Origin of the sequence: Flavonifractor sp. An82, assembly GCF_002159265.1 — a bacterium.
Lineage (GTDB): Bacteria > Bacillota > Clostridia > Oscillospirales > Oscillospiraceae > Flavonifractor.
In genome coordinates this window covers 225,429-282,847 of the sequence record NZ_NFHG01000002.1, presented here as the reverse complement: position 1 = coordinate 282,847, position 57,419 = coordinate 225,429, and the positions used below count along the sequence as shown (strand labels likewise).

The window sequence follows — 57,419 nt, the reverse complement described above, 5'->3', positions numbered from 1 at the left end:
GGGAATACCCAGGGGCTACCGCCCACTTTTTCCTTCTGCTCTAACAGAATGCTTACCGTATCCTCTGCCAGCGGCAGGGTGCGGTAGGCATTTTTCGTTTTTAGTGGCGCCTCCACCACCTCGCCGTTGATTCGGGCAATCTGCCGCCGAACCCGGAGGTCGCCCCGCTCCAAATCAATGTCCTCCCATTTAAGACCGAGAAGTTCTCCCCGGCGGAGCCCGGTGGCCAGCTCCAGGTAGTAGAGCTCATACACACCGCTTTCTTTTGCCTCTCTCAGGAAGGACTGGAGCTGTTCCACCGGCAGAGTTTTCATCTCCCGGTGCTCCAGCCTGGGCAGGGCGCAGCCCTCCGCCGGATTGGCGACGATTAGTTTCTGCTCTTTGGCTAAGCTCATCGCAGAGGAGATGATCTGGTGGATGTTCCGCACTGTCTTGGGGCTCAGCCCTTTGGCCTGGTGCCTGGATTCCAATCGGTCTACGCGACCGTTGGTCAGCAGCTTCTTGTAGAACTTCTGCAATTCCAGAGAAGTGAGCTTTTCCAGCGGAATTTTGCCGATATTGGGTTTGATGTGGTTGTCGATGTACCCACGATAGGTCTGATGGGAGGAGGGCCGCACCTTCACCTTGGCGTAGTGCTCAAACCACACCTCCATCCACTGGCCCACCGTGTACCGGCCAACCTTGGCCGCATCCAGCCCCTTCGCTTCCTCGATTGCCTGCTTCAGCTTTGCCTTGGCCTCCGCCTGGGTCTTGCCCAGGACGTTCTTGTAGATGGCCCTGCCCGTCTCCGGATCGCGGCCGGCAGTGTACCGGCCCTCCCAGCGGCCGTCCTTCCGTTTGCGGAGGTTTCCCTCCCCGTTGGCCCTTCGTTTTGCCATGGCTTATTACCTCCTTTGCAGCAACACAACATACCGCAGAAGGGGAGAAATAGCCAGGCCGACAGTGCTGAGTTAACAGAACATTATCATTTGCCTTTTCTTTGTTACAGCGTATCATTTTCCGTCCAGCGCGAAAAGCCCTATCTTTGTTTTATGCGGCGCAGGATTTGCGTATCCAGGCGGGGAAGGATGCCCCTGGCCCAAACGCCCCCCACAGCGTCGCTCAAAAAGGCCGGAACCGCCCGGGAACACTGGACTTCTCAAATTGACGACCACCTAAAACCATCGGCTGTGGCGAAAAGGTGCACCTCCCTCAAAAGCTGGAAAAGCCCCGCAATGCGGGGCTTTGTGGCCGGGAGGTGGGCGCTTGCGACCACCTCCCTTTATCCTGGTACTAAAATCGAACGCCCCCAAAGGGCCCAAAATCGGGGCCCTAGGAGGCGTTCTTTCTCTGGAACTGAATGGCCTAGATGGTCAGGATTACCGCGTCATGACTGCCCTGGACAGCCGCCGCCCCACACGCGGCCCAACGCCGCCGAAATCCCCGTTTCAGTAGCGCCGCCTTCACCTCCACCCCGAAACCGGCACACAGGGGCGGCACGGCCGCGACAGGGAGCTTCCTTGTGGTTATCTGCCTCTCCTTCTGGAGTGGGTGTAAGCCACGCCCGCAAAAGGCGTTTGGCTGCCGCTTGCGGCAAGCCAGGCGCTCTGCTTGCCTCACCATGCCCCGGCATAGCCCAGGGTGACGCTACTGTTTTCGGCCCCCAGGGACATGCAGGCTGGGATGTCCTTCCCCCGCATAAGGCCGTAGAGGAAGCCGGCAATGAAGCTGTCTCCGGCGCCCATGGTGTCCACCACCGTGCAGGGCACGATGCCCCCCCGGTAAAACCGGCTCCCGTCAAAGGCCAGGCTGCCCCGCTCTCCCCGGGTGGCCACTACGAGCTCCGGTCCCTTGGTGTGGATGGCGCGGAGGATGTCCTCCAACTCCCTATCTCCGGCGGAGTCGTTGGAGAAAAAGGCGTAGTCCACCCAGGGCAAGGCCTTTTCCGCCGCCGGGTCCTCCGGCCGGTCGGCGCAGTCGAAGGCCACCGGTACCCCCCGGGTCTTCAACCGGGGCAGGTCGCCCTCCACCCGGCCCCACAAACCGGACACCACCAAGTCGTGGCCGCAGAGGAAGTCCACGTCCTCCTCCGTCAGGCGGAAGTTCTCCATCACCCCCTCCTCGTAGTCACCGAACACCCGGTCTCCGTTTACGACCGTCACGTGGGATAGGGCGGTGGAGCCGGGCTCGGTGTGCAGGTGGGATACGTCCACCCCTTTGGCCGCCACAGCCTGCCGCATGAGTCTGCCATATTTGTCATCCCCCACCACGCCGGTATAGGAGGCGCTGCCCCCCAGCCGCACGGTGTATACCGCAACATTCACCGGGTTTCCGCCGGGGTAGGCGTCCCCCGTCTGGTCGTACAGGTCGATGCAGTTGTCCCCTACGGCGGCCAGCCTGATGTCGTCCTTCATAGCTTCCTCCCCGCGCTTGTGCGCGTTTTTCGCGGATTTTCCGTCTCCATGGCCCGCACCCGCTCCAGGGCCCGGCGGGCATGGAGCGCAGGCTCGGCCAGGTAGGCGGTAACCAGCTCAATGGTGGCCCGTCCCCGATAGCCGCGGTCCGACAGATCCCTCAGCAGCTCGGGCAGGAGCAGGGCGCCGTCCCCGGGCAGCAGGTGGGAGTCGCTTCTCCCGTCGGAATCCACCAGGTGCAGATGGGCCAGCCGATCGCCCAACAGGTCCAGATAGTTTTCCACCGGCTCACCTGCCGCCGCCGGCGGCACCACATCGCACATACCCAGCAGAGCGGGAGAGCCCACCTCATCCAGGGCCTGGGCCAATTCCCCGGCGGAGGTGCACAGGTTGCTCTCATAGCAGGTAAGGCTTTCCAGCACAATCTTGTGGCCCAGCCGCTCCGCCGCATCCGCAAGCCGCCGCAGGCTCTCCAGCAGACGGTTCCACAGCGCCTGGCGGGACGCGCCGTACCCGCCGTGCCCCACAGAGATAAGGGTATACTCTGCTCCCAGGGCCTTTCCCATCTCCAGGCACAGCTCCAGGTAGGCCATACAGTCCTCCCATTGCTGCCGATCCCCCAGCATATAATTGTAGGGATAGGCGTTGTGCTCCGGCGTATAGACGGCCACCGGCATCTGATACTTTTCTTCCAGGGCCAGTACTTCCCGCAGGCCGCCCCGCTTCAGATCGGGGGCGAAGGCATGAGGCCGGCCGCCCCAAAGCTCGATATAATCGTAGCCCAGCCGCCGGGCGCCGGAAAAGGCCCGCTCCAGGGGCCAGCGCTGCCAGCCGCAGGTAAACATACCCAGTTTCATAGCGTCCTCCTGACAGAAAGGGCGGCCCCGAAGGCTGTTCGGGGCCGCCCTTTGATGGCGTGACTCAGTAATCCAGCCGCCGGTAGTAGCGCCGGATCTCCATAGGATGGCAGTTGATGGCCTCCATGTGAGCGTCGATGCGCTGGGTGACGGCGTGGGTCACCAGATGGGACAGGTTTCCCCGATACTTGTCGTCGATACCGGGCAGAGCGTAGTCCCTGGAGTCGATGACGGTATAGTTGGCACACACGCGGGGCAGGAACTTCACCACCCGCTCGCCGAGGGACCGCTGGGCATCCTCTCCCACAAACACGGTCACCGGGGTGTCCCGATCCACGATTTCCAGCATGCCGTGGAAGAACTCGGCGGCGTGGATGCTCTTGGTGCGGATCCAGTGCTGCTCCTCCCAGTAGCACATGGCGTAGGAGTAGGTGGAGCCGTACTGGTTGCCAGCGCCCACGAAGTAGTGGAGCCTGTCATCGTGGTGCTTCTGGGCGAACTCCAGGCCGAAGGCATCGGCGGCCTTCTCCACCTCCACCAGATCCCGGGCCAGATGGGCATCCATCTGGGCGTAGTACTCGTCGTACTCCGGGAACTCCCCCCGGTTGTACATAAACCGGTCGGCCACCATGAAGAACTTCAGCTGCTCATTGGCGGGGTAAGCGATCTCCCAGTCCACCATTCCAGCCAGCTGGGCGGTCTCCACGTCGATAAAGCCCAGCACCCTGGCGCCGGCGGCCTTGGCTTTCTCCACGCCCCGCACCATCTCCTCGGTGCTGCCGGTGACGGAGGAGATCACTACAATGGTCCCATCCCCCACCCGCCGGCTACCGGTGGTCAGGTACTCCGCCGCGTTCTCCACAAAGAGCTCCAGGTCGGAGCGCTCCTTCATGTGGACCTCGGCCTGGAGGCAGGAGGCCCATGTGCCCCCGATGCCCAGCCAGCATAGGTTGCGGAACCCCTTCTCACAGATCTCGTCCACAATGGCCTCGATCCGCGGCCGCAGGGCCAAGGCCCCCTGTACGCTGGCAATCTGTTTTTCCTCGTCAAATTTCAGCATAGAGTCCTCCTCGGCTGGCGGTTTACTCGCCGACCTTCAGCATCTGATAGTAGTCGTTGTAGATGGTCAGGGCCTCGCCCACATCCTCCTGGAAGAACACATTCTCTTTGTAATCGAAATCCTTGGAGGGGTCGTTGCGGTAGGACTCGGGGGCGGCGGCCACAGCGGCGTCGTTGGGGCAGAAGTAGGGGAATTCCTCCAGGTTCTGGGCCATGACCTCGGGGTCGCAGATATAGTCCAGGAACTTATATGCCAGGTCGGTGTGCTTGGCGCCGGTGGGGATAACATACATGTCAAAGCCCAGCTGCACCGCGTCGTCGGTGAAGGGGGCCACAGTCAGGGGGCTGTCCGCGCCGCCGGTCTCGGCAAAGGCCCAGGAGGCGTTGCCATCATAGGTGAAGGCCACGCTGGCGGTGCCGTTGGTCAGGTTCTGCTCGGCGTTGCCGTAGGCCACCACGTTCTCGTTGTACTTCACCAGCCATTCATAGGCCTCGGCAATCTCCTCCTCGTTCTCGGAGTTGGGGTCGTAGCCCAGAGCTACCAGGGCCATGGGGAACAGGTTGCGGGCACCGTCAATGGAGGTGATCTGTCCCTTCAGGGCGGGGTCGATCAGATCGTTGTAGCAGGTAATCTCAATGGGACAGGTTTCGGTGTTGTACACCACATAGATGTAGTTGCCCAGGTAGGGGATGCTGTGGTTAGGGGAGGACCAATAGGCGGGGTTGATGTTGGAAGAGTTGGGGATGCGGGACAGATCCAGCTCTTCCACGTAGCCGCCGGCAATCAGGGACTCCATGTAGGCGTCGCAAGTCATGATCAGGTCGTACTGGTCGCCGCCGCCGGAGGTAAGCCGGGTAACGGCGTCGGCGTTGTCGCTCATGTAGGAGATGTTGACGGTGCAGTTGTTGGCCTCCTCAAAATCGGAGACCACCTGGTCGGAGATGTACTGCTGCCACATGTAGATGTTCAGCTCGGTGCTGGCGGCCTCTTCGCCGCTGGCAGTGGTCTCCGTTCCGCCGGCGGGGGACTCCGCAGCAGGCTCGTTCCCGCCGCCGCAGGCGGCCAGGGCCAGAGCCATAGTCAGAGCCAGGATCAGTGCAAGAAACCGTTTCATTTGTCTGCCTCCTTGTGATGTTTGGTTGAGACTGCTTCTATGCCGTATCCGCCGCGTCCTCCCGCGGCGGGGTGGGCCGTTACCGGGCGGCCGCCTTCTCCCTCCTGCGGAGCAGGGCCTTGACGCCGTTGCTCAGCAGCATGGCGGCCACAATCACCAGGATCATGATGGTGGTCAGGGCGTTGACATCGGGAGTGACGCCGGTGCGGTTCATGGACAGGATCAATACCGGCAGGGTGGAGTTGCGGGCGCCGGAGAGCATGTTGCTCATGACCACATCGTCGATGGACAGGGTGAAAGACAGGAAGGCGGCGGACATGATGCCGGGCACCATGCTGGGCAGGGTGACCCGCAGGAAGGTCTGGATGCGGTTAGCCCCCAGATCCATGGAGGCCTCCTCCAGCTCGTAGCCGTCGCCGCTGATGCGTCCCTTAATGGTGACCACCGCGTAGGGGATGCAGAAGGTACAGTGGCCCACCAGGATGGATCCCAGCCCAAGGGACAGGCCGATGTTCATGAAGATGATGAGCAGGGCCACGGCCAGCACGATCTCGGGCACGATGATGGGCACATAGAGCATGCTGTTGATGAAGCGCTTGCCCTTGAACTCGTACCGCTTCAGGCCTAAGGCGCCCAGGGTGCCGATGACCACCGAGATCACCGTGGCCAGCACTGCGATGATCAGGGAGTACCACAGGCTGCCGATGAGGGCGTCGTTCTCCAGCAGTTTGCCATACCACTCTGTGGTGAAGCCGTTCCAGTAGAAGTTGTATTTCTGATCATTGAAGGAGAATACCATCATCACCGCCACGGGGATGTAGAGCACGGTGTAGATGAGGATGGCGTACACATCACCCACAATGCCGAGGCGGCGCTTGCGCCGCTGAGTCTTGGACAGGGCTGCCATGTCACACCACCTCCATGTCTTCCAGCTTGGCGAAGCGGGTGTAGACGAAGATCAGAAGCCCGGTGATCACCAGCAGCAGCACAGACAGGGCCGCGCCCAGAGGCCAGTTGCGGATGGCGCCAAATTGGTTTTTGATAATGTTGCCGATGTAGAGAACCTTGCCGCCGCCCAGCATGTCGGATACGGTATAGATGCCCAGGGAGGGGATGAATACCAGGATCACGGCCGAGAAGATACCGGGGAAGGTGAGGGGCAGGGTGATGCGGAAGAAGGTCTGCCGGGGATTGGCCCCCAGGTCGGAGGACGCCTCCAGCAGGGAGTTCTGCAATTTCTCAATCGTGCTGTACAGAGGAAGCACCGCGAAGGGCAGCATGTTGGTCACCAGTCCCAGCATCACCAGCGGGTCGGTGTAGATGAAGGTGATGGGTTCGCTGGTGATACCCGCCCACTGGAGGAAGGTGTTCACCGGGCCGCTGGTCTGGAAGAGGAGCAGCCAGCTGTTCAGCCGCATCAGGGAGTTGGTCCAGAAGGGGATCATGATGAGCATGATCAGCCTGGAGGCCACCTCCGGCGGCTTACGGGCGATGTAATAGGCGAAGGGGTAGCCCAGCAGCAGGCAGGCCACGGTGGTGAACAGTGCCACCTGCAGAGACTTGACAATGACCTTGAAGTAGGTGCTGTCCAGCAGGGTCTGATAGCTTTCCAGAGAGAACTCGTACACCACATCGCCGAAGACACCCCGGGACATGAAGCTGACATAGATGATGTAGAGCATGGGAATCGTGACAAAGAGCACCATCCATACGGATACCGGTCCGGCCTGCGCCAGGGCGGGGATGGTTTTGCGGTGAATATCCCGCCGCCGGTTGATGGCCTGGAGTTCGCTGGCGCCATTTTTCAGTCTTTGACGGCTCATTTCCGCGCCTCCCTATGTAGCTGACTTCTTGATGGCCACCGATTTTTCCGGGTCCCAGCGGAGGAAGAGCTGATCCCCCTCGCGCAGACCATAGTCCTGTTCAAAGCGGGAGAATTTGACCTCCATGCCGTCTCTCAGATCCAAGGCGGTCTTGACTACCGTGCCCATATAGGTGAAGTCCTTCAGGATAGCCGGCAGATCGAAGCCCTCCGCCGGCGCCAGGCCGTACTCCAGGTGCTCCGGACGGACAGATACATGCATCTCCTCGCCAACCTGGAACCCCTTGCCGCGGGTGGTGAGCATTCCGGACGGGGTTTCCACCCGCAGCAGGTCCCCCTCCACCGCCTTCACCGTGCCGTCGAAAATGTTGGACTCCCCGATGAATCCGGCTACAAAGCGGGTCTTCGGGTGGTCATAGATCTCCATGGGCACGTCCAGCTGTTCGATCACACCGCCATTCATGACGGCAATGCGGTCGGACATGGTGAGGGCCTCCTCCTGGTCATGGGTGACATAGACGAAGGTGATGCCCAGCTTTTTCTGAAGGCGCTTGAGCTCAATCTGCATCTGCTTGCGCAGCTTGAGATCCAGGGCGCCCAGCGGCTCATCCAGCAGCAGCACTTTGGGGTTGTTGATCAGGGCCCGTGCGATGGCCACCCGCTGCTTCTGCCCGCCGGACAGGGCGTCCGGCTTGCGCTTTTCAAAGCCAGCCAGCTGCACCAGGGCGAGCATCTCGGTCACACGGCGCTGGATCTCGTCCTTGGGAACCTTTTTGATGGTCAAACCGTAGGCCACGTTGTCAAACACTGTCATGTGGGGGAACAGGGAGTAATTCTGGAACACGGTGTTCACGTCCCGCTGATAGGGCTCCTTGCTCTCCACCCGTTCCCCCTGCACCTTGATGATGCCGGAGGTGGCATCCTCAAACCCGGCGATCATCCGCAGGGTGGTGGTCTTGCCGCAGCCGGAGGGCCCCAGCAGGGTGAGGAACTCCCCCTCCTGGATCTCCATATTCATTTTTCGTACCACTAGGTTGCTCCCAAACCGTTTCTCCACGTTGATCAGGGATACAATACTCTCTGCCATGCCCGATCTCACCTCATTTTTGGTTAAAAGCCGCAAAAATCCAGGCGGAAACCGGGTGGTTTTCCTCCGCCTCTCTCTTTGCCTGCATCATAGCATATCTTCCCAGGGATAGCAATCTCTTCTTACAGATAAGCAAAAAATAAAAGCATACCAATTTGTGATTTTAAATATTCTTTGTACTCCACAGCTTTTGCAGTTGGAAAAAAACTGAAGAAACGCCGGGCTTTTTCCTGCAGGCCGGAGCAGAATTGGACTGAAATCACCTTCACCTGCCTGTATGCGCCATTGTCAGATCTTTGGAAATGTGGTATGCTTTTGACAGATTTTCCGGCCCGGGGCCGGAGGAGGAGCGATGATGAATGGAGGAATATAAGCTCAGGCCGGGTGCCCGGGCGCGGGAACTGCTGGAGGGCTTCCTGGTGGAGTACGGCCTGGCGCCGGGGGATCGTCTGCCCTCTGAGCGGGCACTGAGCCAGCGCTGGGGGCTGAGCCGCTCCACCCTCCGCAACGCTCTGTCCCTGATGGAAGAGGATGGAACCCTCCGCTCCCGGATCGGGGCAGGCACCTTCGTGGCTCCGGCCAAATACACCCGCAGCCTCCAAGGCCTGCTGTCCATGAGTCAGTCAGCTGCGGGACAGGGGCGTACCGTGACCACCCGCCTGCTGCGGCTGGAGCAGGCAGAGTGCGACAAGCATCTGGCAAAGCGATTTGGCCAAATGTTGGGCTATCCGCTTTATAAAATCGTGCGCCTGCGCTCGGTGGATGGGGAGTCGGTGATGATTGAGACATCCTATATCCCCGCAGGGCGTGTTCCCGGCCTGGAAAAGAAGGATCTGGAGCACCAGTCCCTCTTCGCTATACTAGAGAAGGACTATGGCGTGATTCCCCGGGAGGGCGATGAAAAAATCGGCATCACTTATGCCACGGATGAGGAAGCTGCACTGATGGGGGTGGAACCGGAGTCTCCCCTATTCTGGATTGTCAGTACTACCTACGACCAGGGCGGACAGATGATGGAGTACTGCCGGGCAGCAGCCCGGCCGGACCGCCTGCGTATCACCACGGTTATGGAGCGTAAATTGGAAGGGGCGATAACTGAATATGAGGCATGACGAAGCTGTGGGCCCCCAGTCCCCCCTGTATCTCCAACTTCGCGAGCTCATCCGCAGCAAGATCGAAAACGGCGAATATCCCCCCGGCACCGCCATCCCCTCAGTAGGCACTTTGGCTGAGAAATACGGCATCCACCGTCTTTCGGTTCGCTCGGCCATCTCCGCCCTGATCGGAGAAGGGCTGCTCAAGAGTGTCCAGGGCAAAGGGATTTTTGTGGTGGGAGAAAAGCTGGAGCAGGATCTGGAGACTGTGGGCGGCTTTGAACAAACGCTGAAGGCATCGGCCAAGCACTTTGAGCAGCGGCTTCTGGTCAAAGCCAGCCGTACTGCCGGCCCTCTCTATGCCAGCTGGCTGAACTGTCTGGCAGAAGAACCGCTTTACTATGTCAAGCGCCTGAGCCTGCTGGATGGGGAGCCCCTGTCTTTGGAAGAGGCCTACATCCCACAGTGGCTTGTCCCCAATTTAGCCGATGTGGATCTGAACGTATTTCCACTCCATGAGGTGTACGAATTTTATGGCATACACCTATTACGCGGGGAGCAGAGTTTGGGTATCACCCGGCTGGATTCTCCCGATGCCAGGCTGCTGGACGTGGATCCCAGGCGGGGGGTACTCACCCTCCAGTGCGTGCGCTATGGCAGCCCCGAGCGGGCCGATGGGGCCCCCGCCGGCCCCGGGGACGAACAGCCGGTGGAGTTTACTCGTACCCACATCCGAGCAGATAAGTGTGACCTGAGCGTCCATTTTCACCGTTGAGTTCTCAACCTTCTTCTTTTATCTCATAGGCTTTCTCTGGCGCAGTTGACAGCTTCTTTTTCCTATACCTGCTACAAATTCTGCGGCCGGGCTACTACCTTGACCCAAAACTTGACCCAGAACAGGAAAAATTCCAGCGGAGCGGAGAGTATACGACCTCCGAGATCTGGGAAATTCCCGGAACAAAGAGGGCCAAAAAGCGTCTGAAATCAACGGATTGAACCGCTGGCAACAGCTCATAACCCGGAGGTCGGAGGTTCAAATCCTCCCCCTACCAAAAAGTGCCGGATTCCGTTGGAATGCGGTACTTTTTTCGCTTTTGACCACTTGCTTTTTGTGTTTCTAACACTTTTCTAACACACCGTCCTGAGAAATGGCCTGTGACAACTGCAATTTACTGATGTCGAGTCTATATTCTAGCACCAAAATTGAACGCCCCCAGAGGGCCCCAAATGAGACTCTCCAGAGGCGTTCTTCCTCTGAGTTTTCATGTAGGTATGCTGCTTGGCGACTTTTCAGAGGGCATCTGTCTGCCACATGCAGAAAAACATTCCCCGTTTATATCCTCCCCGCTCCGAAAACGACACACGGCGCCCACACAGTCCCAACAGGGGTCTTCCTGTGGTCATCCGGCCCGCCTCAAACCGGGAGAGACTTTGCGGTATCCTGCTACACGGAACCATCGGCCTGATTTACCCATCCCCGGCAGCGCTCCACGGCCCGATGCCAGTCCGTCAGCAGGTGCTCCCGGTGCCGGGCGTCCATGGCGGGGGAGAAGGTGGTGTCGCACCGCCACAGGCGGGAGAGCTCCTCCCGGCTCTCCCACACGCCGGCGGCCAGGCCGGCCAGATAGGCCGCCCCCAGGGCGGTGGTCTCCCGGATGGCGGGGCGCAGCACCGCCCGGCCCAGGATATCCGCCTGGAACTGCATGAGGAAGCCGTCCCGGCTGGCGCCCCCGTCGGCCTTCAGGCTGGTGAGGGGCACCCCGGTGTCCGCCTCCATGGCCCGGGCCAGGTCTGCCACCTGGTAGGCGATGGACTCCTGGGCCGCCCGGGTGATGTGCTCCCGCCGGGTGCCCCGGGTGAGGCCGATGAGCATGCCCCGGGCGTACATGTCCCAGTAGGGCGCCCCCAGCCCCGTGAAGGCGGGCACCAGGTACACGCCCCCGTTGTCGGGCGCCTTCCGGGCGTAGTACTCCGCGTCCCGGCTGTCGGGGAAAAAGCGCAGCTCATCCCGCAGCCACTGGATCACCGCGCCCCCCACGAACACCGAGCCCTCCAGGGCGTACTGTACCTTGCCATCGAGACCGATAGCGATGGTGGTCAACAGGCCGTTTCTGCTCTCGCAGGGGGTATCCCCGGTGTTCATCAGCAGAAAGCAGCCGGTGCCGTAGGTGTTCTTGGCGTCGCCGGGGGAGAAGCAGCCCTGGCCGAACAGGGCGGCCTGCTGGTCGCCGGCCATGCCCGCGATGGGAATCCTGACCCCCTGTATGTCGGTGTAGCCGTAGATTTCGCTGGAGGAGCGCACCTGCGGCAGCATGGCCCGGGGGATGTCCAGGGCCCGGAGCAGGGTGTCGTCCCAGTCCAGCCTGTGGATGTCGAAGAGCATGGTGCGGGAGGCGTTGGTCACGTCGGTGACGTGGGCCGCACCGCCGGTGAGCTTCCACACCAGCCAGCTGTCCACCGTGCCGAAGCACAGCTCGCCCCGCTCCGCCCGCGCCCGGGCGCCCTCCACGTGGTCGAGAATCCATTTGAGCTTGGTGGCGGAGAAATAGGCGTCGGGGAGCAGGCCGGTGACGGCCCGGATGTGCTCCTCCAGCCCGTCGGAGCGGAGCTGATCCACCAGCTCCGCCGTGCGGCGGCACTGCCACACGATGGCGTTGTGCAGGGGCCGGCCGGTGGCCCTGTCCCACAGGATGGTGGTCTCCCGCTGGTTGGTGATGCCGATGGCGGCAATCTCCGACGGCTCCACCCCCGACCGAGCGATGGCCTCCATCATCACGCCGTACTGGGTAGACCAGATCTCCATGGCGTCCTGCTCTACCCAGCCCTCCCGGGGGTAGTACTGGGTCAGCTCCTTCTGGGCCAAGCCCAGAATGTTCTGCTCCCGTTCGAAGAGAATGGCCCGGGAGCTGGTGGTGCCCTGATCCAGGGCCAGAATGTACTTGCCCATATTACGCGCCTCCCGCCGTCTCATCTGTCTGCGGCAGTGCCCGGGTGGACACAAAGTCGGCCCCGGTGCCGCAGACGTCCTTTACCACTACCTGCCCCAGCCGGACAGGCGCCTCCACCGTGATACCGTCCAGCGCCGCCGCCACGTCAAAGATCCGCTCCTTGGGCATGGGGCCGCTGGTCTTGACCGGGCAGCGGGGGTATGCGCCGCCGGTACAGCGCACTGTGGAGGTGATCACCCGGGTGGGATGGGTCAGCTCGCGCTTTCCATACGCCTCCCCCCGGGGACAGCCATTGCCCGTGACCGTGTAGCCGCAGGCCTCGTCCACCTTCAGATGGCAGCCCCTGGGACAGACAATGCAGATAAGTTCCTTCATCCGGCCTTCACCTCCTCGACAGCAATGGTAATGGCTCCATCGGCCTTATCCAGTAGTGCCCGGGGCAGGGTGATGTGTTCCATCTCGCCGGGGGCCAGGCAGTCCCGGCGGAAGGCGGCCAGCTGGCGTCCGCCGCTGGTGACTGCAATCCGGCTGGGCCCGCACACCCGGTTGACCCGGAAAAAGAGCTCGCATCCCTGCTCCACCCGGCCTGGGCGGATGTGCTGGGGCACTGTGTAGGTGACGCAGTCCCCGCTGACCACCTCCAGTGCGGACTCCTCCGGGCCCGCCCCCTCCAGCACATAGCGGGCGGCGGCCCGCCCGGCCCGCTGGCTCTCGGCGGTGACAAAGTCCACCAGATCGTGAACGTGGGCCACATTGCCGCAGGCGAACACCCCGGGCAGGGAGGTCTCCATATTCTCATACACCACCGCGCCGCTGGTGCGGGGGTCGATGGCGATGCCCGCCTGGCGGGTGAGCTCGTTCTCCGGGATCAGCCCCACCGACAGCAGCAAGGTGTCACAGTCAAAGATCATCTCGCTCCCCGGAATGGGCCGCCGCTGCTCGTCCACCTTTGACACCACCACCTGCTCCACCCGGTTCTTTCCCCGGATCTCCGTGACGGTGTGGGAGAGATAGAGGGGGATGTCATAGTCGTGGAGGCACTGGACGATGTTTCGGTTCAGGCCGCCGGAATAGGGCATGACCTCCACGCAGGCCAGCACCTTGGCTCCTTCCAGGGTCATGCGCCGGGCCATGATGAGGCCGATGTCCCCGCTGCCCAGGATCACCACTCGCTCCCCGGGCAGCCACCCCTCCATGTTCACATACCGCTGGGCGGCTCCGGCGGTGAAGATGCCGGCGGGTCGGGTACCGGGAATAGAGATAGCCCCCCGGGTGCGCTCCCGGCAGCCCATGGCCAGCAGGACGCTCCGGGCCTCCTCCACCCGATAGCCGGTGGCTTTCCCCACCATGTGAACCCGGCGGTCGGCCCCCACCTCCAGCACCATGGTATCCAGCCGCACCTCCACTCCGGTGTCACGGAGCATATTCACAAACCGTCCGGCGTACTCCGGGCCGGTGAGCTCCTCCTTGAAGTGGTGAAGTCCGAAGCCGTTGTGGATGCACTGGTTGAGGATCCCCCCCAGTTCCCTGTCCCGCTCCACGATCAGAACCCGATGCAGCCCCGCCTCCCAGGCGGCGCAGGCGGCGGCCAGCCCGGCGCTTCACCCCGTCCACCGACCGGGGCGGGATGGGGGCGCGGAGGGCGTCCAGGATCTCCCCCTCTGTGACGGTCTCACAGCGGCAGATGATCCGGCCGTAGTCGGGCCGTTCCGCCGCCAGGCGGGCCTTTTCCACCTCGGGCAGCTCCTTGAAACGCACCCGGCGGCGCGAAGCTTGAAAGTCGGCCTTCCGCTCAAGGGGCAGGCCCGCCCGCCCCATCAGCTCTGCGGCGTACTCTCCCACGGCGGGGGCGGCGGACAGGCCAGGGGAGCAGATACCTGCCAGATCCAGGAACCGGGGCGCGGCCTCCTCAATGACGAAGTCCCCGGTGTCGGCTACCGCCCGCACCCCGGCGAAGCTGCGGATGACAGTCCGAAAGTCCACCGACGGCACCGAGCGCAGGGCGGTTCCTCGCACAAAATCCAGGCCGGCGGCGGTGGTGGCGGTGTCGTCCCCCTCCACCGGCTCGGCGTTGGGGCCTACCAGCAGGTTGCCGTGGATCGTGGGGGTCACCAGCACCCCCTTGCCGTGTTCGTTGGGGCACTGGAAGATCACCCGGCCCACCCGATCCCCCTCGCTCTTGTCCAGCAGGAAGTACTGGCCCCGGGAGGGATGAAGGGTGAAGGTACGGGGGGCCGCCATCTCGTGGACGGCCTGGGCCTCCAGCCCGGCGGCATTGACCACCCACCGGCTCTCCAGCTCCCCCCGGCTGGTCTCCACCCGCCAGCCTGTCTCCGTGGGGTACAGGCCGGTGACTGCCGTCTCCAGGTGGAGTTCTGCCCCGTTGCGCACCGCCGTCTCCGCCAGGGCCAGGCAGTACTCCCAGGGAGAACAGATAGCCGCCGAGGGGGCGTGGAGGGCGGCGGTCACCGCCGGGGACAGGCTGGGCTCCAGGGCCCGGGCCTCGTCCCCGGTGAGCAGGGCCAGGCCGGGCACGCCGTTGGCCGTTCCCCGCCGGTACAGCTCCGCCAGGGCCTCCCGATCCGCCGGGGTGAAGCCCAGCACCAGGGAGCCGCAGGGGGAATAGGGCACGTCCAGGGCGGGGCAGAGCTGCCGGGCCAGGGCCACGCCCCGCACATTGAGCCGGGCCATCAGGGAGCCGGGCAGGGGGTCGTAACCGGCGTGGAGAATGGCGGAGTTGGCCTTGGTAGTGCCGTCGGCCACGTCGTTCTCCCGCTCCAGGATGCCCACCCGGAGCCGGTATTTGGACAGCGCAAAGGCCGTGGCCGCGCCCGTGATGCCGCAGCCGATGATGAGGACGTCGAACATAGCAGAACCTCCACAAGACAGGGTGTGGGGGACTCTCCCCCGGTACAGAGGCAAAAAGAGCGAGACAGGGCAGCCTCACAGGGGGGCGGCTCTGTTTCGCTCTCACTCTCCGGAAACAAACGATATGCAGTTGGGCCGGGCTACATGCGCCACACGGCGGGATTGGTGGAGGACACAGCCACCGCCCCGGCCCCCAGGGCGCCGGTCACGTCCTCCTTGTCGGTGATCAGCCCCCCGGCGATGATGGGCCTGCCGGTGGTGTCGCACAGGCGGCGGATGATCTTGGGCATCAGGCCGGGCAGCACCTCCACCAGATCGGCGGACTCGCGGGAGAAGTGCCGCTCCACGTTTTTCAGCGCCATGGAGTCCAGCAGGAAGATCCGCTGGATGGCCACCAGGCCCAGTTCCCGCGCCCGGCGGGTCAGGGCCGCCTTGGTGGAGATCACCCCGTCGGCACTGGTGCTGCGGGCGACGAAGTCGGCGGAGATCTCCCGGGCAGCGAGTCCATCAATCAGATCCAAATGGACAAAGACCCGCTTGCCCGCCTCCCGCACCCGCTCCGCCGTGTCCCGGATGGTCAGGATATCGCCGTAGAGGAGAAACAGCACGGAGACGTCGCTCTCCAGCGCCTGCGCCAGCCCTTCCTCGTCCTTAACCGCCGCAATGACCGGCCCGGCGGCCAGAAGCTCCAAAAGCTGCGGTGTTTCCATGTGCCTCTCCTCCCGATGTGAAAATGCTGCCCCAACAGAAAAAAGCGCAAAGCGGCATTTCCCCGCTCTGCGCATCTCATCATTTCTCTGCACTGAGGTATTTTTACCATAACAGCCCCGCTACAAAATTGCAAGCCCCCGCAGCGGGGCCTGACTGTCAAAAATCGACGCGGATAATTGTGCGAAATATATAAAATCAAAAAATGCTATTGACAGACATTTGTGAATCTGCTATTTTGATTTTATCAAACCAATATGTTTTCTATGCGCATGAGTGGAGAGAAGCGCGGCTGTCGGGGGACAGCCGCGCTTTTTGTTTTGGGGGTGAGGTGTTTTATTCGACTAAATAAATCTGATCTGAATTTACTTTCAATAGGGGAGGGTATGAGTCATGAAAGAGCAAGGCTCCTGGGTAAAAATGTTCCATAAGCCACATTTTTGGTTGGCAATTGCGCTGATTCTATGCTTAATTGGTTCTTGTTGTGATTGTAAACCTTATTTTCTACCGTAAAGCTGGCTATACGCTTCGAAGTTTCGGTGTTTCTATTACCGGAGAGGGGCAATCTAATCGCTTCGTTATGATTGCTAAAACCATTCTTTTGGCTTTGGCGGTCATAGCAGCAACTTACTCCATTGTTTTTATATCCGTTGGCGTGCTTAACACCGATTATCGGTTCTTTGAGCTTGGAATCAACACTTTTACAGTCCACAAATTCAGCCATTTCCCGCCCTATATGATTTTCTGGTTTGTTTGGGCTGCCGGGGTTACATTGGCGGTCAATACAAACTTCCGAGAGGGGATTTCGGAGAAGTTCGCCATGACTGTAACTGTCCTGGTGAATTGCATTGGACTAGGCATCCTTATAATTCCATATTTTGTTACTTTCTATCAGGCAGGAACTCCGGGTTCCGACCTCGCCTTGTTGAGCATTATTCGGCTCTTCCCGATGATTCCCTGCATGGCGATTGCTACCATATTAGCACGCAGGCTGTACAAAAAGACTGCCAATATTTGGGTGGCTGCATTGATTATTGGATTGCTGATTGGGTTAATAACTCTAGCTAATTCTGCCGTGACATATTACTTCGTTATGGTATGAGTATCCTTTTGGAAGGGTACCGATACATGAAACAGAATAGGCCCGTGGCAGGACAATTTTCTCCCGCCACGGGCTTGTTTTCTTAGTCGGTGACGAAGGGCAGCAGCGCGATCTGACGGGCGCGCTTGATGGCCTCGGTCAGCTGGCGCTGGTGCATGGCGCAGGTGCCGGTGGTACGGCGGGGCAGGATCTTGCTCCGCTCAGACAGGTACCGGCGCAGCTTGGCCTCATCCGCATCGGTATCGTTTGCGCAGCCGGATAGACTTAATCGTCCCAGCCGTCGTCATATTCGGTATAGTCCTAGTCATTATAGTCGGCAGCACCGTCGGCATAATTGCACTATATCCAGATTCACAGAGTATATCATATTCCAAAATAAAACAGTGCCAGGATCTTCATCTGCTGAAAATCCTGACACTACTTCTTAAAATGCGGGGAGCTTTTACTACTACTGCTTCCAGTACTGTTTTACTTTTTCCTCCGCAGCCTGGGGCAAAAGTCCAAACTGCTCTACCAGTTTTTGTGCTATCTGCTTTTGCTCCACAGACATACTTCTGAGCGTACTGACCATGGCACGAATGCCTTCTTCACGGCCCTCCTGCCGAGCAGCCTTTGCCACGTTGTAGTCGTGGATCTCGGCGATTTTCTCCTGATCGAACAGCGTTACCATAATCTCCAGCACCTCCTTCTGCCGGGACGCCAGAAAAGGCGCCAACACATTTTCCGCAATGCAGATCCGAATCGTCTCGTCAATGGCCTGTTGCGTCAGGCCGTACTTCTCGCGCTGCTCATCTGCAATCTTGCAGAACCGGACGTACTGATCCAGAATATCTCCGGTTCCATCATCCCGAAGCACCTTGACCTCCACCTCGGCGCTCCCTGCACCCTGGTACAGGCCTGACAGGTGAAGTGCCTCGGGGATCTCCTTCCGGTCGCCTGTGTAGACCACATATAGCTCCGGGCGTGGGATTTCTACCGGATGAGAGCCGTAGAGATCCAGCTTCTGCTCCTCGATGTACTCCTTATAGGTGCCCGCCAGATACAGCAGCATCCTCAGTGCAATGTTGACGGAGAAGGTGCTCTGGGCCTCCACCAGCAAAATCAGCCGGTTGCGCACCTGGATGCCCAGGTCATTGTAGAAGCCGGTTGTCAGCACGTTCTCCAGAGTCACCAGCTTGAAATCGGACTCCTTCACGTCGGTATCCTCTGGGTGCAGGGCCAGGTAAAGCTGGCGGGTATACTCCGGCTGCTTGAACAGATAGGTGAACACCGAGTCCTTCACACTGCGCTTCATCTCGGCCATAAGCATACCACCTTTCCACTCTTATTATAGCCGATGTCTGTCTGGAATAGCAAGTGGCAACTCAACATCAGCGGCAAACTGCTTCTCTGATAATTCGGCAATTATGTTCTTTCTGTCATTTTAGCGATATGCTATAATAACGAATAAAAGAAAAGAATGTCTATGGATAGAGTGCTTATCGGTGCACTGATTTCGTGCCCGAAACGAATAAAAAGTCCCTGCGAAAAACAGATGACGATACAATCCCAGATAACCCTGAAAAACCAATCTATATTCTCTGGATCCGTGACAGCCTTAGCGCCTCACGAGTAACTTCTCTATGCTTATGGGTTCTCAGCCTGAAGAAAAGCATACATCAATTGCTGTGCATGAGAGTTCTTCTTCGATTGCTTCCAGAGACCGCGACGCTTTGACCAATGCTGTTGATAAACAATATACCAGTTTGGAGGATTTCAGAGCACAGGGCGAGCTGTTTATCGCAAGACAGATCGCATGATTTTGACCCTTATTATGACCCTTACCACGACGGAATTGCTTAACACCATTCAACACATAATGGTCAATAATGTTCTCGAAACTTATAGATTATAAGATAAGCTAAACCTATTTAATGTCATATATATCTGGGTAAACCTTATACGGCACTGTTCGAGTCCCTTCGGGCGTACCAAGAAGAAATCCTGTAACCACAAGGCTTAATAGTGATAAGGTACTATTTAGCTTTGCGAGGGGCAGAGAACGGTGTGACCGTAATGGTCACGCCGTTTTTCTGCGTCCAAGGGTAGATTTCGCAACAACAGGCTCGGAAATCACAGGAATCTCTACGTCATCCACGAAGTTGAAATAGATTTTCACCTTCTGTACCCGCTTGCCGCTGGATTTGTCCGGCGCAAACACCTCAATCTTCTTGATATATTCATTGACTATCGTAGGTGTCAATTCCGGCACATCCACATACTTCTGGGTTAGAGCGACAAAGGCATCTACATCTGCACTCATGGTTTCCTGTGTTTCCAGCCATTCTTCCGTCACTTCAATTTCGAGTTTTAACCGCTCCTGTTCTGCCTCGTAATCGGCGGTCATTTTCTTGTACCGCTCTTTGCTCAGATCGCCCAGGACAAAATCCTCATAAAGTCGGGACAGAAGAACATCCAGGTCAGCCAGCCGTTTCTTCGCCTGCTCCACTCGCTTTCGATCTTCACGGATGTTGCGTTCCTGATCGGAGCGGCGGCATTGCAGCCATTCCTCTTGAAAACCCTCCACGTCCTGCCGGATATAGGCATTGACCGCCCGAATGCGCTCCAACACCAGTTCCCGCAGTACATCTTCCCGGATATAGTGGGCAGAACAGGTACCTCGACCGCTTTTGTAGCTGGAGCATACATAGTGGTCTTGCTTGCCGTCAAAGCTTTTGCAGGTAGCAAAGTGCAGCTTATTCCCACAATCAGGACAGAACAGAAGCCCGGAGAACAATCCCTGCCGTTCCGCTTTTGTGGGACGGCGTTTATTTTTTCTCAGCTCCTGCACCCTGTCACACTGAGCCTGGGAAACGATTGCTTCCTGCGTATCAGGGAAGATACACATATCTTCGATGTCATTGGGAATTCGCTTCTTCAGCTTATAGGACTTGGAATAGGTCTTGAAATTGCAGGTACAACCGGTGTACTCCATCCGCTCCAGAATACCCGCAACCGATTGACCAATCCAATGGTAAGGGCGCTCCGGCATCTTCTTGCGCTTTTTCGGGTCAGGATGGTTTTCCGACTGTTTGGCATACAGCGCCTTGGTAGTCAGCACCTTATCCTGCTCCAGTATACGGGCAATCTGTTCCGGCCCCTTGCCGTCAATGGCAAAGTCAAAGATGCGCTTGACTACTGGGGCGGCATCCTCGTCAATGATCCAATGGTCTTTATCGGCTGGGTCAGTGCGATAGCCATAGGGCGGTTTTCCCAGATGCTTTCCGCTGGTGCCTTTTTGGCGGAATACGACACGCACTTTTCTACTGGTGTCCCGTGGATACCATTCGTTGAACAAATTGCGAATAGCGGCAAAACCATCGCTGTCACCACGTTCGCTGTCCACACCGTCATTGACGGCAATGAAACGTACATCGTAGCTGGGGAAAATAATGTCCGTGTACTGCCCAACGGTCAGATAATCTCGGCCAAACCTGCTGAGATCTTTGACCAGCCAGCAACCGACAAGACCCTGCTTAACCAGCGCAAAGCCTTCCTGTACGCCGGGACGGTCAAAATTGGTTCCCGTATATCCGTCATCCACCAGAATTTTCAGGTTGGTGTAGCCATGCTCGGCTGCGTACCGGGTTAAAAACTCTTTTTGATTCTGTATCGAATTTGATTCTCCATCCAGTGCATCCTCATTGCTTAGGCGGCAGTACAGGATGGTGATTTTCTGCTGATCCAACATAGCGTCCTCCTTTACGGTTGGGTCAGCTGACAGAATCGGTGTGCATGGTGATATTGTAGCATGAATTTGAGTCTGTGTCATGAACAAAGCGCCTCCTTATCCGAGAAAATGAGCCGTTTTACCTTGTGGGTAAGCGGCTCATTTCCGTCACATACAGTCTCCAGCAGATACCAGGTATTTCCGATTTTTCGCTCTACCGTACCTGTAAAAGGATTCATTCGGTTTTCCCAGCGTTTCCGGCATTCTTCCAGAAAATCAATCGGCGGCTCAAAAATTGGGTCAAAGCAGGATTCGATGTCGATTTCGGCACAAGCGTTAATCAGCTTTTCCGAAGGAGAATCATCGAGCACCAGCTTATTGAGTTTTGTTGTCAGATTGGTCATAAGCAAAAATTCCTTTCTGTTAAAGTTCCATATCTTGCGATTTGCGGCGAGAAAGTTGATCGTGCTGCTTTATTTGCCGGGTCCGGGTCAAAATGGCGTCAAGAAAAGCCCGCACCTTTTCGGGTGCGAGCTTGACAGCTTCCAGATAAGGCCGTGCCTGTTCTTTTAGCGATTCATATCGCTGTTTCCAGACAGCGGCACTTTTTTGTGCGCTTTGCAGTTTTTCTTCCAAACGGCTGTTTTCCGCCTTGGCAAGAATCCCATTGACCGCATAGTCTTTGAGCGTATCGCACTCAGATGGAGTGAAAGTGACATTGCCGGTGATCGTCTTTTTCCCCATAGAACGGATTTCCTGTACAGTCAAGGCGGTGGTACGCTGCTCTTTGGTCTGTCTTTGCAGGGATTGCAGCTCTTTTTGCTTTTTCTCAACAGCAGCCTGTGCGGTGTCCAGCGCCTGCTCTGTCTGAGCGATTTGGGCGGTCACATCTTCCAGCCGCTGCTGCTCCTGTGCCACCTTGAACTGGGTCACCGTCAAATGTTCCTCGGTGCTGCCACGCTCTCCACGCTCCACATCGGTATATCCGGCAGCTTTCATATAGTTGAAGAAATCGTCTTGCAGGACACTGTACGATGTCCGCAGAACTTTCTTGCCCTTGGAGGTCAGAAGCGGATTGCCCTGTTCATCCAGAGCAACTTTGGATTCCCACTTTTTACTCCGGCTGACCTGCATAATGGTCTCCTTGACTGTACCTACAAGGGACTTATCCTTGCACCGCTTCGACCAGAGAATCTGTTTTTCCACCACCGGGACATAGACCACATGAAGGTGGTAGTGATACACATCCTGCCCCAGAGCTTCCGACATGGCTCGGTTGCGCTCATCGGCGTGCATGACGGCAGAGAGGATAGCGGAGCAGTTGATCTTGATGCAGGGGGTCCAGACACGGCGGTTGACCTCCGCATGGATGGCGTTAGCCAGAATCTCCTTGCCCGTTCCCGTCTCCCCAATGAGCAGCACGGGGCGCATAGATTGGGCGGCCAGCCGGCATTGCTGGACCACATCACGGGCAGCCGGGCTTTCCCCGATGTAATCGGCAAAGGTGTAGCTGGTGGCAAGCCGGGAGACAGTATTATAGTTATCCACCTCGACGCCATACGCATCCGGCAGCTTGGCAATGATTTGCTTCAGGTTGGTAAGATTTTTAAACAGGACGGTAGACAGCGCCCCAATTACTTGAGAGCCGCAGCAGATGGGAAATATGTTTACCAGACACTTACGCCCTTCCACTACATCCACTACACCCAGCTGCGATCGCCCGCTTTCCAAGGTGGTGTGGAACTTTGCATCTGGGTTCACCTCCCAGTAATACTTACCTGCAATCTCCTCAGGGGCCATTCGCCGCAGGGCCAGGGAGCCCTTCGTATTGTACACAAAGCGCCCCTCCCGATCTACAATCACTGCGGCGTCAAAGGCCTTTTCCAGCAGTTCATCCATTACCCCGCCCCGTGTACGCATCTGCTGCTCTGTCATCTCAGTATGCATGAGTTCACCGCCTGTTTTACAGTCTTTTGACCTCAGTGTAACAAAAAAATAGCTAAGATACAAGAAAGCGGTGGACATAAAAGCGCAGGACCTGAGCGGAATATAGTTTTACATAATGCTTATAAAAAGAAACATCTTATCTGGGATAGAAGCTTCCATTTCAGCCCGGATTACTTTTTGTCAACAGGTCCCTCATTTTATCTTATCTCGATTTGATGTTTGATGAATGCATCTTTGTATATGAACTTAAATTTATATATAACAGATAAGTGGATGGCATGAGCCAGTTTCCCGGCAGCAGATTGGATGCTCTCTCTAACTCCTCTGACGCAAACACAAATTTCACGGTATCGTTCTGTCTTTCTCGCCTCCCGCGAATACCGATATGATATCGGTCAACACCGCTATGTCCATCGACCTATTTGGGCAGGTCGCCGCTGACTCTCTTGGTTTCCACCAGCAGAGTGCTACAGGCGGTCAGGTCGATTTTGTACGCGGCGCACAGATGTCAAAAAACAGGAAATCTTTTTTCAATGAAGGATCGCGTATATGCCATGATTAGTTTGGCCCATCCTGCATTTCGGCAGCAATTACAGAAGGATGCGAAAAAGGCAGGTCTTATTCCCTGAGACTACGCCGCTATCCTCCCCCATAAACACATACCAACTATAAGTCCCCTAAAAAAGTTGCTACCCGGAAGGGCTTGCATGTTTAAGTCTTTCCGGGCAGCACTTTTCTATGACCCATCCGATATGCGTTTCCGGCACATCTCATTCCTTGAGATCCCAAGACTTTTCAGTCGATAGGAACACAAAAAGGAAGACATCTGCATCGGCAGATGTCTTCCTTTTTGCTCAACGTGAGAAGCTCATATCTGTTTATTCCCGCTAAAATATTACTATACAGTAGTCGTACCGCAGTCGGAGCAGAATTTTCCGGTCACCATTTTACGGCACTTGGGACAGAACCGGTCCCCTGCCTGCGGCTCCGGCTGGGGCTGTCCCATAGGCTTGCCGCACTGGGGACAGAAACGGACCGCGGTGGGACTGGCATAGCCGCAGGAGCCGCAAACACAGGACGCCTGCTGAGGCTGAGCTGCCTGCCCCATCATCTGGCCAGCCATCTGCATCCCCATAGCCATACCCATTCCGGATGCGGCAGCGGAGCCTGCACTGCCCGGCACACCCATGCTGTCCGCCATGCTGATGGCGGTATACTTGCCCACGTCGGTCACAAAGGACTGGGCCGCCGCCTTTTCCGCCATCTTCTGGACCTCAGGAGGATAGTTGAAGGCAAGAATATTCACATCCGCCACGCCCAGGCCAAACTCGCTGAGCTCCTTATCCAGCTCCGCCTGGATGGCCTTGCCCAGCGCCCGGCTGTTCTGTTGCAGGCTGATAAGGGCGTTCAGCCCCATCTGCCGCTCGCCCTTCAAGATGGCCTCGGCCACCACCGGGTTCAGCTCGCCCATGATCCGGTCGGCCACATCCTCCAGGGAATAGGTCTCCCGGACCCCCGCCACCTGGTTGATAAAGGTCTGATAATCCCGGAACTCCAGAATCAAATTGCCGTTGCAGCCCACCGGGACACCGGCAGGCACCTCCGGGGTGGGAATCATGATCCGCTGCCGAGTGCCCCAGGGCAGGGTCATTTCCTTGGCATTGACGAAATAGATCTCCGCCCGCATGCCGCTGTCCCCCCGCAGGGAAAACCAGCCCTGCAGCGCGGAGAAGAAGGGTACGATGTCGGTATAAATATCAAAGTTGCCCGGATTTTCAAAGACTGCGCCTACGATGCCGTCGGAATAGAAGATCGCCTTCTGCCCCGGTCGGAGAACCAGTCGGGAGCCCCGCTTAATCTCCTTGGCGGGCCACTTGTAAAACAGGAGGTCGTCCCGGGTCTCTTCCCATTCAATGGTATCTTTTCCCTGGCCAAACCATGCCATGGCTGTTCATCCTTTCTCAATCTCAAACTGTTGGTCCCAGCTCTGCCAGGGGGAATCCGCCTGGCATACCACCGCCTGGGGCGGCTCTGCTCCGTCCATGCGGGGCGCAGACGCCGCCTGCCTTCCCTCGAAGAAAAACAATAGTGCCGCCACAACCGCCGCACCGGCAGCCACCGCCGCCGCGATCTTGGGGATACTGTAGGGCCGCTGGCCGCCCACCTTGCCGCTCTCGCCGTTGACGATGTAGATATACTGCTTGCCGCCGTAGGTGAAGGCGGAGGTCCAGGCGGGCAGCAGAACGTGCTTGTAGGTGACTGTGTGATAGGTAATATTGATATCATCCACTCTGGTATGGCTAAAACCATGGCTGCGGATATCCTGCTCCGCCTCCTGGATCTGTCCATCCCGGATCTGTTCCTTGGCCGTTTCCACCGCCTGGGTGGCAGGAATGGCGTAGTGCTCCGCCAGGAAGCCGGACAGATAGCTGTGGGAGAAGGGTACCGTATGCTCACAGGTGTTGTAGGGCAGCACCTTCTCCACCACCTGACTGGCGGTGTTGAGGGCGGCGCACACCTGGAGATCATCGTAGTGCCCTCCTACCGTACCGCTGACCGGCCGCCAGTTGATTCTGGTACGGGTGTTGCCCTTACTGTCCCGGTAGGTGTGGGTATTGCCGCCATATCCCCGGTAGCTGGTGGTCACTTCCGCATCGAAGGTCCAGAAGGGCAGATAGATGCCCTGGAGCTTGCCGCCCTGGTAGGCACGCTTCAGCTGGTTAGGTGCAAACCAACGGCTCTTCACCCACCGGGAGAAATTCTGCTGGGCAGTCTCCTTGTCCACATGAAAGGGGATGAGTCCGTCCGGCGGTACGCCGGCCTCCTGCCGCTCCTCCAGCAGCTGGGTGGAGCCGCACATGGGGCACACCGTGGCGGTGCAGTACTCATCCACCGCAATCCGTGCGCCGCAGCCGCCGCACACGATGGTGGCATCCTCCGGAAAGGAGACCCGCTCTCCCTCCCGCTGAACATATCCGTCAAAGTTGTGCTCCTCCACCCGCTCCACGGTGGTCTCCGGCACATAGGGAGTCCGGCAGGAGGCACACTCCAGCTGTTGTTTGGCAATGTTCCACTTGATGGTGCCGCCGCAGTTGGCACACAGCTGCCGCTCGGCTTTTTCCTGACATTCCGTGCTCATTCTGTCCCTTCTTTCACCAGGTCCTTCTGCCTGTGGCGGACCGTCTTGTCCCCCATTTTATCACAGCGCGGACCGCACAGCAAGACTTGGTATCCGTTGCAGATAATTTGCTTTTTGATGCAAAAAAGGCGCAACTCTTGCGAATTGCGCCTTTTTTGTATTCATTTTCCAATCAGTTTGCTTCGTACAATTCCAGGATTGCACCGTCCTTCCAGACGAAAGCCAGGCGGTCCTTGTCATTGGCGGGCATGGGACCGCAGATCACGCTGTCAGCGTCGGCGATGTACTTTTCCAGATCATCCACCTTGTATGCCACATGAGGATTGCGGTGGATCTCCTCGGGGAAGGGGGTGCCCTCTTCAAACTTCAGATATTCGATCTTATAGTCATAGTCATCCACGTTGCTGACCCAGAACTTGGCCCCCTCATTGTAAGTCATATTGGGTTTGCGGTTGGTGACGGGGATCCCGATGTGCATATATTCAGCGGACATAGCGCTTCCTCCTTTTAACCGTGTTTGACGCTTTCATAGACCTCCAGAGCCTGCTTGGGCGTATAGCCCTTGTGGACCACCGCACCGATGGCCTGGGCCATACCGGCGGGGCAGTCGGATTGGAAGATGTTCCGGCCCATATCCACACCGTGAGCCCCCTCCTGAATGGCCCTGTAGGCCATCTCCAGAGCCTCCGGCTCAGGCAGCTTCTTGCCCCCGGCAATGACAATGGGCACCGGACAGGCGGCGGCCACCCGCTCGAAACCCTCGCAGTAGTAGCTTTTCACAATATTGGCGCCGTTTTCCGCCAGCACACGGGTGGCCAGCTGGAAGAACTTTTCGGTGCGCTCCATCTGCTTACCAACCGCCACCACACCCAGGGTGGGAATGCCGTATCTGGCGCCTGCGTCGGCAGTGCGGCAGAGCAGCTCCAGGGAGCGGGACTCGCCGGGGGCGCCGATGAAGGTTTGCACGGCCATGCAGTCGGCATTCATACGGATGGCATTTTCAATGTCACAGGCAATGCCGCCGCCGTTGGACATCTCATCAAAAAGGACAGTGGTATCATAGGTGACCCGGACACACTTGGCCACCCTGGCGGCAGGAGAGATGCAGGAGCGGATCACGCCCTTGGTCCCCATCAGCACATCCACATAGGGAATGAGGGGCGGGATCACCAGATCAATGCGCTCCAGCCCGGCAGTGGGGCCCATGATATAGCCGTGGTCAAATGCCAGCATAACGGCATTGCCCGACTCCGGATCAAACATGCGGGCAAGGCGGCTCTTCATACCCCAGTCCGCATGGGACGCGCCTTTGACAAAGAAGCCCTCCTGGGCCACCGGGATATCCAGGTGGTAGTCGTGGGCAGCCTTGTTTCCAATGTTGTCAGCCATAGCTTACTCCTTACTGTAGGCGGGGGTGTGGCAGGGGGTGTTCCACAGGCGGATAAACTCATCGTCCCACTTGGCGATGTTCATCTGGAAGCCGCCGGCCTCCTGCACGGTGAGGATCTCACCCACCATATTGGCCACCACTTCAATGCCCTTGCCCTTCAGATACTCTACCGTATCCTTGAAGAGGATGAGCATCTCCATCATAGTGGTGGCGCCGCAGCCGTTGATCATGACAAAGGTCCTGTCGCCCGCCTTCAGGTCCAGCTTCTTGCACAGCGCCTCGGCCACCGTGGCCACGGTCTCCTTGGCAGACATCATGGGCACCCGGACGCCGCCGCCCTCACCGTGCTGACCGGCGCCGATCTCCATCATGTCGGTCTCCCCCAGATCGCCAAAGGACATGCCGTTCTGGGGATGAGTGGCGTCGGTGGATTTTACAGTAATGGAGGCCATGTTGTCGGCGTAGCGCTGGGCGATCTCAGCCACCTCGTCCAGGCTCTTGCCCTCCCGGGCGGCGGCTGCGGCAATGTGGTACAGGGCCACAGCGCCGGCCAGGCCCCGCTTGTTGTCCTCGCCGTTGGGGTCGTACTGGGCCTCCTCCCCGGTAACCACCTGGCGGAAGTTGAGCCCGGCCTTCTGGGCCAGTTTGATGGCCTGCTTGCCTGCCAGCTGGTCGCCGGCGTAATTCAGGGTAAGCAGCAGCACGCCGTGGCCCTTGTCGGCCAGCTTCATGGCGTCAAAGACCAGCTTGGCATTGGGGGCGGCAAAGATATCGCCCACGGCCTGCACATCCAGCATGCCCTTACCCACAAAGCCGGCCTGGGCGGGCTCATGACCGGAGCCGCCATAGGTGACGATGGTCACCCGGTCGGCGTCGGCCAGGTCCTTGCTGATGACCAGATGGCCGTCCACTTCCACGATATCGGAGTAGGCCAGACCCAGGCCCACCAGCTCTTCATCCGTAATGGTCTCAGGCGCGTTGATAAACTTCTTCATTTTCATAACATGTTACCTCCCGGTTCAATCTGTGTTCCGATTTTACGCCTGGGCCAGGCCCTGGAAGAAGAGGGCCATGGAAACCGCGCCGGCGTCAGGGGTACCGATGGTCTGCTCGCCGTAGCTCTTGGCCCGGCCAAACTTTGCGGTGAACTGTTTCGTGGCCTCGGCGCCCTCCATGGCGGCCCGGGCCGCAGCCGCAAATAGGCCGGCCTCGTCGCCGGTATAGGCTCCGATGGCCTCGGCAGCGGGGATGAGGGCGTCCATCATGGTCTTATCCCCCGTCTTGGCCCCAGAAATCTCGTCCAGTGCCTCAAAGGCGTGGGCAAACATGGCTTTGAGCCCGGCGGTGTCCACCTCGTCCCCCTCAGGGGCCGCCTCCTGCAGGCCGTCCAGCCAGGTATTCCAGAGGGGGACCGCGCTGCCGCCGTTGAGGACCATCACTGCCATGGCGGCGTCGTCCAGCATGGCCTGGATGCCGCCCTCAGACTCATCCACAGCCTGGGAAATGGCCCCGGCGATCTTGTGCATGGTCAGGCCGTGGTCCGCGTCACCAAATTTGGAGTCGATCTCCGTCAGGGTGCCCTCCGCCGCTGTGACAGAGGCGCACGCCTGTTTCAAGCGGGCTGCAAGTTCGCTTTTCTTCATTGCTATCCCTTCTTTTCCATAAAACATGTCAAATTTTCTCCGGATGACGGGCTGGCTTTTGTTACCTTTGTGCAATCATCCTATACCAGCCGGTAACGGAAGTCAACAAGAATGAATGAGTTCTACAGAATCAATAAAGAAAATCGCAGAAACTTATGCATAAAACACAAAAAACACTTCTGCCCGCTTTGATCAAAGCAGGCAGAAGTGTTACATATGTGAATATTCAATTCAATGCAGCCTTCACCAAGTCGGTACGGGCCGTCAGGTGAGTAAAAATTCCTGACCGGAGAGCCCCCCGCAGGGCTCTGACGCTGGTGTTGGCGGAGCACACCCCGATGACGTTGGGGCAGGCCTTCAGGGCATCCAGTGGGATCTGGATGGCGAAGTCCTGGTCGGACTGAATGACGGACCCTTCCTCATTGAAGTAGTAGACCAGCAAGCGGCCGCAGGTGCGGTTCTGCTGGAGCAGGTCGCCGTACCGCACCAGGGAGGCAAAATCGGGACTGGAGGGGTAGTTGCCGATGTTGACCAGAGCGGTATCCATCTGGGCCCACTGCAGCTGGATCTGACGGTAGATCTCAGTGGAGCAGAGCAGCTGCTTTTCCTCCACACTCTCCGGCAGGGCAGGGAGATAGATGAAGTGGGGTGCAGCGCCCAGCTGCTGGGCAATGAGGCGGACATTTTCGTTGGACTGATAATTGCGGGCGGGAATGCTGGCATTGCCCACCAGGGGACAGATATCGGTAACGGTGCTGTCCGGCTGGGGATGGGCCTCCAGCCAGGTCACCAGCTGGCCGATGAGGTGGCCCCAGCCAATGCCCAGACGCCGGGAACGGAGCTGCCGCAGCAGCTGTACAGCCCCCTCCGAAAGGCGCTGGTTGGTGGCGTCGTCATCCGGACCATCCTCCACCAGAACGCCGTCCCGAATGGTGGTGGACAGGCGCAGGCGGTCCAGCAGGGCGGCGGAGTCGGAGCCGGGCAGGCCCACGGTGATCTTCACCACACCCAGCTCCCGGGCTTCGCTGAGCATCCGGCTGATCAGCGGCCTGGACACCCCCAGTTCCCGGGCAATCTCGCTCTGCTTCCAGTCCTCCAGATAGTAGCGCCGGGCCACGTGGGCCAGTCGATTCAGTTTTTCCTGGCTGCAATGCATGATAGACTCACCCTGACCATGGTTACATTTGTTACTCCATCATAGTACATTACCCCGCCGAATGCAACCTCCAATCGGTCAGCCCTGTCCCTCCAGCAGTGTAAAGTCCAGCAGCTCCTGGGACCACTCCCGCTCCGGGGCGTCCAGTCCCCGACCGTCCACCATCAATTCCCCCACCTGATTGTCGTAGGGGTCCTGCCGCCAGTCAGGCATGGGAGGGGTCAAAGGGGCCTGGAAAGCGGAATTGGCCACCATGCGCCAGGGGTCCAGATTGCCGAAATAGTGGCGGCGGCGGGCGTCCTCCCCGTTGCGCCGGGCGGAGGAGCCGTAGGAGCAGTCCGCCCACAGCCATCCGTGGGGTGCCAGATAGAACATAGCCCAGTCGTGGGGGCCCACGCCGTCCGGCCGCACCGCCAGGCCGCTCTGCCACCGGGCAGGAATACCCGCGATCCGGCACAGGGTAATGAAGAGCAGGGCAAACACGCCGCAGTCCCCCCGGAGGGTCTTGGCACACTGGTCGGCGATACAGTCCAGCTGCAGATAGGCAGGCTGATAGCGGTAGTCCACCTGGCCGGTCACATAGTCATAGATGGCCCGTGCCTTTTCCGCCGGTGTAGAACATCCCCGGCAGATGGCCGCCGCCAGAGCCCGCAGGTAGGGGGTAAAAACGATGTGGGGAGCCTGTTCCTCCAGGTCAAAGTCGGGCTGGACCGGGTCCAACGGAATGGTCATGGGGTCCACATAGCGGGCGCGGAACAGGTAGCTGTAGGTCACGGTAAAGCGGTCCACATCCCGGGTGCGCCACCACATGGTGCGCTGAGGAGCGTGCTCCGGCGCGGCCACGCCGCCGGGGGTATGGTCCAGAATGCGGATCTCGCTCTGCTGGGGACAGGCCGCCGGAATGGGCAGCCAGGCCTGCACCTCTTTGCCCTCCACGGGGACAAGCGCACAGATGCTGGCCCGCAGGGTGATACGGGCGGTCAGCTCCCCCGCCTTCTCCATCCGGGCCAGGACCTGATCCCGCCAGGAGTTGTCCGTCTCCTCCTGTTTCAGGCCGGGCGCTTCTTTGGGGTAGATGCGCAGGGATTCCAGAAACCGCTCATGACAGCGCAGTTCCCCGTCGATCATGCGCCAGTCGATGCGTCCGCCATCTGCCAAAGCGTCAAACTGCGCCTCGGTAAACTGAGGCCATTCGGCCCGGATCATGGAAAGGGCCTCTTCCCGAGAATAGGGATAGTCCCCGGGCAGGCGGTTCAGCCGCAGCCGCTCCGCCTCCAGGCGGGGAGCCAGCAGCGGCTGGCGGCACTGCTCCAGCCGCCGGTCAATGAGCCGGATGGCGCCAGCCAGGTCCCCCATCTCCTTCCGCCGGGCAATATCTGCCGGCAGCGGTTCATTCAAATACAGAAAGGCCTCATTTTTGTTCACAGGCCCAGCCTCCTTTTTGTATCCCCACATGTGATGCAGGGTAATTTCTTTTCAGTCGCCGTTGAGCAGGTCGATCTGGGTCTCCAGCTCCAAAATCCGGGCCGTCAGTCCCTCGATCTCCCCTTCTATGCGCTCCCGCCGCCGGAGCACTTCGGAGCTCTCCGGCTGTTCTTCCTCCAACTCCCCCAGGCTGTCCTGCAAATTTTCCAGCTGCACCTCCAGGGTGCTCACCTGGCGCTCCAGCACCCGCAGAGCCTCGCTGTTGTCCTCGTCCTCCGCCTCCAGCAGGGCAAAGCCGGTGGTCTCCTCCAGCAGCGCGGTCTCCTCGTCCTCTTCCCAGTCAAACTCATGGTCAAACAATGTGTTCACCTCGTCTCTGAATCAGCACCACCGCCACGTCGTTGACGTTGGTGCCGGTGGCTCCGGTGCGGATCAGCCCGCCGCAGGCCTCCAGGCCGTGGTAGGCGTCGTTGTTCCGGAGCACATCAAAGATACGGATACCCTTGCCAGCCAAAACGGTCTGGGTCTGTCCATCCACATAGCCGCCAGCAGCATCGGTGGGGCCATCGGTCCCGTCGCTGCCCACAGAAAAGACCGCGGTCCCTGGCAGGCCGGCGATCCCCGGTGCCGCGGCCAGGGCCAGCTCCTGATTGCGCCCGCCCTTTCCCGTTCCGGTCAGGTGCACCACCGTCTCGCCCCCCGCCACAAAGGCCAGGGGCCAGCAGGTATCCTGATGGCTGCGGGCAACGGCAGCCAGAAAGGCTCCCACCTCCCTGGCCTCACAGGTCAGGCTGTCGGTAAGGATGTATGGCGCATAGCCCAGTTCCTCACAGGCCCGGGCTGCCGCCGCGCACAGCGCCCGAACATTTCCGGTGATGCAGGTCTCCACATGGTCCAGTACCTTGGGAGTCTCCCGCTCCAGACAGCGCCGGGCTGTCTCCGAGAGAGGAAGGTCGTATTTTCGTACAATCTCCCAGGCCTGCTCCGCCGTGGTGGAGTCTGGGCAGGCCGGTCCTGAGGCGATGGCGTCCAGCTTGTCGCCAATGACGTCGGACAAAATAACGGCGGATACGCGGGCCGGGGCACAGTGGGCCCCGAACCGGCCGCCCTTGACTGCGGACAGCCGCTTCCGGATGGTGTTGATCTCCACGATATCAGCCCCGCAGGCCAGCAGCCTTTGGGTCAGCTGTTGCAGCTCCTCCGGCGGGATCAGGGGGTCTTCCAGCAGGGCGGAGCCGCCCCCGGAGAGGAGGAAGAGCACCGTATCCGCCGGGCTCAGGTCCGCCGTCAGGGCCAGCGCCTCCCTTGTGGCGGAAAAGCTGTCTTCATCCGGCAGCGGATGGCCGCCCTCCCGGATCCGCAGGTGTCCGATGGGCCCTTGGGCATACCCGTGCTTGGTGATGACGATGCCGTCATCCACCCGGCCGTCCAGCGCCGTCCAGGCCGCCCGGGCCATGGACCAGGCCGCCTTACCCACTGCTACCAGCACCAGCCGCCCCGGGCCAAAGGAGCATCCCGCCAGCGCCCGGCTCACCGCTATATCCGGCTGCACCGCGGCGATGGCACGCGCCACGATCCGGTCGCAGTGCTCCCGCAGCTCCATGGCTCTCTCCTCCCCCTGGCTCTGTGCTTCTTCCAGAATTGTACCACGTTCCGCCGCCCCGGCGCAACCGTCCCCCTTTACAATCCCCACGCCCTCCGCTATGATAAGAGTACGAATCAAATAAACCCTGTCTCCTTTGTACCAATGCGGAAGGAAGGAACTGATATGGATCAATCCCACCCTCACTATCAAGCCTATTTGCAGATCCTGCGGGAGGAGCTGGTGCCCGCCATGGGCTGCACCGAACCCATCGCCCTGGCCTACGGCGCGGCGGTGGCCCGCCGGGCCCTGGGCTGTCTCCCCGACACGGTCTCCGTCCAGGTCAGCGGCAACCTGGTGAAAAATGTGAAGAGCGTCATTGTCCCCAACACCGGCGGTCTCAAGGGCATCCCCGCCGCTGTCACTGCCGGTCTGGTGGCCGGTGATGCGGACAAGGCGCTGGAGGTCATTTCCGTGGTGACCGAGGAGCAGAAGGCGGAGATGACCGTCTTCCTCCAGTCTCATACCATAGAGGTCCATCTGGCCGACACCCCTCTGACCTTTGACTACACCATCACCCTCACCGGCGGCGGCCACACCGTCACCCTGCGCATTGCCAACTACCATACCAACATCGTGCTGCTGGAGAAGGACGGGGTGAAGGAGATCGACCTGCCGGTGGAGGGAGAGCAGGAGACCGACCTCACCGACCGGTCCATTCTCTCCATCCAGGGCATTGTGGACTTTGCCGACAGCGTGGATGTGGAAGACCTGCGCCCCCTGCTGGACCCCCAGATCCAGTACAACATGGCCATTGCGGAGGAAGGCCTGCTCCACGCCTACGGCGCCAACGTGGGCAAGGTGCTCATGAGTACCGAGGCCTCCCTGGAGCGGCGGGCTAGGGCCAAGGCTGCCGCCGGCTCCGACGCCCGGATGAACGGCTGCGAGATGCCGGTGGTCATCGTGTCGGGCAGCGGCAATCAGGGTATCACAGCCTCGGTGCCCGTCATCGAGTACGCCCGCAGCCTTGGTATCCCGGAGGAGCGGATGTATCGGGCCCTGGCAGTGTCCGACCTGTGCACCATCCACCAGAAGACCTACATCGGCCGCCTGTCCGCCTTCTGCGGCGCGGTGAGCGCCGGGGCCGGCGCGGGCGCCGGCATCTGCTACCTGCTGGGAGGCGGCTACGACCAGGTGAAGCACACCATCGTCAACGCCCTGGCCTTCCACTCCGGCGTGGTGTGCGACGGCGCCAAGTCCAGCTGCGCCGCCAAGATCAGCATGGCGGTGGAGGCCGGTATCTTCGGCTACCAGATGTACCAGAACGGCCAGGAGTTCCGCACCGGCGACGGCATCATCAGCGACGGCGTGGAGCATACCATCCAGAACGTGGGCGAGCTGGGCCGCCAGGGCATGCGGGAAACCGACCATGTGATCCTGGACATGATGACCCGGGAGCCCTGCTGATTGCTTTCCGAAAACAAAAAATTGGGACCTGCCGCTGGCAGGTCCCAATTTTCATTCATAGGTGTGGGTGCAGACCTCCCGGATCTTGGCCTGGAGGGTCTTCAGATCTACAAAGCTCTCCGGCCGCTTGGAGGGGTCCCGCAACAGGGCGGAGGGATGGAACATGGCCATCATCCACACCCCGGCCTTCTCCATCCACTGGCCGTGCTCCCGGGTGATCTTGAAGTCGTCCTTCATCAGCCGGATGGCGGCAATGCGGCCCAGACAGACGATGATCTTGGGCCGGATGAGGGCCACCTGATTGCGCAGATAGCCGATACAGGCCTCCTGCTCAATGTTCAGCGGGTCCCGGTTTCCCGGCGGACGGCACTTGACCATGTTGCCTATGAAAACCTTGTCCCGGCGCAGATCGATCATGGTGAGCATGTCGTCCAGCAGCTGGCCCGCACGACCCACAAAGGGACGGCCAGTCAGGTCCTCCTGCTCGCCGGGGCCCTCGCCGATAAACATGACCTCCGCGTCCCGGGCGCCCTCGCCAAAGACCACATTGTGCCGGGTATCGGCCAGGCTGCACCTGCGGCAATCCATACATTCCGCGTAGAGCTGGTCCCAGTTTTTCACACCGTCCTACCCCCTTTCTTCGCTGGTTTTCCCCATTGTAACATAGAGCGCTTCCCTTTGCCTAGGGCAGATTTTGTCAAAATTCACAGTTGCTTTTCCGAAAAAAAGCGCATATACTACGCCCATAAAGGCTGCGACAAAGACCGCCGCCCGTGAGAGCCGACAGAGAATCCGGGTCACCGACTGAGAGCCCGGTCCGGCAGGATGGGATGGCGCAACACTTTTGAGCCGATGTGCCGAGTCCCGTCTGGGAGGTAGGTTCGTCCGTATTACTCGCGTTAAGAGTTCCAAGTGGCTCCATCAAAGGTGATGGGGCAACTACGGGTGGTACCGCGGAGTTTTTCCGTCCCGAAGTCGTTTTGATCGACTTCGGGACTTTTTTTATTTTTTCAAACAAGAAAGGTTGTGAACGGTATGGTATTCCTGGCAAGACAAATCGACAAAGCGGTGGAGGGCCGGAATAACCAGCCCGTCACCATCCACGGCGCAGTCCATGCCCTGCGGGACATGGGCGGCATCACCTTCGTCACCCTGCGTACCCGGACCGGCCTGGTCCAGTGCGTGTGCACCAAAAAGGACGCCCTGGACGGGGCTACCGAGGAGTGCGCTGTCACCGCCGCAGGCACCTGGCGGGAAGAGCCCCGGGCTCCCGGTGGGAAAGAGCTGACCGACGCCCGGCTGACGGTCCTCTCCCGTCCCGCCGCTCCCCTGCCGGTGCCCCTGTCCAAGAAGAAGCTGGACCTGAACCTGGACACCGAGCTTGGCCTGCGTCCGGTGGTGCTGAGAGCTCCCAAGGAGCGGGCGGTGTTCCGCATCCAGGCCGCCATTGGCCGGGCCTTCCGGGATTATCTCCAGTGTCAGGGCTTTACCGAGATCCACACCCCCAAGATCGTCCACGCCGGGGCCGAAGGCGGGTCCAACATCTTCCGGCTGGACTACTTTGGCAAAAAGGCCTTCCTGGCCCAGTCCCCCCAGTTCTACAAGCAGACCATGGTGGGCGCCTTTGAGCGGGTATACGAGGTGGCCCCCGTATTCCGGGCGGAGAAGCACTCCACCCAGCGCCACCTGAACGAGTACACCTCCCTGGATTTTGAAATAGGCTATATCCAGTCCTTTACCGAGATCATGGAGATGGAGCAGGGCTTCCTCCAGCATCTGATGGAGCTGCTCAAGCGCGAGTATTTCGCTGAGCTGGCTCTGCTGGGGGTAGAGCTGCCCGACGCCTCTAAAATCCCCGCTGTCCGCTTCGACGAGATCAAGCGGCTGGCGGCAGAGAAGTACGGCTATCAGATCCGGGACCCCTTCGATCTGGAGCCGGAGGAGGAGCACGCCATCGGCAAATACGCCAAGGAGGAGTGGGGCAGCGACTTTGTGTTCGTCACCCACTATCCCAGCAAGAAGCGGCCCTTCTACGCCATGGACGATCCCGACGACGCCCGGTTCACCCTGTCCTTCGACCTGCTGTTCCGGGGCCTGGAGGTGACCACCGGCGGCCAGCGTATCCACGACTACGCCGCTCAGGTGGCCAAGATGAAGGCCCGGGATATGGACCCGGCAGAGTTCGAAAGCTATCTCATGATCCACAAGCACGGCATGCCCCCCCACGGCGGCCTGGGCATCGGCCTGGAGCGTCTGACCATGCAGCTGTGCGGATTGGACAACGTCCGTCGGGCCTGCCTCTTCCCCAGAGACCGCACCCGCCTGGAACCTTAAGGAGGATCAAATATGAAAATCACCGAGGATATGGTTGACTATATCTCCCAGCTCTCCCGGCTCCAGCTGCCGGCGGAGGAGAAAACCGCCATGACGGCGGAGCTGGAGCGCATCGTGGCCTATATGGATGTGCTCAACACCCTGGATACCACCGATGTGGAGCCTCTGAGCCACATTTTCCCCCTGAAAAACGTGCTGCGCTCCGATCAGGTGGTACCGTCCTACGACCGGGAGACCCTGCTGGCAGGGTCTCCCGCCGGGGACGGCGAGACCTTCCTGGTCCCCAAGGCGGTAGAGTGAGGTAGAACACATGGAACTGTATGAACTGACTGCCCTGGAGCTGGCAGAAAAGCTCCGCTCCGGCGAGGTGTCCCAGCAGGAGGCGGTGGAGGCCGCCCTCTCCCGCATCCATGCCGCCCAACCGGATAACAACGCCTTTGTGACGGTGGACGGCCCCGCCTTCCAGGCGGCCGATCTGTCCGCCTCCCCCCTGGCCGGGGTACCCATGGCCTACAAGGACAACATCTGCACCAAAGGGGTGGCCACCACCTGCGCCTCCAAAATTCTGGAGGGCTTCGTGCCCTGCTATGATGCCACGGTGGTGGAGCGTTTGAGTGCCGCCGGGGCGGTGTCCATGGGCAAGCTGAATATGGACGAGTTCGCCATGGGCTCCACCTCCGAGACCTCCCACTACGGCCCCGTGAAAAACCCCTGGGATCTCACCCGGGCGGCGGGCGGCTCCTCCGGCGGCGCCGCCGCCGCCGTGGCAGCCGGTGAGGTGTGGTACGCCATCGGCTCGGACACCGGCGGCTCCATCCGCCAGCCCGCCGCCTACTGCGGCGTCACCGGTATGAAGCCCACCTACGGCACCGTGTCCCGGTACGGCCTCATCGCCTACGCCTCCTCCCTGGACCAGATGGGCCCCATCGCCCGGTCCGCCGCCGACTGTGCGGCGGTGCTGGACCTGATTCAGGGCAAGGACCCCCGGGACGGCACCAGCCTGGACGCCCCCGCCGGGGGACTGCTGGCCTCCCTCGCCGGCGACCTGAAGGGCAAGAAGATCGGCCTGCCGGTGGACTGCTTCGGCGAGGGCCTGGACCCCGAGGTGCGGGCCGCCGTGCTGGCCGCCGCCGAGGTGCTCAAGGCCCGCGGGGCCACGGTGGAAGAATTTGCCCTGCCGGTGATGGAGTACGTGGTGCCCACCTACTATATCATCGCCGCCGCCGAGGCCTCCTCCAACCTGTCCCGGTTTGACGGCGTGAAGTACGGCTGGCGGGCAGAGGGTTATGAGGATCTCACCGACCTCTACTGCAAGACCCGCACCCAGGGCTTTGGCTCCGAGGTAAAGCGGCGCATCCTGCTGGGCACCTTCGTGCTGTCCTCCGGCTATTACGACGCCTACTATAAAAAGGCCCTCCAGGTGAAGGCGGTCATCAAGAAGGCCTTTGACGAGGCCTTTACCAAGTATGACCTGCTCCTCACTCCGGTGGCCCCCACCACCGCCCCCAAGCTGGGCGAGAGCCTCACCGACCCTCTGAAAATGTACCTCAGCGACATCTACACCGTGTCGGTGAACCTGGCCGGCCTGCCCGCCCTGTCCATGCCCTGCGGCTTTGACGGCAAGGGCATGCCCATCGGCGCCCAGCTTATCGGTCCCGCTTTGGGTGACGGCGCGGTGCTCAACGCCGCCCACGCCTTCCAGCTGGAGACTGACTGGAACAAGAAAAGCCCCAAAGGAGGCGACGTCCAATGACCTGGGAAACTGTAATCGGTCTGGAGACCCATGTGGAGCTGGCCACCAAGACCAAGATTTTCTGCTCCTGCACCACCCAATTCGGCGGCGCGCCCAACACCCACTGCTGTCCGGTATGTACCGGTATGCCGGGCACCCTGCCGGTGCTCAACGAAAAGGTGCTGGAATTTGCGGTAAAGGCCGGTCTGGCCCTGAACTGTGAGATCAGCCGGGTCAGCCGCTTTGACCGGAAGAACTATTTCTATCCCGACCTGCCCAAGGCCTATCAGATCTCCCAGCTCTACCTGCCCATCTGCCACGACGGCAAAGTGGACATTGGGGAAGGCAAGACCGTGCGCATCCACGAGCTGCACATGGAGGAGGACGCAGGCAAACTGGTCCACGACCCCTGGCTGGACCAGACCCGGGCGGACTACAACCGCTGCGGCGTGCCCCTGATCGAGATCGTCACCGAGCCCGACTTCCGCTCGGCGGAGGAGGTCATTGCCTACCTGGAGAAGCTGCGCTCCACCCTGCAATACCTGGGCGTGTCTGACTGCAAGATGCAGGAGGGCTCCCTGCGGTGCGACGTAAACCTGTCGGTGCGCCCCGCCGGCTCAGAAGAGTTCGGCACCCGCACCGAGATGAAGAACCTGAACTCCTTTAAGGCCATCTCCCGGGCCATCGCCTACGAGGCCCGGCGGCAGATTGAGCTCATTGAGGAGGGCAAGCGGGTGGTCCAGGAGACCCGGCGGTGGGACGAGAACAAGGATGCCACCTACGCCATGCGCTCCAAAGAGAACGCCCAGGACTACCGCTACTTCCCCGAGCCGGACATCCCGCCCCTGGAGCTGTCCGACGAATATATCGAGGGGCTCCGGGCCGCCCAGCCCGAGCTGGCGGAGGCCAAGCGGGCCCGCTATCAGGCCGACTGGGGTCTGCCCGCCTATGACACGGAGATGATCACCAGCCAAAAGGCCCTGGCCGACTTTTTTGAGGAAGTGGTGGCTCTGGGGGCCGATCCCAAGCAGGCCTCCAACTGGATCATGGGTCAGGTGCTGGGCCAGCTGTCCGCCCACGGCCTGGAGGCCAAGGATATGCGCCTGACGCCCCCCACTCTGGCTAAACTCATAGCTCTGGTGGCAAAGGGCAAGCTCAACCGCAACACCGCCGTCAAGGTCTTTGAGGCGGTCTTTGCCGACGACGGCGACGTGGATGCCTATATTAAGGAGCACGGTCTGGAGCAGGTGTCCGACGCCGGACTGGTGACCGCCGTGGTGGAGCAGGTGCTCTCCGCCAACCAGAAGTCGGTGGAGGACTTCAAGTCGGGCAAGGAAAAGGCCTTCGGCTTTCTGGTGGGCCAGGTCATGCGCCAGCTCAAGGGCCAGGCCGCCCCGGCGGTGGTCAACCAGGTGCTGCGGGAGAAGCTGTCCCAGTCGTTTTCCCCCACGCCTTGACATTTTTCTATCCTTCTGTTATGCTCTTATCCACAAATTAAATCTGTGCATGACGTCGGTCACCGGATCGGCGATAAAACGTGCCTGAGTATATTCCGTAGGTCTTTGAAGGAATATACTCAGGCACGTTTTTTGTTTGCACAGCACACCTGGGAGGAGCGGACATGGTACGTACCTTTTTCAAATACATCTCCCTCAACATGCTGGGGGCCCTGGGCCTGTCGGGCTATATCATGGCGGACACCTTCTTTGTAGCCAACCGACTGGGGGCGGACGGACTGGCGGCCCTCAATCTGGCCATTCCCATTTTCGGGCTCATCAACGGGCTGGGTGTTCTGCTGGGGATCGGCGGGGCCACCCGCTATTCCATTTGCCGGTATCAGGGGGATGAGCCCCGGGCCAACCGCACTTTTACCCTGTCCTTGCTCACCGGGTTGGGGCTGGGGATCATTTTAGCGCTGCTGGGCGGCTTCTGCGCCCGACCCCTTGCCCTGGTGCTGGGAGGCAACGCCGATACCCTGCCCCTGTGCACCATTTACCTGCGTACGGTGCTTCTCTTCTCTCCCTGCTTCCTGCTCAATCATGTAATGGTGTGCTTTGTCCGCAACGACGGCAATCCAAAGCTGGCCATGGCCGCCATGCTTACCGGCAGTCTGGCCAACATTGCCCTTGACTACCTCTTCCTCTATCCTCTCCACATGGGCATCTTCGGTGCGGCTCTGGCCACCGGCATCGCCCCGGTGATCGGTCTGTGTCTCTGCTCCCTTCACATCCTCACCGGCCGCAGCCAATTCCGCCTGGCCCGCCCTGCACAAGTGCCCCGGGCCCTGGCCGACACAGCCGGTCTGGGCAGCGCCGCCTTTCTCAATGAGTTTACCGGCTGCATGGTGCTGGCCCTGTACAACACTCTGATGCTCCAGGCTGCCGGTACCATTGGGGTGGCGGCCTACGGCATCGTGGCCAATCTGGCCCTGATGGCCCTGGCTTTGTTCACCGGCCTGTCCCAGGGCGCCCAGCCCCTCATCAGCCAGTCCTACGGTCGGGGAGAGCAGCATGCCGTCCGTCAGCTCTGCCGCCTGGCCCTGCTGGTATCCTGTCTGGTGGGACTGGCACTGGCCCTGATCGCCCAGCTTTGGGCGGAGCCTCTGGCGGCTTTGTTCAACCGGGACGGCGACCCGGAGCTGGCCCGGCTGGCGGTAAACGGCCTGCGGCTCTACTTCTGGGGTTTTCTCTTTGCAGGGCCCAACATCATCGCCGCTTCCTTTCTGGGGGCGGTGGAACAGCCCCGGGCCTCCTTCCTGCTCTCCCTCTTCCGGGGCGGCGTGGGTATCGCCATTCTGGTCCTTCTGCTGGCCTGGGTGCTGGGGGTCACCGGAATCTGGCTTGCCTTCCCGGTCACAGAAGCCCTCACACTGCTGCTGTGCCTGAGCGCCAGCCGCAAGGTACTGTCCGTCCCCTGAACAGCAAAAGACCGCCTCCCGGCCAATGGCCGGAAGGCGGTCTTATTTGCGATTCAGATACCGGTGGCGTCAGAGGAAATGGAAGCGCGCTCCTGTGCGATATTCAGAGCGTGGTCGCCGATCCGCTCAAAGTCGGTCAGCAGCTCGGAGAAAATGATACAGGCCTCATCGGAACAGGCCCCCTTGCGCATCCGCTTGAGCTGATTGCGGCGGTAGGCTTCCGTCATATCGTCGATCCGCTGCTCCAGAGCAGACACCTTGGTCAGCCACTTGGTGGGATCGGTAACCTCCTGTCCCAGCAGATCCAACGCCTCCAGACTCACCTGCTCCATCTGCCGGATCTCCTCTTGAGCATCAGGGGAGAAATGGATATCCTTATCATGCATCATCTGGGTATATTCGCAGATATTCATGGCGTGATCACCGATGCGCTCAATGTTGCCGGTGATCTTGAAGTAGGCGCTGACGGCGGTGGAATCCTGCTCGTTGGTCTCATGAACGATGACCTGGGAGATGTACTGGGAGATCTCCTTGTTCAGATAGTCCAGATAGTCCTCGGTGGCCTCGGCGCCCTCCATCTTCTTGGGGTCAACATCCAGCACCGCCTGGAAGCAGGTGGCGATGTTGTCCCGGGCCATGCCCAGCATGCGGTTGAGCTCCTGCCGCAGCTGGGTAATGTACATGGCGGAAAAGCCGATGGGATGCTCCTGCTTGGTGTGGGTGGGATTGGGCACCAGATAGGCCAGGTGCATACCCTCTTCCCCGCTCTCCCGCCGGTCAGGCAGAATGTGCATAGCCAGCTTCACCAGTTTATTGCCGAAGGGCAGCAGCAGGATGGTGGTGACAATGTTAAACAAGGTGTGCATGTTGGCGATCTGAGCCGCCGGGCTGTCAGGCGTCAGATTCACCATGAAGTCGGTCAGGGGGGTCAGAATGCAGACGGCGGTAAAGAGCACCGTGCCGAACAGATTGAACATCAGGTGAATCACGGTGGTGCGCTTGGCGTTGCGGCTGGTGCCAATGGAGGCCAGCACAGCGGTGATACAGGTACCAATGTTCTGACCGAACAGGACGAACACGGCGCTGTCAAGGCCGATGACGCCGCTAGCCGCCAGGGCCTGCAGAATGCCGACGGAGGCGGAGGAGGACTGGATAAGCGCGGTGAAGAGGGTGCCCACCAGAATACCGAGCAGGGGGTTGGAGAAGGTGCTGACGATCTCCACAAAGGCGGGCCACTCCCGCAGGGGTTCCATGGAGGAGCTCATCATCTCCATGCCGATGAAGAGCACACCCAGGCCGGCCAGGATATTGCCGTAGTGGTGGATCTGGGGCTTTTTCAGGAACACCACCATGGCCACACCCACAAAGGCAAAGAGGGGAGCCATAGCGCCCACGTCCAGGGCGATGAGCTGTCCGGTGATGGTGGTACCGATGTTGGCGCCCATGATGATCCAAACGGCCTGCCGCAGGGTCATCATACCGGAGTTGACAAAGCCCACCACCATGACTGTGGTGGCGGAGGAGGATTGGATCACCGCGGTGATCACTGCGCCCACCAGGACGCCCAGGAAACGGTTTGAAGTCAGTCGCTCAAGGATACGCTTCATACGGTTGCCGGCGGCGGCCTCCAGGCCGGAGCTCATCATCTGCATACCGTAGAGGAACAAGGCCAGGCCGCCCAGCAGCCCCAGAAGGATACTCATCTCTTCCACGTCTTTACCCTCGTCTTTACAATATTTTTTCTGATTCTTGACATAGTCCTGTCTAAGTATATCGAATGTAAAGTGCTCCGTCAATGGGATTTTGTACGAAGTTTCGACCGCTTTTTCCCCCGCTTCCGGCAGGCTTTCCAGACTATTTTATGGAATTTTAATGCCCCTTTGGTTGCCTTTTCGTCCGCTTTAGGCTATACTACCCTTACCGGTGCCATCCTGTCCCGGCAAAAATGTCGAAACTGCCTAAAGGAGATACGTTCATGGAACAACAACCGGCCAAAAAGGCCCGCGGCCCGAAAAGCAGAGGCGGAAAGCTCGCCATCTGCCTGCTCATTACCGCCGTCATCGGACTGATTTATTTTTATGTGGCTCTGCCCCCCATCAATCTGCAGTCGGGCGACTTCTATACCTTTATTGCCCTGCTGTGCGTGGTCTATGTGCTGTGCTCCCTGGTCACCTCGGGCATGGATCTGGTGCGCGGTGGGAGCGGCCCCAAGGAGTTCTTTCGATTCATCAAGGCCCGCTGCCTGCCGGTGGGCATTCTGTTTCTGGCGCTGATCGCGGTGGCCGTGGTGGGCACCCTGATCTCCCTGCCCATCTTCCGGGCCGGGGCCTATCGGGATCTGCTGACGGTGGAGGACGGCAACTTTGCCGCCGACATCACCGAGATCTCCTTCAATGAGATCCCCACCCTGGACGAATCCTCTGCCGAATACCTCAGCGACCGTCAGATGGGTACCCTCAGCGACATGGTCAGCCAGTTTGAGTACTCCTTTGACTCCACCCAGATCAACTATCAGGGCCGTCCCGTCCGGGTTGCCCCCATCGCCTACGCCGACCTGATCAAGTGGTTCACCAACCGGGGCAACGGTCTGCCCGCCTATGTGATGGTGGACATGGTCACCCAGGAGGCTACCGTGGTCCGGCTGGAGGAGGGCATGAAGTACTCCTTCTCCGAGCCTCTGAACCGCAACATCGAGCGCCACCTGCGCTTCAACTATCCCACCTTTATCTTCGGCACTCCCCAGTTTGAGATCAACGAGGAGGGCCGTCCCTACTGGATCGCCCCCCGCATTGTCAAGACCATCGGCCTCTTCGGCGGCGCGGACATCAAGGGCGCAGTACTGGTGGATGCCATTACCGGTCATTGCACCTATTATGAACTGGCCGACATCCCCACCTGGGTGGATAATGTATTTACTCCTGAGCTGATTATGGAGCAGTATAACTACCACGGCACCCTGGTCAACGGCTTTATCAACTCCATCTTTGGTCAGCGGGATGTGACCATCACCACCGACGGCTCCAACTATATCGCCCTCAACGACGACGTATATATGTACACCGGCGTCACCTCCGCCAACGCGGACCAGTCCAACCTGGGCTTCCTGCTGTCCAACCAGCGCACCAAGGAGACCAAGTTCTACTCCGCCCCCGGCGCCACGGAGGCGGCAGCCAAGGCCTCCGCCGAAGGCGTGGTTCAGGACCTGAAGTACACCGCCACCTTCCCCCTGCTGCTCAACATCGCCGGGGAGCCCACCTACTTCATTCCCCTGAAGGACGCCACCAATCTGGTGAAGAGCTACGCCATGGTGAACGTGGCCCAGTATCAGGTGGTGGCCACCGGTTCCACCGTCTCGGAGTGCGAGCAGAAGTATATTCAGATGCTGGCCAACAAGGGCATCACCTCTGAGGAGGAACTGCCCCGCACCGAGGTCTCCGGCATCATTACCGACATTCGCTCGGCGGTGATGGACGGCAACTCCTATTACTTCATCCAGCTGGAGGGCGATCCCACCTACTACTCCATCTCCGCCGCCCAGAATCCCCTGGCCGTTATCCTTAACGTAGGCGACCAGGTGACCATCCAGCACACTCCCGCCGTGGAGGGTCAGAGTTCCTCCATTCTGGACGGCAGCTCCGTCACCCTGGATGGCTCCGCCCAACCCGCCCCCTCCCCCATGGTCACTCCTGCACCTGAGGAGGAAACTACCGCGGAAGCCCAGCCCTCTCCCGAACCTGCAGAATAATATCTATTTATAAAAGGAACGCGCTGCCCAGGCAGCGCGTTCCTTTTCTTTATGTCTGTGCCCGCTTCCAACTCTTCAGCAGCGCCAGCGCCTCAGGCGACAGCAGCAGCAGGGTAAACAGGTTGGGCAGGGCCATCAGGCCGTTGAAGATATCCGCCAGCTCCCACACCGACGTAACGTCAGCCACGCTTCCCCACACCAGGGCCCACAGGAAAATAATGCGGTAGATTCCCCGCCAGCGGTTGGAGCCGCTGAGATACTCCAGCCCCCGCTCGCCGTAATAGCAGCACCCCAGCAGGGAAGTAAAGGCGAAGAGCAGCAGACTCACCGACACAAAAATTTCCCCAAAAGGGCCGAACACGGTGGAAAACCCGGCGGCAGACAGGGGGGCTCCCAGCATATTGGGCTCTACCGTTCCACTTTGAATGGCGGCAAGAGCCTGTTCCGGCTGATAGACACCGGTGGTCAGGATCACCAGCGCGGTAATGGAGCACACCACGATGGTGGCCACAAACACTTCAAAAATGCCCCACATACCTTGCTCCGCCGGCTCTCTGGTGTCGGCGGCGGCATGGGCGATAGAAGAGGAGCCCATGCCCGCCTCATTGGTGAACACGCCCCGGGCCACACCGTAGCGCAGGGCAGCCGCCATGCCGTAGCCCGCGCCGCCTCCCAGGGCCGCCTTGGGGGTGAGGGCCCCCTCTACGATCTGGACCATAGCACCGGGCAGGGCGTCGGCATTGCACACCAGCACCGCCACTCCGCCCCCTACAAAAAGCAGGGCCATACAGGGCACCAGAGTCTCGCTGACCCTGCCGATGCGGCCGATGCCTCCCACAATGACGACCCCGGTGAGCAGAGCTGTCACGATGCCCACCGCCAGCCGGTCCCAGCCGAAGCTGGCCCACAGGGCGGAGGAGATGGAGTTGGCCTGCACCATATTGCCGCCCCCCAGGGAGGCGCCCACACAGCACAGGGAAAAGAGGGTGGCCAGGGTGCGGCTTCCCAGTCCCTTTTCCATATAGCACATAGGTCCACCCTGCCAGCGGCCCTTCTCGTCCTTCTCCCGGTAGCGCACCGCCAGAGTCTTTTCCACGCATCCGGTCATCATGCCCAGAAAGGCGGACACCCACATCCAGAACACCGCCCCCGGCCCACCGTAGAAAATGGCGGTGGCCACCCCGGCGATGGAGCCGGTGCCGATGGTGGCGGCCAGGGCGGTGGACATGGCCTGGAGCCGGGTCAGCCCCTGTCCGCTCCCCGGCCTGTCCTTCCGTCCCAGGGCTCCCAGCGTGGTCCGAAGCCACAGGCGGCAGTGAAACACCTGAAAAAAGCCGGTCCGCACCGACAAATATAATCCTGTCACCAAAAACAGGCCCAGCAGCCACGGGTTCCAAATCAGGTCGGCCAGCCGTTCCAGTCCCGTCATATCCGCACCCCCTTGTCCAAGAGGTATGCGGGAGGGGGCTGATCCATACCTGGATCTTGTCCCCCCTTCCGGGTCTCAGAGCAGCTGCACCCCCATCAGCGGCACCAGATCTGCCGCCTGTCCGGGATTGATGCGCAGTCCCCGCAGCTCCTGAAGGCTCTCCGACACGGTGATGCCTTCGATCTGGCAGTCGGACAGATCCAGACCCTTCAGCGGGGTACGGAAAAAGTCCACCCTTTGAAAGCTGGTATGGTGGGGTTCCATGCCTCCCACCCGGGCCTCCGCCATGGCGGCCTCCCGCAGATCGCAGTCGGTCAGGGTGCTGCGGGTCCACTGGGATTTGGAAAAATTGCCGTACCGGAAGGTACTGCCTGTCAAAGCGCAGTCCTTCCAGCGGCTGGAGATGAATTTGCCGCCCTCCCCCTTACAGTCTGAGATGCTGCTTTTGTTCCATACGGTGTCCAGAAAGCTGCAGTTGGAAAAATCGCAGCCCTCAAATACCGTCTCATAAAAACTTGCTTTGGAAAAATCGCACCGCTCAAACCGGCATTTATGAAACCGGACCCGGGTATACTCCAGATGGGACAGATCCAGCCCGGAGAGCTGTTCGCCCTCCACGGTCAGATCCTCCAGGTCCCGCTCCTCGGTCCTGGCCCGGTGCAGCTGTTGTTCCAGCATAGGTATCCCTCCTTACGGACCGCCGGGCCCTGGATCTCCGCCCGGCGCTCCCCTTATGTTATACTCCTTTTTACGCCTTTTGAATAGAGAAAAACACACCCGGCTTCCGGGGGGCTCCCCGGCCGCCGGGCGTGTATGGATGCTTACCGCTCCTTCTGCTGCAGCTGCAGCCGGTCGGCGATCATGGCAATAAACTCCGAGTTGGTGGGCTTTCCCTTGGCGTTGGAGACGGTGTAGCCGAAGTATTTCTGCAGCGTCTCCAGATCACCCCGGTCCCAGGCCACCTCGATGGCGTGGCGGATGGCCCGCTCCACCCGGGAGGCGGTGGTCCCAAACCGCTTGGCCACCTCCGGATAGAGGATCTTGGTCACCGCGTTGATCACGTCCATGTCCCCCACCGCAATGATAATGGCCTCCCGCAAATACTGATAGCCTTTGATATGGGCAGGCACACCGATTTCATGGATAATACTTGTCACCACATTTTCCAGCTTGACGGCCCGTTCCTCCCCGTTCTCCGCCTCCTCCGTATCCCGGAGGGCGGCCAGCTGACGGACCCGTTCCGCCACCGCGGTAAGCCGGCAGGGTTTGAGCATATAGTAGTCCGCCCCGGTGGCAACGGCCAGTTCGGCCACACTGCCCCGGGCAAAGCCGGAGAGCACCAGCACTCTGGGCCGCTCCTCCAGTTTGGCCAGCCTCTGGAGCACCTCCACGCCGTCCATCTGGGCCAGCACCAGGTCCATCACCAGCACATCGGGGACAGCGCTCTCTGCCAGCCGCAGGGTCTCTTCTCCATCCCCCGTGGTTCCCACTACCTCAATCCCGGCCTCCGACTCCAGCTGTTCCACCAGGACGCGGCGAAATTCCTCGCCCGCATCCGCTACCAGGACCTTGATTCTCCGTTCCAACATTGACACCCTTTCCAGCAGGCTCCCCTGCTCTGCATTTCTGACTGGCCAAGTCTGTTTACCGGTTGGCTATAATTTACCATAATCAGACAGCAAGCGCAAGGGTTTTGCTGGTAATTTCTGGCTATTTCTCTTCGACTTCGTTCGACTTTTCCCCGGAAATTCCGACGGCGTACTCTGCACTTCTCTCCTTTCTCCTCCTTTTTCAGCAAAAAGAGCGCCGGGAGCGGCCCTCCGCTCCCGGCAAAATTTGGATTAGTTTTCCAGTTTTGCAGCTTCCTCCGCCTGGATCAGCATGTTCTCTGCCAGAATGCCGTAGCCCTGAACGGGATCATTGACCAGAACGTGGGTCACTGCCCCTACCAGCTTGCCGTCCTGGAGGATGGGTGAGCCGCTCATGCCCTGCACAATGCCGCCGGTGGTCTCCAGCAAGCGGGGATCGGTGACTTTCAGCATCAGATTGCGGGTATCTCCCTCTTTTTCGGGAAAGATACGAGTGATCTCCACCGTATACTCCTCCACCTGGTCACCGTTTACGTTGGAACGGATGACCGCCGGACCGGTCTTGACCTCGCTGCGTTTGGCTACCGGCACCGGTTCCAGGCCCCCGGTCAGGCTCTGGCTGCTGAGTTGTCCAAACACACCGCTGCCGGTATTGGCCCACAGGGCACCCAGATCGGTGTCCGTCTGGAAGGTACCGTGGAGTTCTCCGGGCATGCCTTTGACCCCCTTCTGCACATCCGTCACCTCGGAGTACAGAATGGAGCCCGACTGCATGGGCATAAGCCTGGCCGTGTCCACGTCATTGATTCCGTGACCCAGGGCCCCGAACAGGCCGGTCTCCGGGTCACAGAAGGTCATGGTACCGATGCCGGCCATGGAGTCACGAATCCAGGCGCCCAGTTTATACTGGCCGTCAGCGCTGCACTGGGCTGCCTGGGCGGTAAACTGGACCTCCTGATCGTCCCGAACCGCCCGAATGCTCATGGTCTGTCCGCCCACCTCCTGGAGGACGGACTGGACCTCCTCAATGCTGTCCACCTCCTCCCGGTTGATGTGGGTGATGATGTCGCCCTCCTTCAGCCCGCAGTCACGGGCGGGAGTCTGACGGCCCTGCGTGGTGGTTACCTCTCCGAAGCCTACCACCATGACGCCGTCGGAAAACAGCTTGATCCCCACGGTGCGGCCCATGGGGATCACCTCCCGCCGCTCCTCTGCTGCGCCTGCCGGCTGGAACCATGCCATGCAGCTCATCAGCACCGCCGCGGCCAGGAGCATTCCCACCCAGGGCTTGATCTTTGGTTCCTCCTTTGGCATTTCGTTGTACACACTCCTTTCCCAAAAGCCGGCGCCTTTTGCGCCTGTTTTTAATATGGACTGCTTCCAACAAAACACGCTGGCAATGAAATGTTCCTTTGGCTTGGGCATCTCTCCCACTGGGCCTCCGGCGGGCCTTCCGGTTTTTATGCCCGCTGTTTTCTCCCGCTTTTTCCTTGCTTTTACCGCCGGCGCTGCTGTGGTATTTTTTTCTTTGAAAGGCATATCTTAGCCATTAGAAAATGGAAGGGAGTGTCCGCCATGCCGCGCCTGAACAAGACCGAACTCATCCTTCTGGCCGCTGCCACCGTGGCCGGAGCCTGTCTGCATTTCCTCTATACCCTTCTTCCCTGCATTGCTACCGCCCTGGTGGCTCCGGTCCGGGAGAGCCTTTGGGAGCATGTCAAACTGCTCTACTGGCCTGCTCTGGTGGCCGGACTGGTACTCCAGCGGAAGGGACCGGCCCTGCCGGGACAGCGCGCTTTCTCCCTGCTGGTATCCACGGCGGGCATGCTGGTCATCGGATATGTATACCATATCTGTTTTCAGGGAGAATCCCTCTTTTTTGACATTGCTCTGTATGTGCTGATGATGGTACTGTCCTTCCTGCTGCCCCACATGCTGCGTTCGCCCTTCTGGCAGGAGCATCAGGGACTGTGGGTACTGCTGGTGCTGGTACTGGGGGCGGCTACCCTGCTCTTTACCTTTCTGCCCCCCGGCGGGCTGCTCTTTACCGACCTCTCAGGCACCCCCACCTGGGTGACCCTTCCCTGCTGAAGCCGCCACATTTTAGGCTTAACCGTCAATTTTTAACAAAATTTTTCCTGCATTTTACGCAAGATGCACAGTATTTTTCCATCTTTCCCCTGTTCCCCTCTTGTATTTTTGTTTCCGTTTTGTTACCATTAGGATATCCAATGTGCATCCCTGCACGATCGGGAAACAATGGAAGGAAAGGTGGAATGTTTGTATGAAAAAACACACACGCAAAGTCCTGTCCCTGTTTCTGACCCTGTCCATGGCGGGCAGCCTCTGTGTCCCTGCCATGGCCGCCGATGAGACCTCCGGAGAGGGCGCAGCAAACGACGTAGTGGTGCTCCACACCAATGACGTCCACGGTGCCATCGGCAGCTACGCTAAAGTAGCCGCGCTGAAGGCCCAGTACGAAGCTGAAGGTACCGACGTGATCCTGGTGGATGCCGGCGACTTCATTCAGGGCGACCCTACCGTCAGCATCTCTCAGGGTGCCAATGCTGTCGAACTGATGAACATGGTCGGCTATGATCTGGCCGTCCCTGGCAACCACGAATTCGACTATGGCTATGAGAACCTCAAGACCCTCAGCGAAAGCGCCGAGTTCCCCATCCTTGCCGCTAATGTGACCAGCAACGGCAGCGCCGCTTTTGCCGACTCCTACGTCCTCGAAACTGATTCCGGCACCAAGGTCGGCTTTGTGGGTGTCACCACCCCCGAAACCGCCACCAAGGCTCACCCCGCCAAGATCGCCGGTCTCACCTTTGATGCCGGAGATAAGATGTTTGCTGATGTCCAGGCCTCTGTAGATAAGTTGGAGGCTGACGGCTGCGACTACATCGTGTGTGTGGGCCATCTGGGAATTGACGAGGAGAGTACCGGGAACCGCTCCGTCGACCTTCTGGCCAAGGTAGACGGAATTGATGTCTTCATCGATGGCCACTCCCACTCCACTCAGGAAGATATTCTGGCTGTCACCGACGGCACTGGTAAGGTGGGCGATACCGTCCTCACCTCCACCGGTACCGAGTTGGAGAATATCGGTGTGGTCACTCTGTCTGACGGCTCTGCCTCTGCGGAATCTGTCAAGGTCGCCGATCTGACTGCCGAGGATGAGGCCATCGCTGCCCGCGCCGCTGAGATCACCGCACAGGTGGAAGCGGACTACGGCACCGTCTTTGCCAAGACTGAGGTCCTCCTCAACGGCGACAAGGACCCCGGCAACCGCACTCAGGAAACCAACCTGGGCGATCTGATCACTGACGCCCTTATGTGGGGCGCCGCCCGCGAGGGTGAGACCATCGATGCCGCTGTGACCAACGGCGGCGGTATCCGGGCTCCCATTCAGGTCGGTGACGTGACCAAGAAGGACGTCAATACCGTTCTGCCCTTTGGCAACACCCTGAGCATCGTGAAGGTTACCGGCGCTGAACTGCTGGAGGTTCTGGAAGCCTCTACTTACTGCACGCCTGCCGCTGTGGGCGGCTTCCCCCAGGTTTCCGGTATCATCTTTACCGTGGATACGACCAAACCCTATGACCAGGGCGAGGCTTATCCCAAAACCACCTACTACGCCCCCGCCTCCATCCAGAGAGTAACCATTGAGTCTGTGGGTGGAAAACCCTTTGACCCCAATGCAGTATATACCATCGCCACCAATGACTTTATGGCCGCAGGCGGTGACACTTATTATGCATTCAAGACTGCTTCCGCCAACTATGATCTGGGGCTGCCTATGGACGAGGTCCTGATGGATTACATCACCGATGAGCTGGGCGGCGTGATCACCGCTGATCAGTACGGTCAGCCGGACGGCCGCATCACCATTCTGACCGCCGCTGCCGCTGAGAACGCCACCCGCGGCGAGGTGTACCAGGCTCTGTACGAGCTGGCCGGCAAGCCCGCAGGAGCGGACAAGGCCACCTTTGCCGACGTGGAGGGCAAGGACTACGCCGACGCCGCCGCCTGGGCCGAGGACAACGGCCTGACCAACGGCAGCGGCAACGGTCTCTTCGAGGGCGACCGGGCCATTACCCGTGCCGAGCTGGCCACCGCTCTGGGCCGCTATGCGTCCCTCACCGGCGTCACCGTGGAGGAGGGCGGCATGTCCATGCAGGAGGCCGCCGACTACGACCGGATCCCCGCCTGGGCTCTGGAGGGTATGTCCTTCTGCTACTACGGCCAGCTGATGACCGCTGACAGCAACGGCGCCCTCAATCCCGGCGGCACCGTGCTGACCACCGAGCTGGATCAGATCCTCACCGCCTTTGGCGCTCTGAATGTGGCCGAGGCCGCCTGAGTCCTGTTTCCCAATACGCAAATAAGGAGGGCGTGCTGACGCACGCCCTCCTTATTTGTCGGCAAAACTCAGCCCTGGGCCTGTTTCAGGGCCTGGGCCAGCTGATCCGGGCAGGAAGTGGCCTTGAAGCCGCAGCGGATACCCTCCAGTCTGCGGATGGCCTCCTCCACCTTCATGCCTTCAACCAGACGGGAGATGCCCTGAAGGTTGCCGTTGCAGCCTCCCTGGACCTGCAGGGACTGGATGACGCCGTCCTCCACGTTCACCTGCATTCTCTGGGAGCAGACTCCCCTGGGCCGATAGTCGATGGTCATGGTACCTCTCTCCTTTGCTGTTCCCTGTTAACGGGGCAAATCATACCATACTTTCGACAGGATTGCAATTCTTTATACCCCTGTGGTATAATTACTCCAGTTGTTTCCCCGCTTTTCCGAGGGAAGGAGGTGTGTCCATTGGCTCCCAGCACAAAGCTTGCCCTGGCCAATTCCCTCAAGCATCTGCTTCAAAAAAAGTTTCTGGACGATATCACGGTCAAGGAGATCGTGGAGGACTGTGAAGTCAACCGCCAGACTTTCTACTATCACTTCCAGGATATCTACGATCTGCTCCACTGGTTTCTGGAGCATGAGACCGCTGAGGCCCTGCAGGACGCAGCTTCCTGGCAGGACGCGCTGATGGACGCATTCCGGTACATCCAGACCAACCACGCTCTGATCTACCATATCTATCGCTCCGGCGGCAGAGAGCATCTGGACTGCCAGCTGTTCACCATGTCCCGCGCCCTCATCGCCCGGCTTCTGGAGCAAGCCTCCGACGGCCTGGCGCTCTCCGAACAGGATCAGGACTTTTTAACAGATTTCTATATGTACGCCCTGGCCGGCACCATGCTGGGCTGGCTGGCGGATGACATGAAGGAGGAGCCCGCCCAGCTGGCCGCCCGCATCACTTTTCTGCTGGAGGGGGAATTCCAGCGGGTGGCCCAACGCTTCTCCTCCTTTTCCGATCACAAGACAGAAACTCCCCGGTAGCGTCCCTGTGGACGTCATGCCGGGGAGTTTTGTTGTCATATTTTTTGTTTGTATGCTCATAATTTCTATCCAACTTGACGATTGACTTATTCAACAAATTTCCCTACTATTTATAGTACATTTTCACAACTCCAGAGAGAGGAGAGGTCTGTACGAATTACCATTTTTTGTTTGAGATCGCGGTCATTCTGCTCAGCACCAAGGTCCTGGGTATCGTGACCAAGCGGTTTGCCCTGCCTCAGGTGGTGGGCGCGCTGCTGGCCGGCCTGCTGCTGGGCCCCGCCATGCTGGGCGTGCTGCAGGAGACCACCCTGATGGACCAGCTGGCGGAGCTGGGCGTCATCGTCCTGATGTTCAACGCCGGTCTGGAGACCGATCTGGGCGAGCTGAAGAAGGCCGGCCGTTCCGCTTTTGTCATCGCCCTCATCGGCGTGCTGGTCCCCCTGGCCGGTGGCTTTGTGCTGGCCTCCCTGTTCAACCAGGGGAGCGAGGCCTTCCTGCAGAACGTCTTCATCGGCGTGATCCTCACCGCCACCTCGGTCAGCATCACCGTGGAGACCCTGAAGGAGATTGGCAAGCTCTCCACCCGCTCGGGCAACGCCATCCTGGGCGCGGCCATCATCGACGACGTGCTGGGCATCGTGGCCCTCACCATCATCACCAGCCTGTCGGGCACCGGCGCCAATGTACTGCTGGTGCTGGTGAAGATCGCCGCCTTCTTCGCCATCAGCGTGGTGGTGTGGATCCTGCTCCACCGGCTGGTGGAGTGGTGGTTCAAGCGGTATGACCGGGATAAGCGCCGCTTTGTGGTCATTTCCTTCGCCTTCTGCCTGCTGTACGCCTATCTGGCGGAGGAGCTCTTCGGCGTGGCCGACATCACCGGCGCCTACATCGCCGGACTGATCTTTGCCAAGACCCCCCGGGTCACCTATCTGCAGGATCGGTTCGACACCCTCTCCTACACCCTGCTCTCCCCCATCTTCTTTGCCAGCATCGGCCTGAAGGTGGTGCTGCCCCAGATGAGCGGGACTATCGTTCTCTTCTCCGTCCTGCTGATCCTGTGGTCGGTCGTCTCCAAGATCCTGGGCTGCGGCCTGGGCTCCAAGCTGTGCGGCTACTCCAATCAGGACTCCCTGCGCATCGGCGTGGGTATGATCTCCCGCGGCGAGGTTGCCCTGATCGTGGCCAACAACGGCATCGCCGCCGGACTGATGAAGGACGAATTCTTCGGTCCTGTGGTGCTGATGGTCATTGCCACCACCATTCTGACCCCCATCCTGCTGAAGGTAGTCTATCACGGCAAGGAGAAGGACTACAGCGACCTGCAGGAGAGCGAGCTGGTCAACCGCTACGAGGACGCCGCAGCCTTCGACCTGGCTACCCAGGCCCTGTTGGAGGACCACGAGCGTCTGCGCAACAACGCCTCCGGCAAGTCCTGATGCCGGAAACCCTATACAGTCAAAACACGGACCGGCAGATTTTCCTGCCGGTCCGTGTTTTTTAATCTGTATCATCAAGCCTGCTGGCCGAAGAAGTGCTCCATGTCCTCCTCCACGGTGCCGATCCCGGCGATACCGAAGCTGTCCACCAGCACCTTGGCCACATTGGGGCTGAGGAAGGCGGGGAGGGTGGGTCCCAGGTGGATGTTCTTCACCCCCAGGTAGAGCAGGGCCAGCAGTACAATGACCGCCTTCTGCTCATACCAGGCAATGTTGTACACAATGGGCAGGTCGTTGATGTCCTCCAGGCCGAAGACCTCCTTCAGCTTGAGGGCAATGACCGCCAGGGAGTAGGAGTCGTTGCACTGGCCGGCGTCCAGCACCCGGGGAATGCCGCCGATATCCCCCAGATCCAGCTTGTTGTACTTGTACTTGGCGCACCCAGCGGTGAGGATCACCGTGTCATGGGGCAGGGCCGTGGCAAACTCGGTGTAGTAATCCCGGCTCTTGGCCCGGCCGTCGCAGCCCGCCATGACCACGAACTTTTTGATGGCGCCGGATTTCACCGCCTCCACCACCTTGTCCGCCAGGGCCAGCACCTGGGCGTGGGCAAAGCCGCCTACGATCTCGCCGGTCTCCAGCTCCTGAGGGGGCACACACTTCTTGGCGTGCTCAATGAGGGCGGAGAAGTCCTTCTTCTCTCCGATCTCACCGGGAATATGCTTGCAGCCGGGGAAGCCCGCCGCGCCGGTGGTGTACAGCCGGTCCTTGTAGCTGTCCTTGGGGGGCACGATGCAGTTGGTGGTCATGAGGATGGGGCCGTGGAAGGCCTCGAACTCCTCCTTCTGCTTCCACCAGGCGTTGCCGTAGTTGCCCACAAAGTTAGGGTACTTCTTAAAGGCGGGATAGTAGTGGGCGGGCAGCATCTCGGAGTGGGTATACACGTCCACCCCGGTACCCTGGGTCTGCTCCAGCAGCATCTCCAGATCCCGCAGATCGTGGCCGGACACCAGGATACCCGGGTTCTTGCCCACGCCGATGTTGACCTTGGTGATCTCCGGGTTGCCGTAGGCCCCGGTGTTGGCCTTGTCCAGCAGGGCCATGCCGGAGACGCCGTACTTTCCGGTCTCCAGGGTGAGGGCCACCAGGTCGTCGGCGGTCAGGCTTTCATCCAGGGTGGCCGCCAGAGCCTTCTGAAGGAAGGCGTCCACCTCGCCGTCGTCCTGCATCAGGGCATTGGCGTGCTTGGAGTAGGCGGACAGGCCCTTCAGACCGTAGGTGATGAGCTCCCGCAGAGAGCGGATATCCTCGTTTTCGGTAGAAAGCACGCCCACTGTCTTGGCCTTGACCTCCCAATCGCCGGAGCCGTCCCACAGGGCGGCCTGGGGCAGTTTACCGGGCTCCTTCACCTGAGCCAGCAGCTTCTCCCGCACCGCCAGTGTCTCCCGGATGCGGGCCTCAATGGCTTCCTTGTCAAAGTTGGCGTTGGTGATGGTGGTGAACAGGTTGAGGGTGATCAGGTGGTTGACTGCTGTCTCCACCGCAGACCCCTGCTCCCGCATGGCGGTGGTCACAGCGGACAGGCCCTTTGTCACATAAACCAGCAGATCCTGCATAGCGGCCACGTCAGGCTGTTTGCCGCATACGCCCACCCGGGTGCAGCCCTTGCAGCCGGCGGTCTCCTGACACTGATAGCAAAACATGTTGTGTTCCATGGATATTCCTCCTTGGTGACGGGGTGATTGTCGTTCTGGGGGCAGTATACGATAATCGCCCCGTCTGTTCCGTTGCAGAAGCAACGAAATCAGGAGGTTTTTCTCCACGTATCAAAAAAGATCGGGCTGTTCTACCAGGTAATGGTGGATCAGATCGATGAACCAGCGCACCGCCGGGTTGTCCGACTGCCTGCGCCAGGCCACCCCCACCTCAATGACGGGGCTGGTACCGTCCAGAGGCAGGAAGACCAGATCGGTATGCATGTACTCCCGAATGTGGTAGGGCAGAATGGCCAGAGCTTGGCCGCACTCCACCGCGAACAGCACATCCTCCATGGCCGGGTACTCTGCCGTCACCCGGGGCGTAAAGCCCATGTCCCGGCAGATCTCCCGGAACTGCTTGTACATGTAGCTGCCCCCCTCCCGTGAGAGACAGACAAAGGGCTCGGTGGCCAGCCTGCCGTAGTCGATGGCGGTATTGTCCAGGCAGGGATGGTCTGGGGGACACACCAGGCAGTAGAAGTCGGCCACCAACCGGCGGCAGTGGTACTGGCTCATGCCCCGCAGGTCGGAGAGCACGGAGAAAGCCACGTCAAAGGCCGTCTCCTCACAGC

The 57,419-nt window shown here is 59.9% G+C and carries 50 protein-coding genes and 2 pseudogenes (2 of these 52 cut by a window edge); 15 read left to right on the top strand and 37 right to left on the bottom strand.

Features of this window, described 5'->3' with window-relative positions; all coding sequences use genetic code 11:
- The 8 genes from B5G34_RS04980 to B5G34_RS04945 all read right to left on the bottom strand — a co-directional run.
- A protein-coding gene (locus B5G34_RS04980; RefSeq protein WP_242956843.1) for a site-specific integrase crosses the window boundary here: on the bottom strand, positions 1-878 show its 5' portion. 238 nt of this gene lie to the left of the window's left edge; only the first 878 of its 1,116 coding nucleotides appear in the window; its start codon is at positions 876-878; the stop codon falls past the left edge of the window.
- 717 nt (positions 879-1,595) lie between these two features.
- Positions 1,596-2,393, bottom strand: a complete 798-nt coding sequence (gene frlD / locus B5G34_RS04975; RefSeq protein WP_087334816.1) for a fructoselysine 6-kinase — start codon at positions 2,391-2,393, stop codon at positions 1,596-1,598.
- Entirely contained in the window at positions 2,390-3,250 is an 861-nt protein-coding gene (gene frlC, locus B5G34_RS04970; protein ID WP_087334815.1) for a fructoselysine 3-epimerase, read from the bottom strand. The genes frlD and frlC overlap by 4 nt, the downstream gene beginning before the upstream one ends.
- Positions 3,251-3,314: 64 nt before the next feature.
- Positions 3,315-4,310, bottom strand: a complete 996-nt coding sequence (locus tag B5G34_RS04965) for an SIS domain-containing protein (RefSeq protein WP_087334814.1) — start codon at positions 4,308-4,310, stop codon at positions 3,315-3,317.
- A gap of 22 nt (positions 4,311-4,332) precedes the next feature.
- Positions 4,333-5,424, bottom strand: coding sequence for a spermidine/putrescine ABC transporter substrate-binding protein (locus B5G34_RS04960; RefSeq protein ID WP_087334812.1), 1,092 nt, complete (start codon positions 5,422-5,424; stop codon positions 4,333-4,335).
- 79 nt (positions 5,425-5,503) lie between these two features.
- Complete coding sequence (locus B5G34_RS04955; protein ID WP_087334811.1) at positions 5,504-6,331, bottom strand: ABC transporter permease; 828 nt, start codon at positions 6,329-6,331, stop codon at positions 5,504-5,506.
- A gap of 1 nt (position 6,332) precedes the next feature.
- Positions 6,333-7,247, bottom strand: coding sequence for an ABC transporter permease (locus B5G34_RS04950; RefSeq protein ID WP_087334809.1), 915 nt, complete (start codon positions 7,245-7,247; stop codon positions 6,333-6,335).
- Between the two features lie 12 nt (positions 7,248-7,259).
- A complete protein-coding gene (locus B5G34_RS04945) occupies positions 7,260-8,333 on the bottom strand; it encodes an ABC transporter ATP-binding protein (RefSeq protein ID WP_087334807.1) in 1,074 nt (357 codons plus the stop codon).
- A gap of 359 nt (positions 8,334-8,692) precedes the next feature.
- Between B5G34_RS04945 and B5G34_RS04940 the strand changes: the two genes are divergently transcribed.
- Entirely contained in the window at positions 8,693-9,445 is a 753-nt protein-coding gene (locus B5G34_RS04940) for a GntR family transcriptional regulator (protein ID WP_087334806.1), read from the top strand.
- Positions 9,435-10,202: a GntR family transcriptional regulator gene (locus tag B5G34_RS04935; RefSeq protein WP_087238107.1), complete on the top strand. Its 768-nt coding sequence runs from the start codon at positions 9,435-9,437 to the stop codon at positions 10,200-10,202. The genes B5G34_RS04940 and B5G34_RS04935 overlap by 11 nt, the downstream gene beginning before the upstream one ends.
- A gap of 669 nt (positions 10,203-10,871) precedes the next feature.
- Here B5G34_RS04935 and glpK read toward each other — a convergent pair.
- The 5 genes and pseudogenes from glpK to B5G34_RS04910 all read right to left on the bottom strand — a co-directional run bounded on the left by glpK (position 10,872) and on the right by B5G34_RS04910 (position 15,953).
- Positions 10,872-12,374, bottom strand: a complete 1,503-nt coding sequence (gene glpK, locus B5G34_RS04930) for a glycerol kinase GlpK (protein ID WP_087334804.1) — start codon at positions 12,372-12,374, stop codon at positions 10,872-10,874.
- 1 nt (position 12,375) lies between these two features.
- On the bottom strand, positions 12,376-12,750 hold the full coding sequence (locus B5G34_RS04925) for a DUF1667 domain-containing protein (protein ID WP_087334802.1): 375 nt from the start codon (positions 12,748-12,750) through the stop codon (positions 12,376-12,378).
- Positions 12,747-13,916 carry an FAD-dependent oxidoreductase gene (locus B5G34_RS04920; protein ID WP_242956842.1) on the bottom strand — a complete coding sequence of 390 codons (1,170 nt, stop codon included), beginning with the start codon at positions 13,914-13,916 and terminating at the stop codon, positions 12,747-12,749. The genes B5G34_RS04925 and B5G34_RS04920 overlap by 4 nt, the downstream gene beginning before the upstream one ends.
- 289 nt (positions 13,917-14,205) lie before the next feature.
- A pseudogene (locus B5G34_RS04915) lies at positions 14,206-15,243 on the bottom strand (NAD(P)/FAD-dependent oxidoreductase); the annotation flags it as partial.
- A gap of 140 nt (positions 15,244-15,383) precedes the next feature.
- Complete coding sequence (locus tag B5G34_RS04910) at positions 15,384-15,953, bottom strand: glycerol-3-phosphate responsive antiterminator (protein WP_087334797.1); 570 nt, start codon at positions 15,951-15,953, stop codon at positions 15,384-15,386.
- 482 nt (positions 15,954-16,435) lie between these two features.
- On the opposite strand from B5G34_RS04910, the gene B5G34_RS04905 reads away from it, so the two are divergent.
- A complete protein-coding gene (locus B5G34_RS04905; RefSeq protein WP_162609421.1) occupies positions 16,436-17,053 on the top strand; it encodes a hypothetical protein in 618 nt (205 codons plus the stop codon).
- 82 nt (positions 17,054-17,135) lie between these two features.
- Here B5G34_RS04905 and rpsR read toward each other — a convergent pair.
- Both rpsR and B5G34_RS04895 read right to left on the bottom strand, forming a co-directional pair.
- Positions 17,136-17,285, bottom strand: a pseudogene (rpsR, locus tag B5G34_RS04900) (30S ribosomal protein S18); the annotation flags it as partial.
- A 216-nt stretch (positions 17,286-17,501) separates the two neighbouring features.
- Positions 17,502-18,356, bottom strand: coding sequence for a hypothetical protein (locus B5G34_RS04895; protein WP_087334794.1), 855 nt, complete (start codon positions 18,354-18,356; stop codon positions 17,502-17,504).
- A 319-nt stretch (positions 18,357-18,675) separates the two neighbouring features.
- Here B5G34_RS04895 and B5G34_RS18705 point away from each other — a divergent pair, with 319 nt between their 5' ends.
- Positions 18,676-18,852: a hypothetical protein gene (locus B5G34_RS18705; protein WP_162609420.1), complete on the top strand. Its 177-nt coding sequence runs from the start codon at positions 18,676-18,678 to the stop codon at positions 18,850-18,852.
- Between the two features lie 260 nt (positions 18,853-19,112).
- Here B5G34_RS18705 and B5G34_RS04890 read toward each other — a convergent pair whose 3' ends face one another.
- The 13 genes from B5G34_RS04890 to B5G34_RS04825 form a co-directional block, all read right to left on the bottom strand.
- Positions 19,113-20,864 (bottom strand): recombinase family protein, encoded by a 1,752-nt coding sequence (locus tag B5G34_RS04890; protein WP_087334792.1) that lies wholly within the window; start codon positions 20,862-20,864, stop codon positions 19,113-19,115.
- A complete protein-coding gene (locus B5G34_RS04885; RefSeq protein WP_013379447.1) occupies positions 20,861-21,166 on the bottom strand; it encodes a hypothetical protein in 306 nt (101 codons plus the stop codon). Before B5G34_RS04885 ends, B5G34_RS04890 begins: the two co-directional genes overlap by 4 nt.
- 19 nt (positions 21,167-21,185) lie before the next feature.
- Positions 21,186-22,661, bottom strand: coding sequence for a sigma 54-interacting transcriptional regulator (locus B5G34_RS04880; RefSeq protein ID WP_204245909.1), 1,476 nt, complete (start codon positions 22,659-22,661; stop codon positions 21,186-21,188).
- 946 nt (positions 22,662-23,607) lie between these two features.
- Positions 23,608-24,654, bottom strand: coding sequence for an SPFH domain-containing protein (locus B5G34_RS04870; RefSeq protein ID WP_087334789.1), 1,047 nt, complete (start codon positions 24,652-24,654; stop codon positions 23,608-23,610).
- 6 nt (positions 24,655-24,660) lie between these two features.
- Positions 24,661-25,848 (bottom strand): hypothetical protein, encoded by a 1,188-nt coding sequence (locus tag B5G34_RS04865; RefSeq protein WP_087334787.1) that lies wholly within the window; start codon positions 25,846-25,848, stop codon positions 24,661-24,663.
- A 172-nt stretch (positions 25,849-26,020) separates the two neighbouring features.
- Positions 26,021-26,341, bottom strand: coding sequence for a hypothetical protein (locus B5G34_RS04860; protein ID WP_087334785.1), 321 nt, complete (start codon positions 26,339-26,341; stop codon positions 26,021-26,023).
- Between the two features lie 14 nt (positions 26,342-26,355).
- The gene (lsrF, locus tag B5G34_RS04855) at positions 26,356-27,237 is read right to left on the bottom strand and encodes a 3-hydroxy-5-phosphonooxypentane-2,4-dione thiolase (protein WP_087334783.1); all 882 of its coding nucleotides are present in this window, start codon (positions 27,235-27,237) and stop codon (positions 26,356-26,358) included.
- Positions 27,238-27,240: 3 nt separating this feature from the next.
- Positions 27,241-28,239: a dihydroxyacetone kinase subunit DhaK gene (locus B5G34_RS04850; protein WP_087334780.1), complete on the bottom strand. Its 999-nt coding sequence runs from the start codon at positions 28,237-28,239 to the stop codon at positions 27,241-27,243.
- A 36-nt stretch (positions 28,240-28,275) separates the two neighbouring features.
- Complete coding sequence (locus B5G34_RS04845) at positions 28,276-28,881, bottom strand: DAK2 domain-containing protein (RefSeq protein WP_087334778.1); 606 nt, start codon at positions 28,879-28,881, stop codon at positions 28,276-28,278.
- 226 nt (positions 28,882-29,107) lie between these two features.
- Positions 29,108-30,037: a sugar-binding domain-containing protein gene (locus B5G34_RS04840; RefSeq protein WP_087334776.1), complete on the bottom strand. Its 930-nt coding sequence runs from the start codon at positions 30,035-30,037 to the stop codon at positions 29,108-29,110.
- Positions 30,038-30,115: 78 nt separating this feature from the next.
- On the bottom strand, positions 30,116-31,462 hold the full coding sequence (locus B5G34_RS04835) for a transglutaminase-like domain-containing protein (protein ID WP_242956840.1): 1,347 nt from the start codon (positions 31,460-31,462) through the stop codon (positions 30,116-30,118).
- Between the two features lie 51 nt (positions 31,463-31,513).
- On the bottom strand, positions 31,514-31,822 hold the full coding sequence (locus tag B5G34_RS04830) for a hypothetical protein (RefSeq protein WP_087334774.1): 309 nt from the start codon (positions 31,820-31,822) through the stop codon (positions 31,514-31,516).
- The gene (locus B5G34_RS04825; protein WP_087334772.1) at positions 31,815-33,065 is read right to left on the bottom strand and encodes a DUF4147 domain-containing protein; all 1,251 of its coding nucleotides are present in this window, start codon (positions 33,063-33,065) and stop codon (positions 31,815-31,817) included. Before B5G34_RS04825 ends, B5G34_RS04830 begins: the two co-directional genes overlap by 8 nt.
- A 165-nt stretch (positions 33,066-33,230) precedes the next feature.
- Between B5G34_RS04825 and B5G34_RS04820 the strand changes: the two genes are divergently transcribed.
- The gene (locus tag B5G34_RS04820) at positions 33,231-34,511 is read left to right on the top strand and encodes an L-serine ammonia-lyase, iron-sulfur-dependent, subunit alpha (RefSeq protein WP_087334771.1); all 1,281 of its coding nucleotides are present in this window, start codon (positions 33,231-33,233) and stop codon (positions 34,509-34,511) included.
- A gap of 51 nt (positions 34,512-34,562) precedes the next feature.
- Here the strand turns inward: B5G34_RS04820 and B5G34_RS04815 are convergent, their stop codons facing one another.
- Positions 34,563-35,132, bottom strand: a complete 570-nt coding sequence (locus B5G34_RS04815) for a uracil-DNA glycosylase (protein WP_087334769.1) — start codon at positions 35,130-35,132, stop codon at positions 34,563-34,565.
- 414 nt (positions 35,133-35,546) lie between these two features.
- Between B5G34_RS04815 and aspS the strand changes: the two genes are divergently transcribed.
- From aspS to B5G34_RS04790, 5 genes are all read left to right on the top strand, one after another.
- A complete protein-coding gene (gene aspS / locus B5G34_RS04810; protein ID WP_087334767.1) occupies positions 35,547-36,845 on the top strand; it encodes an aspartate--tRNA(Asn) ligase in 1,299 nt (432 codons plus the stop codon).
- Between the two features lie 12 nt (positions 36,846-36,857).
- Positions 36,858-37,145: an Asp-tRNA(Asn)/Glu-tRNA(Gln) amidotransferase subunit GatC gene (gatC, locus tag B5G34_RS04805; RefSeq protein WP_087334766.1), complete on the top strand. Its 288-nt coding sequence runs from the start codon at positions 36,858-36,860 to the stop codon at positions 37,143-37,145.
- Between the two features lie 10 nt (positions 37,146-37,155).
- Positions 37,156-38,598, top strand: a complete 1,443-nt coding sequence (gene gatA / locus B5G34_RS04800) for an Asp-tRNA(Asn)/Glu-tRNA(Gln) amidotransferase subunit GatA (protein WP_087334764.1) — start codon at positions 37,156-37,158, stop codon at positions 38,596-38,598.
- On the top strand, positions 38,595-40,034 hold the full coding sequence (gene gatB, locus B5G34_RS04795) for an Asp-tRNA(Asn)/Glu-tRNA(Gln) amidotransferase subunit GatB (protein ID WP_087334763.1): 1,440 nt from the start codon (positions 38,595-38,597) through the stop codon (positions 40,032-40,034). The genes gatA and gatB overlap by 4 nt, the downstream gene beginning before the upstream one ends.
- A 164-nt stretch (positions 40,035-40,198) precedes the next feature.
- Positions 40,199-41,494, top strand: a complete 1,296-nt coding sequence (locus tag B5G34_RS04790; RefSeq protein WP_087334761.1) for an MATE family efflux transporter — start codon at positions 40,199-40,201, stop codon at positions 41,492-41,494.
- A gap of 53 nt (positions 41,495-41,547) precedes the next feature.
- On the opposite strand, the gene B5G34_RS04785 is transcribed toward B5G34_RS04790, so the two are convergent.
- Positions 41,548-43,197, bottom strand: coding sequence for a Na/Pi cotransporter family protein (locus tag B5G34_RS04785; RefSeq protein ID WP_087334880.1), 1,650 nt, complete (start codon positions 43,195-43,197; stop codon positions 41,548-41,550).
- A gap of 272 nt (positions 43,198-43,469) precedes the next feature.
- Here B5G34_RS04785 and B5G34_RS04780 point away from each other — a divergent pair, with 272 nt between their 5' ends.
- Positions 43,470-45,239: a CvpA family protein gene (locus B5G34_RS04780; RefSeq protein ID WP_242956839.1), complete on the top strand. Its 1,770-nt coding sequence runs from the start codon at positions 43,470-43,472 to the stop codon at positions 45,237-45,239.
- 49 nt (positions 45,240-45,288) lie between these two features.
- Here the strand turns inward: B5G34_RS04780 and B5G34_RS04775 are convergent, their stop codons facing one another.
- The 4 genes from B5G34_RS04775 to spoIVB form a co-directional block, all read right to left on the bottom strand.
- Positions 45,289-46,668 carry a sodium:alanine symporter family protein gene (locus B5G34_RS04775; protein WP_087334760.1) on the bottom strand — a complete coding sequence of 460 codons (1,380 nt, stop codon included), beginning with the start codon at positions 46,666-46,668 and terminating at the stop codon, positions 45,289-45,291.
- 75 nt (positions 46,669-46,743) lie between these two features.
- Positions 46,744-47,346: a pentapeptide repeat-containing protein gene (locus B5G34_RS04770; protein WP_087334758.1), complete on the bottom strand. Its 603-nt coding sequence runs from the start codon at positions 47,344-47,346 to the stop codon at positions 46,744-46,746.
- Between the two features lie 143 nt (positions 47,347-47,489).
- The gene (gene spo0A, locus B5G34_RS04765; protein ID WP_087334756.1) at positions 47,490-48,257 is read right to left on the bottom strand and encodes a sporulation transcription factor Spo0A; all 768 of its coding nucleotides are present in this window, start codon (positions 48,255-48,257) and stop codon (positions 47,490-47,492) included.
- A gap of 252 nt (positions 48,258-48,509) precedes the next feature.
- Entirely contained in the window at positions 48,510-49,571 is a 1,062-nt protein-coding gene (gene spoIVB, locus B5G34_RS04760) for a SpoIVB peptidase (protein ID WP_087334754.1), read from the bottom strand.
- Positions 49,572-49,832: 261 nt separating this feature from the next.
- Here spoIVB and B5G34_RS04755 point away from each other — a divergent pair, with 261 nt between their 5' ends.
- Positions 49,833-50,348 (top strand): DUF6512 family protein, encoded by a 516-nt coding sequence (locus B5G34_RS04755; protein WP_087334752.1) that lies wholly within the window; start codon positions 49,833-49,835, stop codon positions 50,346-50,348.
- Between the two features lie 193 nt (positions 50,349-50,541).
- Complete coding sequence (locus B5G34_RS04750) at positions 50,542-52,623, top strand: 5'-nucleotidase C-terminal domain-containing protein (protein WP_087334750.1); 2,082 nt, start codon at positions 50,542-50,544, stop codon at positions 52,621-52,623.
- Between the two features lie 68 nt (positions 52,624-52,691).
- Here B5G34_RS04750 and B5G34_RS04745 read toward each other — a convergent pair whose 3' ends face one another.
- The gene (locus B5G34_RS04745) at positions 52,692-52,937 is read right to left on the bottom strand and encodes a TIGR03905 family TSCPD domain-containing protein (RefSeq protein ID WP_087334748.1); all 246 of its coding nucleotides are present in this window, start codon (positions 52,935-52,937) and stop codon (positions 52,692-52,694) included.
- Positions 52,938-53,075: 138 nt separating this feature from the next.
- Here B5G34_RS04745 and B5G34_RS04740 point away from each other — a divergent pair, with 138 nt between their 5' ends.
- Positions 53,076-53,651 (top strand): TetR-like C-terminal domain-containing protein, encoded by a 576-nt coding sequence (locus B5G34_RS04740; protein WP_242956837.1) that lies wholly within the window; start codon positions 53,076-53,078, stop codon positions 53,649-53,651.
- A gap of 167 nt (positions 53,652-53,818) precedes the next feature.
- Complete coding sequence (locus B5G34_RS04735) at positions 53,819-55,090, top strand: cation:proton antiporter (protein ID WP_242956836.1); 1,272 nt, start codon at positions 53,819-53,821, stop codon at positions 55,088-55,090.
- A gap of 74 nt (positions 55,091-55,164) precedes the next feature.
- Here B5G34_RS04735 and hcp read toward each other — a convergent pair whose 3' ends face one another.
- Both hcp and B5G34_RS04725 read right to left on the bottom strand, forming a co-directional pair.
- Complete coding sequence (gene hcp / locus B5G34_RS04730; RefSeq protein WP_087334742.1) at positions 55,165-56,805, bottom strand: hydroxylamine reductase; 1,641 nt, start codon at positions 56,803-56,805, stop codon at positions 55,165-55,167.
- 111 nt (positions 56,806-56,916) lie between these two features.
- On the bottom strand, positions 56,917-57,419 hold the 3' portion of the coding sequence (locus B5G34_RS04725; RefSeq protein ID WP_087334740.1) for a LysR family transcriptional regulator. Its footprint extends 403 nt past the window's final position; 503 of the gene's 906 nt are visible here — the last part of the coding sequence; its start codon lies off the right edge, out of view; it ends in the stop codon at positions 56,917-56,919.

Coding starts and splice junctions, on each gene's coding strand:
- gatB (WP_087334763.1), top strand. CDS start 38,595: ATGACCTGGGAAACTGTAATCGGTCTGGAGACCCATGTGGAGCTGGCC.
- B5G34_RS04870 (WP_087334789.1), bottom strand. CDS start 24,654: ATGGCATGGTTTGGCCAGGGAAAAGATACCATTGAATGGGAAGAGACC.
- B5G34_RS04775 (WP_087334760.1), bottom strand. CDS start 46,668: ATGACGGGACTGGAACGGCTGGCCGACCTGATTTGGAACCCGTGGCTG.
- gatA (WP_087334764.1), top strand. CDS start 37,156: ATGGAACTGTATGAACTGACTGCCCTGGAGCTGGCAGAAAAGCTCCGC.
- B5G34_RS04910 (WP_087334797.1), bottom strand. CDS start 15,953: ATGGAAACACCGCAGCTTTTGGAGCTTCTGGCCGCCGGGCCGGTCATT.
- B5G34_RS18705 (WP_162609420.1), top strand. CDS start 18,676: ATGCTTATGGGTTCTCAGCCTGAAGAAAAGCATACATCAATTGCTGTG.
- B5G34_RS04780 (WP_242956839.1), top strand. CDS start 43,470: ATGGAACAACAACCGGCCAAAAAGGCCCGCGGCCCGAAAAGCAGAGGC.
- B5G34_RS04865 (WP_087334787.1), bottom strand. CDS start 25,848: ATGAGCACGGAATGTCAGGAAAAAGCCGAGCGGCAGCTGTGTGCCAAC.
- B5G34_RS04770 (WP_087334758.1), bottom strand. CDS start 47,346: ATGCTGGAACAACAGCTGCACCGGGCCAGGACCGAGGAGCGGGACCTG.
- gatC (WP_087334766.1), top strand. CDS start 36,858: ATGAAAATCACCGAGGATATGGTTGACTATATCTCCCAGCTCTCCCGG.
- B5G34_RS04820 (WP_087334771.1), top strand. CDS start 33,231: ATGGATCAATCCCACCCTCACTATCAAGCCTATTTGCAGATCCTGCGG.
- spo0A (WP_087334756.1), bottom strand. CDS start 48,257: ATGTTGGAACGGAGAATCAAGGTCCTGGTAGCGGATGCGGGCGAGGAA.
- hcp (WP_087334742.1), bottom strand. CDS start 56,805: ATGGAACACAACATGTTTTGCTATCAGTGTCAGGAGACCGCCGGCTGC.
- B5G34_RS04750 (WP_087334750.1), top strand. CDS start 50,542: ATGAAAAAACACACACGCAAAGTCCTGTCCCTGTTTCTGACCCTGTCC.
- B5G34_RS04960 (WP_087334812.1), bottom strand. CDS start 5,424: ATGAAACGGTTTCTTGCACTGATCCTGGCTCTGACTATGGCTCTGGCC.
- B5G34_RS04825 (WP_087334772.1), bottom strand. CDS start 33,065: ATGGAGCTGCGGGAGCACTGCGACCGGATCGTGGCGCGTGCCATCGCC.
- spoIVB (WP_087334754.1), bottom strand. CDS start 49,571: ATGCCAAAGGAGGAACCAAAGATCAAGCCCTGGGTGGGAATGCTCCTG.
- B5G34_RS04940 (WP_087334806.1), top strand. CDS start 8,693: ATGGAGGAATATAAGCTCAGGCCGGGTGCCCGGGCGCGGGAACTGCTG.
- B5G34_RS04880 (WP_204245909.1), bottom strand. CDS start 22,661: ATGGATGAACTGCTGGAAAAGGCCTTTGACGCCGCAGTGATTGTAGAT.
- B5G34_RS04790 (WP_087334761.1), top strand. CDS start 40,199: ATGGTACGTACCTTTTTCAAATACATCTCCCTCAACATGCTGGGGGCC.
- B5G34_RS04845 (WP_087334778.1), bottom strand. CDS start 28,881: ATGAAGAAAAGCGAACTTGCAGCCCGCTTGAAACAGGCGTGCGCCTCT.
- B5G34_RS04950 (WP_087334809.1), bottom strand. CDS start 7,247: ATGAGCCGTCAAAGACTGAAAAATGGCGCCAGCGAACTCCAGGCCATC.
- B5G34_RS04840 (WP_087334776.1), bottom strand. CDS start 30,037: ATGCATTGCAGCCAGGAAAAACTGAATCGACTGGCCCACGTGGCCCGG.
- frlC (WP_087334815.1), bottom strand. CDS start 3,250: ATGAAACTGGGTATGTTTACCTGCGGCTGGCAGCGCTGGCCCCTGGAG.
- glpK (WP_087334804.1), bottom strand. CDS start 12,374: ATGGGCAAGTACATTCTGGCCCTGGATCAGGGCACCACCAGCTCCCGG.
- B5G34_RS04925 (WP_087334802.1), bottom strand. CDS start 12,750: ATGAAGGAACTTATCTGCATTGTCTGTCCCAGGGGCTGCCATCTGAAG.
- aspS (WP_087334767.1), top strand. CDS start 35,547: ATGGTATTCCTGGCAAGACAAATCGACAAAGCGGTGGAGGGCCGGAAT.
- B5G34_RS04955 (WP_087334811.1), bottom strand. CDS start 6,331: ATGGCAGCCCTGTCCAAGACTCAGCGGCGCAAGCGCCGCCTCGGCATT.
- B5G34_RS04785 (WP_087334880.1), bottom strand. CDS start 43,197: ATGAGTATCCTTCTGGGGCTGCTGGGCGGCCTGGCCTTGTTCCTCTAC.
- B5G34_RS04895 (WP_087334794.1), bottom strand. CDS start 18,356: ATGGCCGAGATGAAGCGCAGTGTGAAGGACTCGGTGTTCACCTATCTG.
- B5G34_RS04860 (WP_087334785.1), bottom strand. CDS start 26,341: ATGTCCGCTGAATATATGCACATCGGGATCCCCGTCACCAACCGCAAA.
- B5G34_RS04745 (WP_087334748.1), bottom strand. CDS start 52,937: ATGACCATCGACTATCGGCCCAGGGGAGTCTGCTCCCAGAGAATGCAG.
- B5G34_RS04885 (WP_013379447.1), bottom strand. CDS start 21,166: ATGACCAATCTGACAACAAAACTCAATAAGCTGGTGCTCGATGATTCT.
- B5G34_RS04935 (WP_087238107.1), top strand. CDS start 9,435: ATGAGGCATGACGAAGCTGTGGGCCCCCAGTCCCCCCTGTATCTCCAA.
- B5G34_RS04945 (WP_087334807.1), bottom strand. CDS start 8,333: ATGGCAGAGAGTATTGTATCCCTGATCAACGTGGAGAAACGGTTTGGG.
- B5G34_RS04890 (WP_087334792.1), bottom strand. CDS start 20,864: ATGACACAGACTCAAATTCATGCTACAATATCACCATGCACACCGATT.
- B5G34_RS04755 (WP_087334752.1), top strand. CDS start 49,833: ATGCCGCGCCTGAACAAGACCGAACTCATCCTTCTGGCCGCTGCCACC.
- lsrF (WP_087334783.1), bottom strand. CDS start 27,237: ATGGCTGACAACATTGGAAACAAGGCTGCCCACGACTACCACCTGGAT.
- frlD (WP_087334816.1), bottom strand. CDS start 2,393: ATGAAGGACGACATCAGGCTGGCCGCCGTAGGGGACAACTGCATCGAC.
- B5G34_RS04850 (WP_087334780.1), bottom strand. CDS start 28,239: ATGAAAATGAAGAAGTTTATCAACGCGCCTGAGACCATTACGGATGAA.
- B5G34_RS04965 (WP_087334814.1), bottom strand. CDS start 4,310: ATGCTGAAATTTGACGAGGAAAAACAGATTGCCAGCGTACAGGGGGCC.